This is a genomic window from Bradyrhizobium sp. SZCCHNGR1005 (assembly GCF_032489995.1).
Taxonomy (GTDB): Bacteria; Pseudomonadota; Alphaproteobacteria; order Rhizobiales; family Xanthobacteraceae; genus Bradyrhizobium.
Window position 1 is genome coordinate 1 of the sequence record NZ_JAUEZC010000014.1, and the last position, 55,737, is coordinate 55,737.

At 64.5% G+C, this 55,737-nt stretch carries 57 protein-coding genes (1 of these 57 only partly in view); 24 read left to right on the forward strand and 33 right to left on the reverse strand.

Features of this window, described 5'->3' with window-relative positions; translation table 11 throughout:
• Window positions 1-121 precede the first annotated feature (121 nt).
• Complete coding sequence (locus QXZ85_RS32030) at window positions 122-406, reverse strand: usg protein (RefSeq protein ID WP_315705973.1); 285 nt, start codon at window positions 404-406, stop codon at window positions 122-124.
• Between the two features lie 382 nt (window positions 407-788).
• Here QXZ85_RS32030 and groES point away from each other — a divergent pair, with 382 nt between their 5' ends.
• Window positions 789-1,103, forward strand: coding sequence for a co-chaperone GroES (gene groES / locus QXZ85_RS32035; RefSeq protein WP_011925902.1), 315 nt, complete (start codon window positions 789-791; stop codon window positions 1,101-1,103).
• Between the two features lie 89 nt (window positions 1,104-1,192).
• Window positions 1,193-2,833 (forward strand): chaperonin GroEL, encoded by a 1,641-nt coding sequence (gene groL / locus QXZ85_RS32040; RefSeq protein WP_315705974.1) that lies wholly within the window; start codon window positions 1,193-1,195, stop codon window positions 2,831-2,833.
• A 362-nt stretch (window positions 2,834-3,195) separates the two neighbouring features.
• Here groL and lepB read toward each other — a convergent pair whose 3' ends face one another.
• The 5 genes from lepB to QXZ85_RS32065 all read right to left on the reverse strand — a co-directional run bounded on the left by lepB (window position 3,196) and on the right by QXZ85_RS32065 (window position 9,575).
• A complete protein-coding gene (gene lepB, locus QXZ85_RS32045; protein WP_315764580.1) occupies window positions 3,196-3,963 on the reverse strand; it encodes a signal peptidase I in 768 nt (255 codons plus the stop codon).
• Window positions 3,964-5,020: 1,057 nt separating this feature from the next.
• On the reverse strand, window positions 5,021-6,187 hold the full coding sequence (locus QXZ85_RS32050) for a DUF2778 domain-containing protein (protein WP_315705977.1): 1,167 nt from the start codon (window positions 6,185-6,187) through the stop codon (window positions 5,021-5,023).
• Window positions 6,188-6,488: 301 nt separating this feature from the next.
• A complete protein-coding gene (locus QXZ85_RS32055) occupies window positions 6,489-8,006 on the reverse strand; it encodes a glycosyltransferase family 39 protein (RefSeq protein ID WP_315705978.1) in 1,518 nt (505 codons plus the stop codon).
• Window positions 8,003-9,136, reverse strand: coding sequence for a glycosyltransferase family 2 protein (locus QXZ85_RS32060; protein WP_315705979.1), 1,134 nt, complete (start codon window positions 9,134-9,136; stop codon window positions 8,003-8,005). Before QXZ85_RS32060 ends, QXZ85_RS32055 begins: the two co-directional genes overlap by 4 nt.
• A gap of 256 nt (window positions 9,137-9,392) precedes the next feature.
• Complete coding sequence (locus QXZ85_RS32065; RefSeq protein ID WP_316167139.1) at window positions 9,393-9,575, reverse strand: hypothetical protein; 183 nt, start codon at window positions 9,573-9,575, stop codon at window positions 9,393-9,395.
• 162 nt (window positions 9,576-9,737) lie between these two features.
• Between QXZ85_RS32065 and QXZ85_RS32070 the strand changes: the two genes are divergently transcribed.
• Both QXZ85_RS32070 and QXZ85_RS32075 read left to right on the forward strand, forming a co-directional pair.
• On the forward strand, window positions 9,738-10,562 hold the full coding sequence (locus tag QXZ85_RS32070; protein WP_315705981.1) for a DUF72 domain-containing protein: 825 nt from the start codon (window positions 9,738-9,740) through the stop codon (window positions 10,560-10,562).
• Window positions 10,563-10,573: 11 nt separating this feature from the next.
• Complete coding sequence (locus tag QXZ85_RS32075) at window positions 10,574-11,035, forward strand: DUF488 domain-containing protein (protein ID WP_315705982.1); 462 nt, start codon at window positions 10,574-10,576, stop codon at window positions 11,033-11,035.
• Window positions 11,036-11,044: 9 nt separating this feature from the next.
• On the opposite strand, the gene QXZ85_RS32080 is transcribed toward QXZ85_RS32075, so the two are convergent.
• The 5 genes from QXZ85_RS32080 to QXZ85_RS32100 are packed head-to-tail and all read right to left on the reverse strand — an operon-like array spanning window position 11,045 to window position 15,961.
• Entirely contained in the window at window positions 11,045-12,358 is a 1,314-nt protein-coding gene (locus QXZ85_RS32080) for an adenylate/guanylate cyclase domain-containing protein (protein WP_315705983.1), read from the reverse strand.
• A 42-nt stretch (window positions 12,359-12,400) separates the two neighbouring features.
• On the reverse strand, window positions 12,401-13,561 hold the full coding sequence (locus tag QXZ85_RS32085) for an ABC transporter permease (RefSeq protein WP_315705984.1): 1,161 nt from the start codon (window positions 13,559-13,561) through the stop codon (window positions 12,401-12,403).
• Window positions 13,558-14,496, reverse strand: coding sequence for an ABC transporter ATP-binding protein (locus QXZ85_RS32090; protein WP_315705985.1), 939 nt, complete (start codon window positions 14,494-14,496; stop codon window positions 13,558-13,560). Before QXZ85_RS32090 ends, QXZ85_RS32085 begins: the two co-directional genes overlap by 4 nt.
• Complete coding sequence (locus QXZ85_RS32095) at window positions 14,493-15,272, reverse strand: efflux RND transporter periplasmic adaptor subunit (RefSeq protein ID WP_315705986.1); 780 nt, start codon at window positions 15,270-15,272, stop codon at window positions 14,493-14,495. Before QXZ85_RS32095 ends, QXZ85_RS32090 begins: the two co-directional genes overlap by 4 nt.
• Window positions 15,269-15,961: a TetR/AcrR family transcriptional regulator gene (locus QXZ85_RS32100; protein ID WP_315705987.1), complete on the reverse strand. Its 693-nt coding sequence runs from the start codon at window positions 15,959-15,961 to the stop codon at window positions 15,269-15,271. Before QXZ85_RS32100 ends, QXZ85_RS32095 begins: the two co-directional genes overlap by 4 nt.
• 234 nt (window positions 15,962-16,195) lie before the next feature.
• Here QXZ85_RS32100 and QXZ85_RS32105 point away from each other — a divergent pair, with 234 nt between their 5' ends.
• The gene (locus QXZ85_RS32105) at window positions 16,196-18,664 is read left to right on the forward strand and encodes an HAD-IC family P-type ATPase (RefSeq protein WP_316175566.1); all 2,469 of its coding nucleotides are present in this window, start codon (window positions 16,196-16,198) and stop codon (window positions 18,662-18,664) included.
• Here QXZ85_RS32105 and QXZ85_RS32110 read toward each other — a convergent pair.
• The 12 genes from QXZ85_RS32110 to QXZ85_RS32165 all read right to left on the reverse strand — a co-directional run bounded on the left by QXZ85_RS32110 (window position 18,599) and on the right by QXZ85_RS32165 (window position 29,130).
• A complete protein-coding gene (locus tag QXZ85_RS32110; RefSeq protein ID WP_316175568.1) occupies window positions 18,599-19,879 on the reverse strand; it encodes an alpha-glucosidase/alpha-galactosidase in 1,281 nt (426 codons plus the stop codon). The genes QXZ85_RS32105 and QXZ85_RS32110 overlap by 66 nt on opposite strands.
• A gap of 107 nt (window positions 19,880-19,986) precedes the next feature.
• Window positions 19,987-21,012 (reverse strand): alcohol dehydrogenase AdhP, encoded by a 1,026-nt coding sequence (gene adhP / locus QXZ85_RS32115; RefSeq protein WP_315768662.1) that lies wholly within the window; start codon window positions 21,010-21,012, stop codon window positions 19,987-19,989.
• 142 nt (window positions 21,013-21,154) lie between these two features.
• A complete protein-coding gene (locus QXZ85_RS32120; protein ID WP_315768663.1) occupies window positions 21,155-21,568 on the reverse strand; it encodes a DUF2000 family protein in 414 nt (137 codons plus the stop codon).
• Window positions 21,569-21,717: 149 nt separating this feature from the next.
• Entirely contained in the window at window positions 21,718-22,074 is a 357-nt protein-coding gene (locus QXZ85_RS32125) for a DUF4189 domain-containing protein (protein WP_315706336.1), read from the reverse strand.
• Between the two features lie 213 nt (window positions 22,075-22,287).
• Window positions 22,288-23,892, reverse strand: coding sequence for a molybdopterin-binding/glycosyltransferase family 2 protein (locus QXZ85_RS32130; protein ID WP_315705991.1), 1,605 nt, complete (start codon window positions 23,890-23,892; stop codon window positions 22,288-22,290).
• On the reverse strand, window positions 23,889-24,590 hold the full coding sequence (locus tag QXZ85_RS32135; protein ID WP_315705992.1) for an XdhC family protein: 702 nt from the start codon (window positions 24,588-24,590) through the stop codon (window positions 23,889-23,891). Before QXZ85_RS32135 ends, QXZ85_RS32130 begins: the two co-directional genes overlap by 4 nt.
• A 2-nt stretch (window positions 24,591-24,592) precedes the next feature.
• Window positions 24,593-24,916: an XdhC family protein gene (locus QXZ85_RS32140; protein WP_315705993.1), complete on the reverse strand. Its 324-nt coding sequence runs from the start codon at window positions 24,914-24,916 to the stop codon at window positions 24,593-24,595.
• 18 nt (window positions 24,917-24,934) lie between these two features.
• The gene (locus QXZ85_RS32145; protein WP_315705994.1) at window positions 24,935-26,152 is read right to left on the reverse strand and encodes a VWA domain-containing protein; all 1,218 of its coding nucleotides are present in this window, start codon (window positions 26,150-26,152) and stop codon (window positions 24,935-24,937) included.
• 92 nt (window positions 26,153-26,244) lie between these two features.
• Window positions 26,245-27,153 (reverse strand): MoxR family ATPase, encoded by a 909-nt coding sequence (locus QXZ85_RS32150; RefSeq protein ID WP_315768665.1) that lies wholly within the window; start codon window positions 27,151-27,153, stop codon window positions 26,245-26,247.
• A gap of 34 nt (window positions 27,154-27,187) precedes the next feature.
• Window positions 27,188-28,027: a xanthine dehydrogenase family protein subunit M gene (locus tag QXZ85_RS32155; protein WP_315768666.1), complete on the reverse strand. Its 840-nt coding sequence runs from the start codon at window positions 28,025-28,027 to the stop codon at window positions 27,188-27,190.
• Window positions 28,028-28,059: 32 nt separating this feature from the next.
• Entirely contained in the window at window positions 28,060-28,545 is a 486-nt protein-coding gene (locus QXZ85_RS32160; protein WP_315705997.1) for a (2Fe-2S)-binding protein, read from the reverse strand.
• Between the two features lie 138 nt (window positions 28,546-28,683).
• A complete protein-coding gene (locus QXZ85_RS32165) occupies window positions 28,684-29,130 on the reverse strand; it encodes a carbon monoxide dehydrogenase subunit G (RefSeq protein ID WP_315705998.1) in 447 nt (148 codons plus the stop codon).
• Window positions 29,131-29,306: 176 nt separating this feature from the next.
• Between QXZ85_RS32165 and pcaD the strand changes: the two genes are divergently transcribed.
• The 7 genes from pcaD (at window position 29,307) to QXZ85_RS32200 (ending at window position 35,627) form a co-directional block, all read left to right on the forward strand.
• Window positions 29,307-30,089: a 3-oxoadipate enol-lactonase gene (gene pcaD / locus QXZ85_RS32170; RefSeq protein ID WP_315705999.1), complete on the forward strand. Its 783-nt coding sequence runs from the start codon at window positions 29,307-29,309 to the stop codon at window positions 30,087-30,089.
• A 450-nt stretch (window positions 30,090-30,539) separates the two neighbouring features.
• Window positions 30,540-31,769 carry a 4Fe-4S dicluster domain-containing protein gene (locus QXZ85_RS32175; protein WP_315741417.1) on the forward strand — a complete coding sequence of 410 codons (1,230 nt, stop codon included), beginning with the start codon at window positions 30,540-30,542 and terminating at the stop codon, window positions 31,767-31,769.
• Window positions 31,756-32,214: a cyclic nucleotide-binding domain-containing protein gene (locus QXZ85_RS32180; protein WP_315706001.1), complete on the forward strand. Its 459-nt coding sequence runs from the start codon at window positions 31,756-31,758 to the stop codon at window positions 32,212-32,214. Before QXZ85_RS32175 ends, QXZ85_RS32180 begins: the two co-directional genes overlap by 14 nt.
• A 1-nt stretch (window position 32,215) precedes the next feature.
• Entirely contained in the window at window positions 32,216-33,064 is an 849-nt protein-coding gene (locus tag QXZ85_RS32185) for an FAD/NAD(P)-binding protein (protein WP_315706002.1), read from the forward strand.
• Window position 33,065: 1 nt separating this feature from the next.
• The gene (locus tag QXZ85_RS32190; protein WP_315706003.1) at window positions 33,066-33,854 is read left to right on the forward strand and encodes an oxidoreductase; all 789 of its coding nucleotides are present in this window, start codon (window positions 33,066-33,068) and stop codon (window positions 33,852-33,854) included.
• Window positions 33,844-35,133: a Ni/Fe hydrogenase subunit alpha gene (locus tag QXZ85_RS32195; protein WP_315706004.1), complete on the forward strand. Its 1,290-nt coding sequence runs from the start codon at window positions 33,844-33,846 to the stop codon at window positions 35,131-35,133. Before QXZ85_RS32190 ends, QXZ85_RS32195 begins: the two co-directional genes overlap by 11 nt.
• Window positions 35,130-35,627 (forward strand): hydrogenase maturation protease, encoded by a 498-nt coding sequence (locus QXZ85_RS32200; protein ID WP_315706005.1) that lies wholly within the window; start codon window positions 35,130-35,132, stop codon window positions 35,625-35,627. Before QXZ85_RS32195 ends, QXZ85_RS32200 begins: the two co-directional genes overlap by 4 nt.
• 27 nt (window positions 35,628-35,654) lie before the next feature.
• Here QXZ85_RS32200 and QXZ85_RS32205 read toward each other — a convergent pair whose 3' ends face one another.
• Window positions 35,655-36,182 carry a hypothetical protein gene (locus QXZ85_RS32205; protein WP_315706006.1) on the reverse strand — a complete coding sequence of 176 codons (528 nt, stop codon included), beginning with the start codon at window positions 36,180-36,182 and terminating at the stop codon, window positions 35,655-35,657.
• Between the two features lie 298 nt (window positions 36,183-36,480).
• Entirely contained in the window at window positions 36,481-36,636 is a 156-nt protein-coding gene (locus tag QXZ85_RS32210) for a hypothetical protein (protein ID WP_315768667.1), read from the reverse strand.
• Between the two features lie 271 nt (window positions 36,637-36,907).
• Here QXZ85_RS32210 and QXZ85_RS32215 point away from each other — a divergent pair, with 271 nt between their 5' ends.
• The 5 genes from QXZ85_RS32215 to QXZ85_RS32235 all read left to right on the forward strand — a co-directional run bounded on the left by QXZ85_RS32215 (window position 36,908) and on the right by QXZ85_RS32235 (window position 41,994).
• Window positions 36,908-37,825, forward strand: coding sequence for an ABC transporter permease subunit (locus QXZ85_RS32215; RefSeq protein WP_315706008.1), 918 nt, complete (start codon window positions 36,908-36,910; stop codon window positions 37,823-37,825).
• 53 nt (window positions 37,826-37,878) lie between these two features.
• Entirely contained in the window at window positions 37,879-39,165 is a 1,287-nt protein-coding gene (gene livM, locus QXZ85_RS32220; protein WP_315706337.1) for a high-affinity branched-chain amino acid ABC transporter permease LivM, read from the forward strand.
• Window positions 39,162-40,007 (forward strand): ABC transporter ATP-binding protein, encoded by an 846-nt coding sequence (locus QXZ85_RS32225; protein ID WP_315768669.1) that lies wholly within the window; start codon window positions 39,162-39,164, stop codon window positions 40,005-40,007. Before livM ends, QXZ85_RS32225 begins: the two co-directional genes overlap by 4 nt.
• Window positions 40,004-40,738 carry an ABC transporter ATP-binding protein gene (locus tag QXZ85_RS32230; RefSeq protein WP_315762063.1) on the forward strand — a complete coding sequence of 245 codons (735 nt, stop codon included), beginning with the start codon at window positions 40,004-40,006 and terminating at the stop codon, window positions 40,736-40,738. Before QXZ85_RS32225 ends, QXZ85_RS32230 begins: the two co-directional genes overlap by 4 nt.
• A 137-nt stretch (window positions 40,739-40,875) precedes the next feature.
• Window positions 40,876-41,994: a branched-chain amino acid ABC transporter substrate-binding protein gene (locus QXZ85_RS32235; RefSeq protein ID WP_315706011.1), complete on the forward strand. Its 1,119-nt coding sequence runs from the start codon at window positions 40,876-40,878 to the stop codon at window positions 41,992-41,994.
• Window positions 41,995-42,060: 66 nt separating this feature from the next.
• On the opposite strand, the gene QXZ85_RS32240 is transcribed toward QXZ85_RS32235, so the two are convergent.
• Window positions 42,061-42,435, reverse strand: coding sequence for a response regulator (locus QXZ85_RS32240; RefSeq protein WP_315706012.1), 375 nt, complete (start codon window positions 42,433-42,435; stop codon window positions 42,061-42,063).
• Between the two features lie 333 nt (window positions 42,436-42,768).
• Here QXZ85_RS32240 and QXZ85_RS32245 point away from each other — a divergent pair, with 333 nt between their 5' ends.
• A complete protein-coding gene (locus QXZ85_RS32245; RefSeq protein ID WP_315706338.1) occupies window positions 42,769-43,767 on the forward strand; it encodes a P1 family peptidase in 999 nt (332 codons plus the stop codon).
• Here QXZ85_RS32245 and QXZ85_RS32250 read toward each other — a convergent pair.
• Window positions 43,764-44,540, reverse strand: a complete 777-nt coding sequence (locus QXZ85_RS32250; RefSeq protein WP_315768670.1) for an EF-hand domain-containing protein — start codon at window positions 44,538-44,540, stop codon at window positions 43,764-43,766. The genes QXZ85_RS32245 and QXZ85_RS32250 overlap by 4 nt on opposite strands.
• 232 nt (window positions 44,541-44,772) lie before the next feature.
• On the opposite strand from QXZ85_RS32250, the gene rpe reads away from it, so the two are divergent.
• From rpe to QXZ85_RS32265, 3 genes are read left to right on the forward strand one after another with little or no spacing between them, the layout of a single operon-like run.
• Window positions 44,773-45,474, forward strand: a complete 702-nt coding sequence (gene rpe, locus QXZ85_RS32255) for a ribulose-phosphate 3-epimerase (RefSeq protein WP_315706014.1) — start codon at window positions 44,773-44,775, stop codon at window positions 45,472-45,474.
• A gap of 13 nt (window positions 45,475-45,487) precedes the next feature.
• Window positions 45,488-45,973, forward strand: a complete 486-nt coding sequence (locus QXZ85_RS32260) for an ureidoglycolate lyase (protein WP_315706339.1) — start codon at window positions 45,488-45,490, stop codon at window positions 45,971-45,973.
• Window positions 45,974-46,026: 53 nt separating this feature from the next.
• Complete coding sequence (locus tag QXZ85_RS32265) at window positions 46,027-46,854, forward strand: bifunctional allantoicase/(S)-ureidoglycine aminohydrolase (RefSeq protein WP_315764615.1); 828 nt, start codon at window positions 46,027-46,029, stop codon at window positions 46,852-46,854.
• Window positions 46,855-46,890: 36 nt separating this feature from the next.
• On the opposite strand, the gene dctA is transcribed toward QXZ85_RS32265, so the two are convergent.
• The 3 genes from dctA to QXZ85_RS32280 form a co-directional block, all read right to left on the reverse strand.
• The gene (dctA, locus tag QXZ85_RS32270) at window positions 46,891-48,222 is read right to left on the reverse strand and encodes a C4-dicarboxylate transporter DctA (protein WP_315706016.1); all 1,332 of its coding nucleotides are present in this window, start codon (window positions 48,220-48,222) and stop codon (window positions 46,891-46,893) included.
• A 136-nt stretch (window positions 48,223-48,358) separates the two neighbouring features.
• A complete protein-coding gene (locus tag QXZ85_RS32275; protein WP_315706017.1) occupies window positions 48,359-49,810 on the reverse strand; it encodes a bifunctional serine/threonine-protein kinase/universal stress protein in 1,452 nt (483 codons plus the stop codon).
• Between the two features lie 5 nt (window positions 49,811-49,815).
• Complete coding sequence (locus QXZ85_RS32280; RefSeq protein WP_315706018.1) at window positions 49,816-50,556, reverse strand: metallophosphoesterase family protein; 741 nt, start codon at window positions 50,554-50,556, stop codon at window positions 49,816-49,818.
• A gap of 1,089 nt (window positions 50,557-51,645) precedes the next feature.
• Between QXZ85_RS32280 and QXZ85_RS33890 the strand changes: the two genes are divergently transcribed.
• Window positions 51,646-51,957 carry a DUF4424 family protein gene (locus tag QXZ85_RS33890; RefSeq protein WP_409977697.1) on the forward strand — a complete coding sequence of 104 codons (312 nt, stop codon included), beginning with the start codon at window positions 51,646-51,648 and terminating at the stop codon, window positions 51,955-51,957.
• A gap of 195 nt (window positions 51,958-52,152) precedes the next feature.
• Window positions 52,153-52,740, forward strand: a complete 588-nt coding sequence (locus QXZ85_RS32290) for a hypothetical protein (protein ID WP_315706019.1) — start codon at window positions 52,153-52,155, stop codon at window positions 52,738-52,740.
• 294 nt (window positions 52,741-53,034) lie between these two features.
• Here QXZ85_RS32290 and QXZ85_RS32295 read toward each other — a convergent pair whose 3' ends face one another.
• From QXZ85_RS32295 to QXZ85_RS32305, 3 genes are read right to left on the reverse strand one after another with little or no spacing between them, the layout of a single operon-like run.
• Window positions 53,035-53,640, reverse strand: a complete 606-nt coding sequence (locus QXZ85_RS32295; protein ID WP_315706020.1) for a hypothetical protein — start codon at window positions 53,638-53,640, stop codon at window positions 53,035-53,037.
• Window positions 53,637-54,305, reverse strand: a complete 669-nt coding sequence (locus tag QXZ85_RS32300) for a hypothetical protein (RefSeq protein WP_315728589.1) — start codon at window positions 54,303-54,305, stop codon at window positions 53,637-53,639. The genes QXZ85_RS32295 and QXZ85_RS32300 overlap by 4 nt, the downstream gene beginning before the upstream one ends.
• Window positions 54,305-55,057, reverse strand: coding sequence for a MotA/TolQ/ExbB proton channel family protein (locus tag QXZ85_RS32305; protein ID WP_315706022.1), 753 nt, complete (start codon window positions 55,055-55,057; stop codon window positions 54,305-54,307). The genes QXZ85_RS32300 and QXZ85_RS32305 overlap by 1 nt, the downstream gene beginning before the upstream one ends.
• Before the next feature lie 208 nt (window positions 55,058-55,265).
• Between QXZ85_RS32305 and QXZ85_RS32310 the strand changes: the two genes are divergently transcribed.
• A protein-coding gene (locus QXZ85_RS32310; protein WP_315741423.1) for a histidine kinase crosses the window boundary here: on the forward strand, window positions 55,266-55,737 show its 5' end (the start). 887 nt of this gene lie beyond the right edge of the window; 472 of the gene's 1,359 nt are visible here — the first part of the coding sequence; its start codon is at window positions 55,266-55,268; the stop codon falls past the right edge of the window.

Consider the following 55,737-nt stretch of genomic DNA (forward strand, 5'->3'; position numbering starts at 1 on the left):
CACCGCAAACACCATGGTCAAAAACAACACCCGATATACCCAGCAATCGCTTGACAGCTAAGACAGTCGCCGGGCTCGTGCTGCGCACGCCCCGGAATGACACCGTGGTTGTGGTTACCGCTCAGTGCAGGCGGAACACGCCGTCGACGGCGCGCAGCTCGGCCGGCTTGATCAGCTTGGAATGCGCGACCGTGACGGAGAACAGCGGCCCTTCGAGCTTCTTCTGCCAGAAGCTGAGGAAATCCTGCAGCGCGGGGAATTTCGGAAACAGGTCGTAATTCTGCCAGACGTAGGTCTGGAGCAGCGAGGGATGATCCGGCATCCGATACAGGATCTGCGCCGTCGTCAGCCCGTAACCCAAGATCTGTTTCCGAAAATCCTCGGAAACGGCAACCTTCGACACCATGCCAACCTCCATTCTGTGGAAGCGCATTCCGGCGTGGCCACCGGGATCGAGCCACCCGGGTGAAGATGCGCTCACGTGAGAGAAATGTGACGCATGACCTCAATCCATCACAAGCCTAAATGTTTAACGGGTTGTTGAAATTTCCTGCATTAGCAGCGACTTAGCCCAGGTGCTAATACGGGGTTTCCCGATCTGTTCCGGCCCGGTTAACGATGCCGGGACCTTCTGGCAGACGCCGCGGTTGACTGCTAATTTTTCTGCTACAAGCCCTTGCCGGCCCCAGAACTCTCGCCTATGTCCTGCGCGGCAGGGCTGGCACTCGCTGGCATCGACTGCCAATCTCCAGAAACTGATAATTGCCTCAATAGCTTAGGAGGACTGTATGGCTTTCCGTCCGCTTCACGACCGCGTCGTGGTCAAGCGCATCGACGCCGAAGAGAAGACCGCTGGCGGCATCATCATCCCCGACTCGGCCAAGGAAAAGCCCTCGCAGGGCGAAGTCATCGCTGTGGGCCCCGGCGCCCGCGACGAGAGCGGCAAGCTGGTCCCGCTCGACGTTCAGGTCGGTGACCGCGTGCTGTTCGGCAAGTGGTCGGGCACCGAAGTCAAGATCGACGGCCAGGAGCTGCTGATCATGAAGGAAAGCGACATCATGGGTGTGCTGACCGACGCCGGCGCCAAGAAGAAGGCCGCCTAACCCCACGCTCGCACGCTCACCCCTGAGGAGCGCCCCGCGGGCGCCCCGCGAAAGGGTGAGACAGACATTTCAACTCAGGGAAATCCAATATGTCAGCCAAAGACGTGAAGTTCGGCGTCGATGCTCGCGACCGCATGCTGCGCGGCGTGGACATTCTCGCCAATGCCGTGAAGGTCACGCTCGGTCCGAAGGGCCGCAACGTCGTCCTCGACAAGTCGTTCGGCGCTCCCCGCATCACCAAGGACGGCGTCACCGTCGCCAAGGAGATCGAGCTCGACGACAAGTTCGAGAACATGGGCGCGCAGATGGTGCGCGAGGTCGCCTCGAAGTCCGCTGACGCGGCCGGCGACGGCACCACCACCGCGACCGTGCTGGCCCAGGCCATCGTGCGCGAAGGCGCCAAGGCCGTTGCCGCCGGCATGAACCCGATGGATCTGAAGCGCGGTATCGACCTCGCGGTCGAGGCCGTCGTTGCGGACCTCGTCAAGAACTCCAAGAAGGTCACGTCGAACGACGAGATCGCCCAGGTCGGCACCATCTCCGCCAACGGCGATGCCGAAATCGGCAAGTTCCTCGCCGACGCCATGAAGAAGGTCGGCAACGAGGGTGTCATCACCGTCGAGGAAGCCAAGTCGCTGGAGACCGAGCTCGACGTCGTCGAGGGCATGCAGTTCGACCGCGGCTACATCTCCCCCTACTTCGTCACCAACGCCGACAAGATGCGCGTCGAGATGGACGACGCCTACATCCTGATCAACGAGAAGAAGCTGTCGTCGCTGAACGAGCTGCTGCCGCTGCTCGAAGCCGTCGTGCAGACCGGCAAGCCGCTCGTGATCGTCGCCGAGGACGTCGAGGGCGAGGCGCTGGCCACCCTGGTCGTCAACCGCCTGCGCGGCGGCTTGAAGGTCGCGGCCGTCAAGGCTCCGGGCTTCGGCGATCGCCGCAAGGCCATGCTGCAGGACATCGCGATCCTGACCGGCGGCCAGGCGATCTCGGAAGACCTCGGCATCAAGCTCGAGAACGTCAACCTCTCCATGCTCGGCCGCGCCAAGAAGGTGATGATCGACAAGGAGAACACCACGATCGTCAACGGCGCCGGCAAGAAGGCCGACATCGAGGCGCGCGTGCAGCAGATCAAGGCGCAGATCGAGGAGACCACCTCGGACTACGACCGTGAGAAGCTGCAGGAGCGTCTGGCCAAGCTCGCAGGCGGCGTCGCGGTGATCCGCGTCGGCGGCGCGACCGAGGTCGAGGTCAAGGAGCGCAAGGATCGCGTGGATGACGCGATGCATGCGACCCGCGCTGCTGTCGAGGAAGGCATCCTGCCGGGCGGCGGCGTCGCCCTGCTCCGTGCTTCCGAGCAGCTCAAGGGCCTGCGCACCAAGAACGACGACCAGAAGACCGGCATCGAGATCGTCCGCAAGGCGCTCTCCGCCCCGGCCCGCCAGATCGCCATCAACGCGGGCGAGGACGGCTCGGTCATCGTCGGCAAGATCCTGGAGAAGGAGCAGTACGCCTATGGCTTCGACAGCCAGACCGGCGAGTACGTGAACATGGTGTCCAAGGGCATCATCGACCCGACCAAGGTGGTTCGCGCCGCGATCCAGAACGCGGCCTCCGTGGCTGCGCTGCTGATCACGACCGAAGCGATGGTCGCCGAGCTGCCGAAGAAGAACGCCGGCGGCCCCGCGATGCCTCCGGGCGGCGGCATGGGCGGCATGGACTTCTAAGGTCCGTTCCTCTCTCGAATACGAAGGGCGCGGTGCAAACCGCGCCCTTTCTGTTTGGATAGAAAATTCAGTTGAGCCATGCATCGCTGCTGGCGCGAATCCACAATTGAAACCTGTGTTATGGATTCCGGGCTCGCGCTACGCGCGCCCCGGAATGACGCTTGAGTTTGACGCAAGCTTCCGTCGACCACAACGGCGATCGATCTATGAGCGCATTTATCATAGTCAACTCACCGCCCCTGCTCTTCCTCTCCGTCATTCCGGGGCACGACGCAGTCGCGAGCCCGGAATCCATAACCACGGGACGGAGTGAGTGCGCACGATGCCCGCTCGGAAACGGCAGCAACAGCAGTCTCTCGCTACTACCTCACCATCGTCCCGATCCGCTCGAAGCGGATCCGGCCTGGCCTGCTCGTATCGGATCCGGCGAGCGAGAAGTAGATCGTCGCGGCGCGGCCGATCACGTTCTCGATGGGAACATAGCCAACGGCGCTGAGGACGCGGCTGTCGGTAGAGTTGTCGCGGTTGTCGCCCAGCATGAATAGATGGCCAGCCGGCACGACATAGACGTTGGTGTTGTCGAAGAAGCCGTTGTCGACACAATCCAGCGTCTGATAGCTCACGCCGTTCGGCAAGGTCTCCCGCCAACGCTTGACCCGTTCGTCCGCACTACCGCCGCAGGCGGCTTCACCGACCAGATCGTCGAGCCGCTCGCGCTGAACCGGCTGGTCGTTGATGTAGAGCAGGCCCTGCCTCATCTGGATGCGGTCGCCGGGCAGCCCGACGATACGCTTGATGTAGTCGGTCTTGCCGTCCTTGAGACGGAAAACCACGACGTCACCGCGCGCCGGATCGCGGCCCCAGATACGTCCCGCTGACGGCGGCGTGAACGGCCACGTATAACGACCCCATCCATAGGGGTATTTCGAAGCGAAGAGATAGTCGCCGACCAGAAGGGTAGGAATGTTTGACGCGGATGGAATGTTGAACGGCTGAAAGAGGAAGGTGCGGATCAGCAGCGGCGAGGCCAGCAGCAGGCACAGCAACACGAAGCCTGCGGTGAAGATGGCTGCAATCGCCCACCATGGCTCCCGCTGCGGACCGATCGCTCCAGCCTCGACGCTCGTCATGACATTCCCCAGCCTGTCCTGCCGCAAGGATGGCCGATGGCGGCACCACACGCAACCACGAAGTGCTTGCGCATGGTGCGCCATCCCTCACTGCTGGCGGCGATACATCACGTCGCTGCGCAGTACGTATTTGCGCCCCCTGGTGACGGGATCACCGCGATGCATGATCGGGTGATGAAACAATAGCGCCATGCCTTGCTCCGGCGTGATCACGTTCGAAGTGGAGGCCGATCCGCGCTGCAAAGGCGATCGCCTGCCCGCACTCTGCATTCGCAGCTCGTCCGTGCCTGGCGGGCAAATCAGTTGTCTCTTCCGACCCGTCTTACGCGCATCGAACAGCCCGACGGGTAGCTAAAATGAGCTGCGCGCAAGAACTAATTCCATCAGCTCGATCAATCGGATCACGCCACCCACCCGGCTCCCGCATAAAATTCCACTTTCGTTTTTTCAGAAATTATGCATATATAGCCGTCGTCCCGCCTCATCCGAGGGGCGTACGCGTCGTCGCGAACGTCGAGTGCGGGATGCGGTGGCCGCGACGATGTCAGGCGCTTTTGCGCAAGACGACTGATGTCGTTGCGGACGACGAAATCGTAGGGTCCTGGCGCCGCGACGCTGGCGCTAAATTCGTGATGATGCAACTCGACATCGCTTTGCGATGCGAGGGCATCAGGCGGGTGACGGTGGCATGAAAGCCCGTTCACCGGGGAGACTACGTATAAGCCGTTCACCCATCGCGCAGGGAAGGCCGGATGATCCGGCTCGTACCTGTGGTGACTGCCGCCTGCATTTTCTTCTGCAGGCGGGCCATGGGTGCGGACGGCACCCGGCCTTCCCCGCGTCCTCTTCTGATTGGAGGACGAAAGCTGCAGCAAAGCTCGGGCACGACGTGCTGCGAGATCGTAAAATTGTGTCTCGTTTAATGGCTCAACCGTCAACTTCGTCATTGCGAGCGAAGCGACGCAATCCAGAACTGTCGACGCGGACGGAGTCTGGATCGCTTCGTCGCGTTGCTCCTCGCAATGAGGTCGAACCCGCGCGATCTACGCGTCGCGCCTCACTGGATCCGTGCGACCACGGCGAGCTTGCGAATGCCCTTGTTCTTGTAGGCATCGAGGAAGGCGTAGTAGTCGCGGAACGACACGCAGCCGTTGGAATCGCCGTTCGGACCGAGCATGAACGTGTGCGCGAGCAGACCGTCGCGGCCGTGGATCGCCTCGCTGCCGCCGATCGGATTGAGGCGCAGCGCCGGCACGCCGTGGAACAGCGCCTCACGCGGCTTGAGCTCATAGATGTGCGGCGGGGTGACGCCGCGCATCCGGATGTTCTCCGAGCGCGGATTGTCGAGATTCTCGCCGAGACCGGAATGCGCCTCGAGCTTGGTGCCGTCAGGCAGATACACGGCCCTGGCCGAGATGTCGTAGACCGCCGTCGAGCGGTCATATGGCGCCTGGCCGCCCTTGGTCGGATCCTGGCTGATGCTCGCGGTGAAATTGGCGTCGGCCGAGGCGTAGGCCATCAGGCCGCCGTTCTGGTCAGGCTTGCCCCACAGCTTCTCCTGGATCGAATGACGCTCCCCGGTGATCGACAGCACCGCGGCCTTGGCACGCTCGGTCATCGCCCGCAGCGTGCCCATGCCGCCCTTGGGTTCGCTGCCATCAGCCGGCGATGGCGATGGCTGCGTCGGCTGTTTCGGATTGGCGAGCGCAAGCCGCATCGGCGGCCGCGGCTCCTTCTTGGGAGCTTCCGCGAGCTTTGCTGCCGTCTTGGGCGCATCGACCGGCTTGTCGCCGGCCTTCTCGGTGACGTCGGCCGCTTCCGCAAACTTGGGGAGCGGTGGCGCGCCATTGGCGGCGTTGGACGGCACGCCCTGCGGCACGGCGGCGGCAAAGCGTTCGCTGAACATCTGCGGCGTGATCGCGGGCGTGCTGGGCCCCTTGGCGATCATGGGCGTCGCGTCAGGCAGCGCTGCGAAGGCCTCGCTGACGGCGTCCGATGCATTGCGCGTGGCGATACGCGGCGCCATGCGCACGACGGGCTCGTCATAACCGTCCGTGCCGAGCGTCGGATAGGCATCGGCCGCGATGATCTTGGCATAGACCAGGACGCCGCACCCCACCACCAGGGAGACGATCGCCGCGCCGCCGAACAGTTTGTGAGACAAGGCCTTCAGGGAGGATTTCCTGCGGTTTCGTGCAGCCAACGCAGCTCGACTGTTACTCATTTACTGACGCCCGGAACGGAGACTTCGGTGACTCGAAACTCTCTGTCGATGCGTCGCGGTTCGCCTAACCGCTGTGCATCTCGCAGAGGCACGAAGCGTCATTAAGGCGACTTTTAGTTAAATGCGGATTAAGTTTTGGCAGATTAAAGGCGGGTTAACCATTTCGGCCTGTGTCGCCGACGAACGCGGCGGAAACAGGGCGCAAATGCGGCACGCGCCCGCGTCGAGGCGCCAAGCAGATCCGGCATGCGGCGGCGAGACGCTGCCGGGGTCCGTGCAACGAGGCAATCCCCACGCCGCCTCAGCGCTGCAATTCCGGCGCCGGGGAGCGGTCGATCACCTCTTGCTTCGGCTGGCTCACCGCATAGAGCGCGTAGGTCTCGATCACCAGCGGGCCGCGCTTGCGCGGGGCTTCCGCCACCTTCTCGATCTTGGCAAAGGTGAAGCTCGGATAGAAGCGAAGACCGATCTGCGCCTCGTCGACGAACAACAGCGTCCCCTGGAGCGCTGCCGGATCGGGCTCGGGAAAATTGACCCAGCGGATGCGCTCGATCGGCTGCAGTACGCAGGTGCCGCGCGGCAGGTAGAACGAGAGCCAGGCGGTGGTCCCGTAGTCCATCGCAAGCACGCAACGCGCGCCAACCCGGGCCCGCACCGCCTCGATTTCATCGGCCAGCGCACGCCAGCCGATGCCGACGCTGCGCACCGTGGAATCCCGAAGGTAGCCCGACAGCCATCCGGTGTCGGCCTGTACGACCAATGCTGCGAACATCACGATGCCGACAGGCGCGGCGAAGCGCCGACAGAACTCTACCGTTCGCTGCGCACGCGGCTTCCATGGCACGCAATGCGCGGCGAATGCAGCCGCCACCGCAAAGGCCGGATAGATCGGCGCGAACCAGTTGGCCTCGACCCGCGCATGCAGCGAATGCCAGATGAAATAGGCGACGATCACCCAGACCATCGCGCTGACAAGCACCCGCGAACTCGCCTCGCCCGCCTTGCGTGCCAGCAACGCATAGAGGCCCATGACGCCGAGAATGAAGATCAGCGGCGTCGCAAAGGCAAACTGGGTCGGGATCAGCTCGGCGATATAGCTGGGTCGGAAATCCTCGATCCTGGCGCGCCCGAGCTGCTTGATGAAGGACACCCATTGATGCTCGGCGTTCCAGATGATGACGGGGCTGAAGATCGCGAGCGCGACCAGCCCGCCGAGATAGGGCCAGGGCGAACGCAGCCAGTGCCGGAGCTCTGGCACGGCAACGAGCCAGATCAGGATCGCCACGCCGAAGAACATCGCGGTGTACTTTGCGGCGAGGGCGAGACCGGCCGCGACGCCGACGCCGAGCCACCACACGCCGCGCTCCGTCTCCTGCACCTTGGCGCAGCAGAACAGCACGAAGCTCGATGCGACCAGCAGCGGCGCATCCGGCGTCACGATCATGGTGCCGACCGCGGCCATCAGGGTGACGTTGAGCAGCAGCGCGGCGCTGGCGGCCACCCGCACGCTGCCGAACAGGATCTCGGCCGTGCGATAGACCGCGTAGCTCATCGGCAATGCGAGCAGGATCGAGACGATGCGCACACCGAGCTCGGTGTCGCCCGCGAGCATGGTGCCGAGCCGGATCACGAGCGCGACCAGCGGCGGATGGTCGTAATAGCCGAAGGCAAGATGCTTCGACCACATCCAGTAATAGGCTTCGTCGAAGGTGATCGGCGTCATCGCGGCCGCGACCAGCCGCAGCACGACGAGCGCGACGATGGTCAGCCAGGTGTTGCGGACGAGCCGAGCGTCGTCGGCCGCGACGACAGGCGTCATCGCTTGCGCCAGACGAACAGTCCGGAGATCGCGTAGTTCCAGACCACGCCCATCAGCGCGCCGGCGGCACCCGCCAGCCACCAGATCGGCTCCTGGTCATAGACCGAGAAGGCGACGCCGACATTGGCAAGCAGGCCGACCGAGCAGACGAGGTAGAACGCGAGAAGGCCGCGCAGGATGGCAAAGCCCTTCAGCCGCTGGTCCCGATAGGTGAGGAAATTGTTGAGAATGAAGTTCGAGGTCATCGCGACCAGAGCGCCGATCGCCTGAGATTCGGCGAATGGCAGATCGAATACCTGAAGGCAGAGGAAGAGCGTGCCGAGATGCACGAACAGACCCGTACCCCCGACCATGGCGAACAACAGGAAGCGCAACGAGACCGCGTCGTTGGTCAGCTTGGCCAGCACGAGACCGAGGAAGTCGAGCGCGACCATCGAATCGAGCTTGCTCTCGCCATGCAGGCGCGAGCCGAAGGTGTAGGGAATTTCCACCGTGCGAAGGCCGCCTTCGGCGCTGGCGATGATGTCGAGCAGGATCTTGAAGCCTTGCGTGGAGAGCTTCGGTGCGATCTGTTCGAAACGATCACGGCGGATCATGAAGAAGCCGCTCATCGGATCGGCGACCTCGACCTTGAGCAGCCGCCGCGCAATCTCGGTGGCAAAAGCGGAGGCCCCTGCCCGCTGCTTGTTGAAGCTCGCCGCACTTCCACCCTCGACATAACGGCTGCCGACCACCAGCTCGGCCGCACCGCTTTCGAGCAGCGACAGCATCTTCGGCAGCTGGGTCTCGTCGTGCTGCAAATCGGCATCGATCACCGCGGCATAGGGCGCGCTGGCGGCGAGAATGCCCTCGATGCAAGCGCCGGAAAGGCCACGACGGCCGATGCGGCGGATGCAGCGGACGCGGCTGTCGGCCTGAGACAGCCCACGCACCACCTGCCAGGTTCCGTCAGGCGAATTGTCATCGACGAACACGACCTCCCACGGCACGTCCTTGAAGGCCGCCTCCAGCCGCCTGTAGAGCGTCGTGACATTGTCGCGCTCGTTAAAGGTCGGAACAACGACCGTCACGATCGGAACGGCGACGGATTGCAGCGGCACGGGCGGGGCCGGTCGGATGGCTTCGTTCATGGCGGGGATGCGTATATCCGCCACATCCTGCCATGCCAAGGTCGGCGCCACCCTGGAGAGGCAAAAAGCGCAGGGTGTGACGGTTCAATCCCGTCCCCCAAAATGCCAACGACCACAAACAAAGGGCGCGCGTACATCCGGCGCAGCCGCTCTGTCGTGGTCGTCCCAATGAAGGAGCCGTACAAGGCTCAACGTCACCGTTATACCTTAAATGGGATCTCCCAGGCCTTTTGCAAGGACCCCTCCGAAGACCGGGCTAGTTCGGGACTTCCCGAACCACAGGCCCACGCACTGCAGGGGCTGCCGGTGCCGCCGGAACCGGCGCCTCAACCTTGGCCGGCATGGACCGCGGTCCGACCGGGACATAATAGAAGGCAGCGGCCAGCACGATTGCCCCGACAATGAAGCCAAGAACGCTACCAATGGATTCGGATGTCATGCGAATGCTTCCCTGTCGCCCCCGCAGAATGAATATCATGGAACCTCGGCCGGCCGAAAGAGCACCGCCGCCACAGAGCCGAACTGGTCAAGGCTGCCGGTATTGATTACTCTCTGCATCCAATCCCCGCCCGCTCCTCCTCCGAACGACGGACCCCATTCCGTGAGCAAGACCCCCGCGCGCGCTGCAAAGCAAAAGAGTCACATCTATATCGGAATCGGCGGCTGGACCTTCGCGCCCTGGCGCGGCGTGTTCTATCCGGAGAAGCTGCCGCAGTCGAAGGAGCTGGAATACGCCGCCTCAAAGCTGACATCGATCGAGATCAACGGCACCTATTACGGCTCGCAGAAACCGGAGAGTTTCCGCAAATGGGCGCGCGAGGTGCCCGACGGTTTCGTGTTCTCGCTCAAGGGCCCGCGCTTTGCGACCAACCGGCGCGTGCTGGCGGAGGCCGGCGACTCGGTCAAGCGATTCTACGACACCGGCGTGCTCGAACTCGGCGACCGCTTGGGCCCGGTGCTCTGGCAGTTCGCGCCGACCAAGAAGTTCGACGAAGCCGATTTCGGCAAGTTCCTGGAGCTCCTGCCGCGCGAGATCGACGGCCGCGCGCTGCGCCATGTCGTTGAAGTCAGGCACGACAGCTTCTGCGCACCCGGCTTCGTGGCGCTTCTGCGTGAGTTCGAAACCCCGGTGGTCTTTGCCGAACACGGCAAGTATCCGGCAATCGCCGACGTCACCGGCGATTTCGTCTATGCACGGCTGCAGAAGGGCAATGACGAGATCGCCACCTGCTACCCGCCGAAACAGCTCGACGCCTGGGCCGGGCGGCTCAAGACCTGGGCCGAGGGCGGCGAACCGGACGATCTGCCGCGCGTTGACGACGAGCCTGCCAAGAAGAGCCCGCGCGACGTGTTCGCCTATGTGATCCATGAGGGCAAGGTGCGCGCGCCTGCAGGGGCGATGGAGCTGATCGCGCGGCTGAGCTGAGGTTACGTCAGATGGCGAAAGCCAAGACATTGTTCACGATCGGCTACGAGCAGACGCCGGCCAAGGCGGTGCTCGACGAATTGCAGTCTGCCGGCGTGAAGCTCCTGGTCGATGTCCGCGCCATCGCCGCATCCCGCCGTCCCGGGTTGTCGAAGACCCAGCTTGCGGCCGGTCTCGACGAGCGCGGCATCGGTTACGTGCATCTGCGTGGGCTCGGCACGCCGAAGGAAGGCCGCGACGCTGCGCGCAGCGGCCATTACGATACATTACAGAAGGTCTATAGCGCGCATCTGAAGACGCCCCAGGCCAAGGAGCAGCTCGATGAATTATCCGCGCTCGTGAAGACTGCAGGCCCCATCTGCCTGCTCTGCTACGAGCGTGATCACACCCATTGCCACCGGCGCTGGATCGCGGAGATCATCGAGGAGCGCGACCACGTCAAGGTGGAGAACCTGGTCGCGCCGCAGGTGTGAGTGTGAACGCTAGCTCAGCTGCCAGACCTCGACGGCCCGGTCATAGCCGCGGATCGACACTTGCCCATGCGGCAAGGCGCCATCGCCATCCGCGCCGATCGCGGCGCGGACCTCCGACGAGATCAAGAGCTGGGAATCGAATTCCTTGTTCAGCGTCTCCAGCCGCGAGGCGAAATTCACGGTATCGCCGATCACGGTGTATTCCTTGCGGCGCGGCGAGCCGATGCTGCCGGCGATCACCTCGCCGAGATGAATGCCGATGCCGATGCGCAGCGGCCAGTCCGAGCCGGCGTTGACCTGCTCCATTGCGGCCACCATCTCGCGCGCCGCCGCCACCGCGTGCTGTGCCGCATCCGGCGTCTCGAACGGCGCGCCGAACAGCGCCAGGAAGCCGTCGCCGAGGAACTTGTTCACGATGCCGCCGTGGCGCTCGAGGATTTCGACCAGCACCGCGAACGCACCGTCGAGACGGTCCACCACCTCCTGCGGCGTGCGCGACCGCGCGGCCGCGGTGAAGCTGCGGAAGTCGACGAACATCACGGCGACCTGCCGGATGTCTCTCGCTTCCGTGGTGCCCTCCTTCATCAGACGCTCGACGACCTGGGGCGAGACGTGCTGGCCGAACAGGTCGGTGAGTCGGTCGCGCGCCGTCGCTGCCAGGATGCTGGCCACGAACTGGCGCCTCAGCTGCAGGCCGACCGCGCCTGCGATCATGCCGCAGAGCAGGATGATAAAGCTTCGCTCCGCATGGAAATAGATCTCTGGATTCTGGCTGACGTCGAGGACCGGCCGGTCGACGAGCGCGACGACCAGCAGCTCGGCAGCAGCGACGAATCCGGTGAAGCTCGACAGCCAGAAGTCGAGCCTCAGCGTCGACAGAATGATGAAGACGAAGTAGGTCAGCGGCATGCCGAAGGCGAGCGCCTTCTCCGGGCCGATGCTGTCGATCTGCATCACCAGCACCAATGTCGGCAACGAAGTCTCGATCACGGTGCCGATATAGCGCATGACGAGCGGAACGTCGCGGCCGCGCCCGATGTCCGCCAGTATCCGAGAATGGATCCAGGCCTCGAACAGAATGAAAAAGATCAGAATCGCATAGCTGTAGAGAGCCCTAGATCCGCCGTGCCAAATCCAAAGCATGATCTTCGGTTCGAAGATATCGACGAAGGCAGAGATCGCCAAAAACAGAGCTGCGGTGCCGATCAGCACCTTGACCCGAAGCAGTTCCGTGCTCAGGACTTGACGCGTAAAGGCTTGGCCGAATTCGGCCGACGCAGCAGCCCCAAGTGCTTCATTTCGGTCCGACCATGGTGCCAACATCGCGCGCCCCAAGCTCCTCGCCTGCCCCGGCCACATCCTGCCTCAATCGAGGGTGCGGCGGAAGCGCAGCACGGCGACCGTCATCGCAAACAGCATCAAGGCGAACAGGGCAATGGCGTCATATTGCAGGTTCTGCAGGGTCGAGCCCTTGAGCATGATCGCGCGGACGATGCGCAGGTAATGCGTGAGCGGCAGGCACTCGCCGACATATTGCGCCCATTGCGGCATGCCCAGGAACGGAAACATGAATCCGGACAGCAGGATGCTGGGCAGGAAGAACATCATCGACAGCTGCATCGCCTGCAGCTGGTTCTGCGCCAGGGTGGAGAACGTGTAGCCGATCGACAGATTGGCGCCGATGAACAGCGTCGACAGCAACGCCAGCAACGAAAGGCTGCCGAACACGGGCACGCCGAACAGCAGCACGCCGATGCCGATGATGATCGATGCCTGCAGGAATCCGACCAGCACATAAGGGATGATCTTGCCGAGCATCACTTCCACCGGCTTGATCGGCATCGACAACAGGCTCTCCATCGTGCCGCGCTCGATCTCGCGGGTCACCGACAGCGCGGTGAAGATCAGCATGGTCATGGTCAGGATGGTGCCGACCAGGCCGGGCACGATGTTGAGCCGCGATTCGGCGGCCGGATTGTAGCGGGCATGCGCCCGGATCTCGAACGGCAGCGAGACCGGATCACCGGTGTACAGGTCGTGCGCCAGAGCGGTCTGCACAATCATGCCGAGCGATGACAGCGCTGAGGAGGCAGCCACCGGATCGGTGGCATCCGCCGCGACCAGCAGCGCCGGACGGTCGCCGCGGCGGACTGCGCGCTCGAAGCCACGCGGAATCTCGACGCCGAACAGCACCTTGCCGGAGAGCAGCAGATCGTCGAATTCATTGACGTCGTGCACCTCGCGCGTGAAGCGGAAATAGGCCGTGTTCTCCAGCGCCTTCAGGATCGAGCGCCCGAGATCGCTGTCTTCCTGCAGCAGCACCGCGGCCGGCAGATGATGCGGCGTGGTGTTGATGGCATAGCCGAACAGCAGCAATTGCATCACCGGGATCATCACGATCATGGCGAACGAGACCCGGTCGCGGCGGAGCTGGATGAACTCCTTGACCAGCATCGCGTAGGTCCGGTGCAGGAAGCCGAAGCGCGGTTCGGCGGGGCTGCGTTCGTTGATGTCTATAGCGCTCATTGGAAATTGTCCTTCGAGCGGTTCATCAGATCGATGAAGACGTCCTCCAGCGAGGGCGCCGCCTGCTGCCAACGCAGGCCGGGCTTGTCACGCCACGGCGCGATCGAAGATTCCAGTGCGGCTCCATCGCGGCCGGACACGTGCAGGCTGGCGCCGAACGGCGCCACCATGTCGACACCGGGCTGCCCTGCCAGAGCGCTCGCCACCTCCTGCAGGCGATCGCCACCGACAGTGTAGGTGGTGAGCGCCGATTGCTTGATCACCTGCTCGACAGTGCCATGCGCCAGCAGATAGCCATAGGCGATATAAGCGATCTCGTGACAGCGCTCGGCCTCGTCCATGTAGTGGGTGGAGACCAGCACGGTCAGCCCCTCGGCCGCGAGCGCATGGATCTCGTTCCAGAAATCGCGCCGCGCCTTGGGATCGACGCCGGCGGTCGGCTCGTCGAGCAGCAGCAACTGCGGATTGGGCAGCGTGCAGGCGCCAAGCGCCAGCCGCTGCTTCCAGCCGCCCGACAGCTCGCCGGCGAGCTGTCCCTCCCGGCCCGACAGCCCAAGCCGCCTGACCATGTCGCGCGCAGCACCGCGCGGATCGCTCAGGCCATAGAGACGCGCCACGAATTCGAGATTCTCGCGCACCGACAGATCCTGATACAGGCTGAAGCGCTGAGTCATGTAGCCAACCCGCCGCTTGATGCGGTCGGCGTCGCGGCGGATATCGAACCCCAGACAGCGGCCCTCGCCACTATCGGGCGTCAACAGCCCGCATAACATTCGGATGGTCGTAGTCTTGCCGGAGCCGTTCGGACCGAGAAACCCGTAGATCGAGCCGCGCTTCACCCGCATCGACAGATCGTGCACGACCTCGCGGCCGCCGAACGATTTCGTCAGTCCATGAACGTCGATCGCGATCCCGTCGTCCGCCGCGCGCGTCATCGTCGATCGGCCACCGGCGTCTTGGCATTGAGATAGACGCTGACCGGCTGGCCGACGCGCAGCGCGTCGGGCCGCGAAGGCCGCGCCTGGATCAGATAGACGAGCTTGTTGCGCTCATCGAGGCTGTAGATCACTGGCGGGGTGTATTCGGCCGTGGTCGCGATGAAATAGATCCGCGCGGAGAGATCGGGCGCACAATTGTCGCAGGTGACGCGGACCTCATCGCCGATGGCGATCTTCGGCAGTTCCGTCTCGGAAACGTAAAAGCGCAGCTTCATGTTGCCGGGCGGCATGATCGAGAGGACCGGCCGCTGCGCCGCGACCATCTCACCCTCGCGGAAGTAGATCTGCTGCACGGTGCCGGCGACCGGGGCAAAGCCCCTGCGGCGGGCCAGCCGCGTCTGCGACGTGACCACACGGGCCTCGGCGACGCGCAACGCGGAGATCGCCGAATCAAGCGTAGCCTGCGTGCCTGCGCCGGTCTTGCTCAGTGCGGCCGCACGGTCATAGGTCTGCTGCGCATTGGCGAGCGTCGCCTTGTTCTGGTTGAGATCGGCCTGCTGCAGATCGTCGTCGACCGAATAGAGCAGATCGCCGACCTTGACCTCGTCGCCTTCGCGGACGTTGAGCTTGGTTACGCGCCCCGCCTCATCGGGGCTGACGAAGATCATATCGGCCTCGACCCAGCCCTGATAGCCGGGATCGCGCTTATCGTGACATCCGTTCAGCGTGAAAGCGGTGGCCAGAACGACGAGGCAATGCAAGAGGCTCGTCATGTTGCACTCCGTTCGCCAAAGATCAGGTCGAGATGCGTCCGCAGCATCGCTTCGGCATCGAGCGGCGCATGCCGCTCGAACAGGCTCTTCCACAGCACAGCAATCAGCACCGGCGCGATCATGATTTGCGGAAATTGCGCGAGCTTGGGCTCGCGGATCTCTCCCCGCTCGATCGCAAGCTCGATCAGGCCGCGCAGCGCGGCGAGTCCGCGAGATACCACCTCGCGATAGTAGAAATCGGCAATCGCCGGAAAGCGCGTGCCCTCGGCCACGATCAGCCGAACGATGTCGCCGCGGCGCGTAGTCGCGACCTCGTGGATGAACAGGCGCCCCAGTGTTTCGACCGCATCGCGCACCGATCCCGTGAATGACGGCGGTGCAGTCATGCGGCTGACGAACGGCACGATCGCGGTGCGGATCAATTCCTCAAACATCGATTCCTTGTCCTTGAAATGCAGATAGATCGTGCCCTTGGCGACGCCGGCCCGCTTGGCAATGTCGTCGAGCCGCGTCGCGGTGAAGCCGCGCGCGACGAACTCCTCCATCGCCGCCTCGACGATCGCCGCGCGGCGCTCGGCCGCGCGCTCCGCCCGGCTCGCGGACGCTTCGCCTGCCTTGTCCGCTGCGCGAACGACCTGCGATGCGGCCGGCCGGCCAGTAACCCTGCTTGCGACTTTTCGTGTTCTCATCACCATTCTTAAAATATGACTGACTGGTCAGTCAGTGTCAATACCATTGCGATCCGGCTACGGCGCTGGCCTCGGACGACCGGCGTCTGATGGAAGGATGCGCGCTACAAGCAACCATTTCACATCCGCGTGCGCCTTGATCAGGCTCATGCTGAGTTCCGTTCCGCCGAATATTCGCAGGGCACTGCGCAGCCCTAGGACTCATCATCGGGCAGCACTCATCAGGCAATCGCGATGGATGATTTCGAAATTCCCGCGGCTCCATTACCGGCGAACGCGCCGGCGCCCGCAACGGCCGATCAAGCATCGGTTTGGGATCGCGGCCTGACAGCCGCCGAAGCGGCCCGGCGCCTGCGGGAATTCGGCTCCAATGCGACGACGAGCACCGAGCGTCCGCTCTGGCACGTGCTGCTCGGCAAGTTTGTTGCGCCGGTCCCCTGCCTGCTGGAGGCGGCGATCCTGCTGCAACTCTCGCTCGGCGAATATTTCGAGGCAGGAATCATCGGCCTGCTGCTGGTGTTCAACGCCCTGCTTGGCACGTTCCAGGAAGGCCGCGCCAAGGCCACGCTGCAGGCCTTGAAGCAGCGGCTCGCGCTCAACGCCGCCGTCCTCCGCGACGGCATCTGGACCATCATTCCGGCGGCCGAACTCGTGCCCGGAGATATCATCAAGCTGACGCTCGGCGCCGTGGTGCCTGCCGACGTGCGGCTCGGTTCAGGCGCTGTGATGCTCGACCAATCAATGCTGACGGGCGAGTCGCTACCGATCGAGGTCGGTCCCGGCAGCGAGACCTTCGCCGGAGCCCTGATCCGGCGCGGCGAAGCGATGGCCGAGGTGCTCGCAACTGGTGCCCACACCCGGTTCGGACGGACAGCAGAGCTTATTCGGACGGCACATGTCACCAGTTCGCAGCAGAAGGCGGTGTTGCGCGTGGTGCTCGCGCTCGCGACCATCAATGGGACATTGGCGCTCGCGCTGATCGCCTATGCGATCTCCCGTCACCTGCCGATGACGGAAATCGTTCCGCTCGGCCTGATTGCTGTTCTTGCCTCCGTGCCGGTCGCGCTTCCGGCAGCCTTCACGCTCACCGCTGCCGTGGCGGCGCAGGCGCTCGGCCGACGCGGCGTGCTGCCGACGCGGCTCTCCGCGGTCGACGAGGCCGCCACCATGAACGTGCTGTGCGTCGACAAGACGGGCACTCTGACCCAAAACGAACTGCGCGTCGCAGCGACCGTTCCATTTGGAAACGCGAGCGCGCGGGATGTCCTGGTGTGGGCGCGTCTGTCGAGTTCCGACGGCGGGCTCGATCCGGTCGATGGCGCAGTGCGGATGGCGTCCGGGAATGGCCGATTGGACGGATTGCGGCGAGAAACATTCATTCCGTTCGATCCCGCCACCAAGATGGCGGAAGCGACCGTCATCACCGCAGATGACACGCGACGGCGCGTGGTGAAAGGCGCGTTCGCGGCTGTGCTGGCCATGTCGACCGCACCCAATGAGGCAAGGGCCGAAGCCTCAAGGCTGGAGGCCGAGGGTTATCGCGTACTCGGCGTCAGTGTGTCCGCCGCGGATTCGGATGTGATGCACATCGTCGGCTTGATCGCGCTGAGCGATCCTCCGCGGCCCGAAGCTGCCGATTGCCTCGCGAAATTGCAAGCAATGGGCGTGCGCGTCGTCATGGTGACCGGCGATGCCCCGGCCACGGCCTCGGCCGTGGCCAAAGCGATTGGACTGGACGGCAAGGTGTTTCCGCCCGGACCGATCCCCGAGAGGATCGACGCCACAGATTACGCGGTGTTCGCCGGCGTGCTGCCGGAAGACAAATTCGCTTTGGTCAAGGCGCTGCAGCGCTCGGGCTATTCCGTCGGCATGTGCGGTGACGGCGCCAACGATGCGCCGGCGCTGCGTCAGGCGCAGCTTGGCATTGCGGTCTCGACGTCGACCGACGTCGCGAAGTCCGCAGCCGGCCTCGTGCTCACCGAGCCCGGCCTCACCAGCATTCTCACCGCGGTGACGCAGGGACGCGTCGCATTCCAGCGTATCCTCACCTATGCGCTGCGCTCGATCGTGCACAAGGTCCGCCAGGTTTCCTATCTCGGCATCGGCTTCCTGATCGTCGGACATGCCATTCTGACACCGACGCTGATCGTGATCTCCATGATCACGGGCGATTTCCTGGCAATGTCGGCGGCGACCGACAACGTCCGGCCCTCGGCCGAGCCGAATGCGTGGCGCATCGGCGACCTGACGCTCGCCGGCGTGATCATGGGTATGGTCGATCTCGCATTCTGCGTCGGCGTGCTGCTGATCGGCAGGGATCTGCTACGCCTCGACCTCGAGACGCTGCGGACCATGACCCTGGTCAACCTGACCTTCAGCGGCCAATCGATCTATTACGTCGTGCGCGAACGCCGCCGCCTCTGGTCGTCGCGGCCAAGCCGGACCGTCGTCGTCTCCTCGATTACGGACATCCTGATCGTCACGGCGCTCGCCGCCACCGGATCGCTGATGGCTCCGCTGAGGCTGCCGATCATCGCCGGCCTGCTTGCGGTAGCCGTCGTGTTCGCCTTTCTGCTCGACGGCGCCAAAGCCGTGATCTTCCGGCAGCTGCGAATGGATCGATTTGTAGTGCGCGTCTCACGCACAAGGACGAATATAGGGCCGGTTGATCTCCCACAATTCGTCCAGGAGCTGCCGCGCTGATGTCGCCGAGTTCACCACGGGGTCGATCAGGAGCGCCTGCAGCGCGATCTCCTTGGAGGCCTGCATCGCCGCTTGGACCGAAAGCTGCTGCACCTGGACCTGAACGGTCATGAGCTTCGCGACCGGCTCCGGCAGTGGCCCGAGCGAGACTGGATGAATGCCGATACGGTCGGCGACGACCGGCACTTCCACCGCCGCGTCCGCCGGCAGGTTAGGAATGACGCGATCGTTATAGACGACCCCGGATTCGATCAGCTGCTTGCGGTCATGCAGTACGGAGGAGATCACGGAGACGGCGCGCTCACCCGATGGCTTCAGCCACCAATCCGGCATCTCCGTACGACCGGCCAGCACGTCCTCGATCAGCCGGTTCACCTTGGCGCGCTCGCCCTCGTCCCAATCGAAATTGTAACCGCCCTCCCCCGCTTCCCAGCCATAGGCGAAATATTCGCCGACATGGCCGTCACCACAGCCGAGCCAATAGCCGAAGCCGCGGAACAGCGCGCGGGTCAGCGGCGAAACCTCGGGGTCGTGGCTTGCCTCCTTCTCACGCAGGAGCGGATAGAGATCGGCCCCGGTCTCGCGATCGCGGATCTCTTTCAAGCATTGGAAGTGGTTGAGACCGGCGCCCCACACGTCCACCCGCGCCTCGGGCAAGCCGAGGATCGCGGCGACCTGGCTGCGTGCGAGGAAGATGCCGTGGCAGAGGCCAATATGCTTGATCCGGCTATGCTGCCCGAGCGCCAGGATGATGCGGCTCTCCGGATTCGAGAAGTTGATGAACAGCGCCTGCGGGCAGCGCGTTTCGATTTCGCGGACGAAGTCGAACACCACCGGCAGCGTGCGCAAGGTGAAGAACAACGCGCCGGGGCCGCCATTCTCGCCGAGCGTATGGCGGATGCCGTATTTGCGGGGAACCTCGAAGTCGTGCCGCCAGAGTCGGTTGCGGTCGATCGCGGTGGAATGGACCACAAAGCCCGCGCCATCCAGCGCAGCGCGCCAGTCCGTCGTCGCCTCGATCTTCAGCCCGGCACCGGACTTGTCGTTCAAGAGCTTCGTCAGGCGCTCGGCGCGGCCGAGCCGCTCGGCATTGCGACCGACCAGCACCAAGGTGCTGCCTGCGAGCTCATGCGTCGAGAACAGGTCCCGGAACATGCTGAGACCGAAGGACGCGCTGCTCGCGCCGAGAAAAACGATTTTGGTGACCGCTGCCATGGCCGCATCGTGCCAGCCCGATCCACCGAGACGCTGATCCATATCAAAAGGCCGCGGCGCATTTCCATGGCGCCGCGGCCTCCTTTAGAATGTGCGCCGATGGGCACTCAGGTGAAATCGAGCACGATGCGGCCGTCGATCTTGCCTGCCTTCATCTTGTCGAAGATGGTGTTGATCTCCGATAGCGGCGCGGTGGTGATCTCGGCCTTGACCTTGCCCTCTGCGGCGAAGGCGATGGCCTCGTCGAGATCTCGCCGCGTGCCGACAATCGAGCCGCGCACCGTAATGCGCTTCAGCACGACGTCGAAGATCGGTGTCGGAAACTCGCCCGGTGGCAGCCCGACCAGGCTGACCGTCCCCTTGCGACGGACCATGTGCAGCGCCTGGGCGAAGGCTGGCGTCGACACGGCCGTCACCAGTACGCCGTGGGCGCCGCCGCCGGTGATCTTGGCGACCCGGTCCACCGCGTCCTTGTCGAGCGCATTGACCGCGTGATTGGCGCCGGCTTCGCGCGCGAGCTTCAACTTGTCCTCGGTGATGTCGATCCCGATCACCTTCATCCCCATGGCCTTGGCATATTGGATGGCGACGTGGCCGAGGCCGCCGACGCCGAAGATGACCACCCACTCGCCCGGCCGGGTCTCGGTTTCCTTCAGGCCCTTGTAGGTCGTCACGCCCGCGCAGAGGATCGGGGCAATCGCAGCGAAGTCGACGTCAGCCGGCAGGCGTGCCGCGAAGGCCGCGGAGGCGATGACGTATTCAGCGAAACCGCCGTTGACGCTGTAGCCGGTGTTGTGCTGGTGCTCGCACAGGGTCTCCCAGCCTGTCTCGCAATATTCGCAGCGCAAACAGGCATCATGCAGCCACGCCACGCCGACGGCATCGCCGACCTTGAAATCGGTCACGCCAGGGCCGAGCGCCGCAACCAAACCGGCCGCCTCATGGCCCGGAATGAAAGGCGGTACTGGCTTGACCGGCCAGTCGCCCGAGGCGGCGTGCAGGTCGGTATGACAGACGCCGCAGGCCTTCAGCTTGACCAGGATCTCGCCAGGGCCCGGCACCGGGATCGGCACGTCCTCGATCACCAGCGGCTTGCCAAAGGCTTTGACGACGGCGGCCTTCATTGTCGACATGTGTCTGCTCCTCTCATTTCGAGGCGCAAACTAATAGAGGCCGGCAAGCTCGAGCTTGATCGGAGTCAATGGACGGCCGTCGCTTCGTCGCGGAGCATATGACAACTCCGTGACATCAACTGGCCGGCTTGTCGCGCCATCTTCAGTGGTGAAACTTCAAGCCGTCCACGACCTTGTCAACCACCTTGCGTTCTCCGCGGAAGGCCAGGCCGACCAGATTGAGGTCGGCGCGAGCGACCGCTTTCACCGCGGCGCGATTGGCCTCGTCATGGGTGGTCTTGAACATGTCTTCGCTATAGAGCGCGCATTTGACGTTGCGAGCCAAGGCCCGTTCGAGTGCCCGCGACAACGCCGCGCGATCGACTGCACCGTAGATCAAGATCGGCTGGCCGATCAGCGCATGGTATGGCGTGCCATCACCGTCCTCATAAGGCACACCGACACATTCGGGAAACGCAGCGGCAATGCCGCTCGCGAGAAAGGCTGCCACGTTCAGCTTCTGCCAGGCTTCAAGGTCGTTACGGATCACCAGCGCGATCTTGGTGTCGAACTGCATCGTTCCTCCGGCAAACGACGCCATTCTCGGGACGCCGATAAATTGACCGAAACCCGATCAATTCTACGCTGACAACGCCAAGACGCTGTCGTCGTCGCAGGAGTCCGGGTTCGCCGCTGCCCGAACAATGAAAAGCCCTGTCTGCGAAATCAACCCTTGCCGTCGCAGACCCAGGCGCGGATCACGCATTCCTTGCCGCCATATTTGTAGCATTCACGCGTCGCATCGTTGAGCGAGGTCGATATCTTCGGCCGGACCGCATAGCCATGCGGACCGCAGGGATTGGTCAAATCGACCGCGAAGGCCGCACACGCCTTCTTCAGGATCACTGCCGTGCAGTCGCCCTTGCACTGCTTGAGCGCGGCCGCTTTAGCCGAAGGCTCGGACGGGTAATCATAGGCCTGGCCATAGGCGGCGCATTGGCCCATGGCGAAGGCACCGGCTGCGTGCGCGACACTGATGAAATGATCGGTCGCAAGGCGCGCGCCCGCCACCAGAACGGTCATACCAAACGCAAATAGCGCGAAGCGTCGCGCGGCGGTCGAAACGATCACCGAGATCCTCCCCCGAGGCCCAATGTGGCGAAATCTAGGGGAAAGGATGTTTCAACTTGGTGAACAGAAGGTTGAAAGATAGCGCCTGGTGCAACGCCGGCCGTCGACGGACAACCGCCGTTGCGAGCGAAGTGAAGAAATCCTGCGTAATGATGGAAAGCCGTTTCACCCCCGCCGTGCGGCGTCCAGCGCTTGCGGCGTGTCGATGTCGAGGAAGGCGCCGTCTCCCTCGACCGGCACTTCGGCGACGGCCTCCGCATGCTTGGCGATCAGATGCCGCGCACCGACGTCGCCGTCCAGCGTCATCAGCTCCTGGAAGAAACGCCGCGACCATAAGACCGGATTGCCGCGGCGGCCGTCGGCGACCGGCACCACGATCAAATTGCCGCGATCCGGCTCGAACGTGCCGATCAGCCGATCGAGCATATCGCTCGAGACCATCGGCATGTCGCCGAGGCAGACTACCGCGCCATCGGCGTTCTCGGACACGGCCGCGATGCCGGCCTTCACGGAACTCGCAAGCCCGCCAGCGAAATCGGGATTGCGCACGAACCGGACACGCAGATCTGCCAGCGCCTGCTCGACCAGGTCGGCCTGATGGCCGATGACGACGATCACCTCGCAAGCCTTGGAGGCCAGCGCCTGCTCGACCACGATCCGCACCAGCTTCTTGCCCTCGAGTTCGGCCAAGAGCTTGTTGGGCCCGCCCATCCGGGTCGAGCGGCCGGCGGCGAGCACGATGGCCGCAACCTTGCGTTCGCCCTCCGTTTCCGGCTTGGCGCGGGGCTGCGGCCTGGTGACGATCTCCATCAGAAGGCCGCCGACGCCCATCGCCATCAGCTCGGCGCGGGTCACCTTGATGCCGGCGAGCAGCCGCATCAGGACCCAATCGAAACCGTTCTCGACCGGCGAACGGGCACAGCCAGGCGCACCGAGCACCGGCACGCCGGCCGCGTTACCGATCAGCAGGAGATTGCCGGGATCGACCGGCATGCCGAAATGCTCGACCGTCCCCCCAATGCCGGTGATCGCAGCCGGGATCACGTCGCGCCGGTCGGCAATGGCCGAGGCCCCGAACACGATGACTAGCTCGGCGCCGAGCCCGAGCAGTTCCTGGATGGCGGCCGACAGCGGCGCGCCTTCATGCGGCACGCGGCGTTCGGCAATGATGGCGGCGCCTGCAGGCGCCAGCCGTTCGGCGGTGACGCGCAAGGTCTTGTCGATGACCTTCGAGGAGAGGCCGGGCAGGATGGTGGAGACCACGCCGACGCGCTTGATGACATAGGGCGCGATCCGGAGCGCGCCCTTGCCCGCCGCCGCGACAGCCGCGTCGCGCAAGCGTCCTTCGACCCCAAACGGGATCAGCTTGACGGTGCCGACCATCTCGCCTTCGACCACCGGCTTGAACGCCGGCAAGGTCGCGAAGGTGATGGCTTCGTCGACCGCGTTGATGCGGTCGACCGCATCGCGATCGATCACCAGCACGCCGGCCTGGGCCGCGAACAAATTGGCGCGGCCGGTGAAGGCGCGATCGACATGAATGCCCTCGCCCGCGACCGCCTTGGCGATGCCGGCGGCAGCTTCATCCTCGGAAACGTCGCCCGGCTCCAGCCTGACGACGACGATCTCCTTGACGCCTTCCCTGGTCAGGGCCTCCACCTCGGCCGGACCGATCGTGGTGCCCTTCTTCAGCACCAGTCTGCCCTGGCGCAGGGTGTGCACCGTCACCCCGCCGACTGCCTCCGCCGGACTGGCCGGGCCGAATTTCATGCCGCTTCTTCTTTTTCCTTGGGCGGCAGCCGCAGCGCCGCGGTGATCTGGGCCATGATCGAGACGGCGATCTCCGATGGCGATACGGCGCCGATGGCCAGTCCAATGGGCGCGTGAATGCGGGAGATGTCGGCCTCGCTGGCCCCCTGCGCACGGAGCCGCTCGGCGCGCTTGCCATGCGTCTTCCGCGAGCCCAGCGCACCGATATAGAAGCAGTCACGCGAGAAGGCGTGCAGCAGCGCCGGATCGTCGATCTTGGGATCGTGGGTCAGCGCGACGAACGCCGTGTAGTGATCGATGTTGAGCGGCGGCAGCGCCACGTCGGGCCATTCCGCGATCAGCGGCACGTCGGGGAAGCGCTCGGGGCTGGCAAACGCCGTGCGCGGGTCGACGACCGTCACGTCGTAACCGAGCGAGCGCGCGATCGGCGCCAGCGCCTGGCTGATATGGACGGCGCCGATGATCACGAGCCGCGCGGTCGGCGCGTAGACATTGAGAAACAACCTCTTGCCGCCAGTCTCGATCATCCCGCTCTTGCCCATCCGCAACTGCGCGGCGAGCTCGGCGCGTAGTGGATCGGCGACAATGTCCTTGGCTTTCACGAGCCGCTGCTCGCCGGTGGCGACATCGGTGACCAGGATCACCGGGCGCCGCGCGGCGCGCTCCGCGTTCAGCTCGGAGAGGGTTGCAAGCTTCATCGTTACCCGACCTTCTCGACGAACACTCGAATGGTACCACCGCAGGACAGTCCGACATTCCAGGCGGTCTCGTCGGCGACGCCGAACTCCAGCATCTTGGGCTGGCCGCTTTCGATCACGTCCATTGCTTCGGTCACGACCGCGCCCTCGACGCAGCCGCCGGACACCGACCCCAGGAACGTGCCGTCATCATTGATGACCAGGCTGGAGCCGGCCGGACGCGGCGCCGAGCCCCAGGTCTCGACCACGGTGGCGAGCGCCACGCCATGGCCGGCCTTCTGCCAGTCCTCGGCAGCCTTCAGAATATCCTCGTCGCGGTTGAGCATGATGCCTCCTTGCGGAATTCAGGCTGCGGGACGGATCGCGCTGCGGTGATGGGCGGACAGCGGGGACGATAGCGCCGAGATCAGCGTCCCGATCGAGGTCAAGTTATGCACGGGCCGGAATTCGTCAACGTGGGGCAGCATCAATTTGATGCCCTGCGCCTTGGCCTCGAAGCCTGAGTAGCGGAGCAGCGGGTTCAGCCAGATCAGGCGTCGGCAGGAGCGGTGCAGCCGGTCCATCTCGAAGGCGAGCTTGTCATCGGCCTCGCGCTCCAGCCCGTCGGAAATCAGCAGCACGATGGCGCCCTGCCCGAGCACCCGCCGCGCCCACAGCTTGTTGAACGTATGCAGCGAGGTCGCAATGCGGGTGCCGCCAGCCCAATCCTCGACCGAGGCCGAGCAGCTCGCGAGCGCCTCGTCCGGATCGCGCTGCCGCAGCGCGCGACTCACATTGGTCAGCCTTGTGCCGAACAGGAACACCGAGACGCGCTTGCGGGCGTCGGTGATGGCGTGCAGGAAATGCAGGAACAGGCGGGTATATTCGCTCATGGAGCCGGAAATATCGAGCAGCGCCACGATCGGCGCCGGCTTCTCGATCCGTCCCAGCCGCTGGATGTTGATGATCTCGCCCTCGGTGCGCAGCGCCTCGCGCAAGGTCTTGCGCATGTCGATGCGCGCGCCCTTCGGATCCGGCTTGTGGCGGCGCGTCCTGAGCTCCGCCTGCGGCAGCCGCATCTTTTCGATCGCGCGCGTCACCTCGGCGATCTCGGCCGCGCTCATCTGCGCGAAATCCTTCTTCTGCAGCACCTCGCGGTCGGATACCGACAGCCGCAGGTCCTGCTCCAGCGTCTGCGGCTCCTCGTGCATCTGCGGCTGCGCCATCGCCTCCTGGACACGACGCGACGCCGGCTTCGGCTTCTTCTTGGCGTGATCCGGCAGCGGCACCGAATCCAGCATCGACTTCCACTCTTCGGCGGCGCGGAAGAACAGCTCGAAGGCCTGGGCGAAGATCAGCGCGTGCTCGTGGCGCTTGACGAAGATCGATTCCAGCGTGGTGAAGACGTCGGCGCGCTTGCCGATGTCGATCGCCTCCAGCGCCGTCATCGCATCGATCACCGCGCCCGGCCCGACCGGCAGGCCCGCGCCGCGCAAGGCCCGGGCAAAGCCCGCGATATTGTCGGCGATCGCGCCGGTGGGAGGGGCGAGATGGTTGATTGGCGTGGGCACAGCTCTATCCATTTCGTCGTTCCGGGGCGCGAGTGAAACGAGCGAACCCGGAACCTCGAGATTCCGGGTTCGATGCTGACGCATCGCCCCGGAATGACGGAGAACTAACTCTCGCTCGTCGCGTCCTTGATCACCTTTTGCAGCGCATCGCCCTGCATGCGCGCGATATCGTCCTGGTACTTCAACAGCGCCCCGATCGTGTCGCCGACCACCTCGGCCGTCAGCCCGCGGGCATCCAGCTCGGTCAGTGCGGTCGCCCAGTCGAGCGTCTCGGCCACCCCCGGCGACTTGTAGAAATCCTGGTTACGCAGCGCCTGCACGAAGCGCACGATCTGCTGCGACAGCCGCTGCGAGATGCCGGGCAGCCGCGTCTTGACGATCGCAAGCTCGCGCTCGGCCGAAGGATAGTCGACCCAGTGATAGAGGCAGCGGCGCTTCAGCGCGTCGTGGATCTCGCGGGTGCGGTTCGAGGTGATGATCACGATCGGCGGATGCGGCGCCTTGACGGTGCCGAACTCCGGGATCGTAACCTGGAAGTCGGACAGTATCTCCAGGAGATACGCCTCGAACGCTTCGTCGGCACGATCGAGCTCGTCGATCAGGAGCACCGGCGCGCCCGCCACATCCGGCTCCAGCGCCTGCAGCAACGGCCGCTTGATCAGATAGCGCTCGGCGAAAATGTCGGAAGAGAGCTGCTCGCGGTCGACATCGCCACCGGCTTCCGCCAGCCGGATCGCGATCATCTGCGCGGCGCTATTCCACTCATAGACGGCCGAGGCCACGTCGAGCCCCTCATAGCATTGCAGGCGAATCAGCTTGCGCCCGAGCGCGGCCGACAGGACCTTGGCGATCTCGGTCTTGCCGACCCCGGCCTCGCCCTCCAGAAACAGCGGCCGCCCCATGCGCAACGCCAGATAGGTCACCGTCGCCAGCGAGCGCTCGGCGAGATAGCCGCGCGAAGAGAGCAGCTCGAGCATCCCGTCGACAGATCCTGGCAATGCCGCTGCACTCATGCGCCCGCCCGCCTCTTGCTCGCTACAGCCGGTCTCACGAAGCCGGAGCCTCCGATTCTGCCGACGCTTTGGCCTCGGCATTGGCGGCTTCCACCGCACGCCGCGCCAACACGCCGATCAGATGCGCGCGATATTCGGCACTGCCATGGATGTCGCTGTTCAGGCCCTCATGCGACACCGGAATCCCTTCCAGCACCTTGGGCGAGAACCGCTTCTGCAAGGCTTCCTCGAACGCGGTGACCCGGAACACGCCATCGGCTCCGGCGCCGGTGACCGCCACCCGCACATCCGACGGACGCCGCGCCACGAACACGCCGACCAGCGCGTAGCGCGAGGCCTGATTGCGAAATTTCACATAGGCCGCCTTCTTCGGCAGCGGGAAGTTGACCTTGGTGATGATCTCGTCGCCCTCCAGCGCGGTCGTGAACAGGCCCTGGAAGTACTCTTCCGCCTTCAGCTTGCGCTTGTTGGTGACGATGGTGGCGCCGAGCGCGAGGCAGGCGGCGGGATAATCCGCCGTCGGATCGTTGTTGGCGAGCGAGCCGCCGATGGTGCCGCGGTGGCGCACGGCGGGATCGCCGATCAAGCCGGCGAGATGGGCCAGCGCCGGGATCGCCTCACCGACGGTCGGGGAATTGGCAACCTCGGCGTGACGGGCGGTGGCGCCGATCACCAGCGCGCGGCCTTTGATCTCGATCTCGTTGAGCCCCTCGATATGCGAGAGGTCGACCAGATGCGGCGGACTCGCCAGCCGCTGCTTCATCACGGGAAGCAGCGTGTGGCCGCCGGCGATCAGCTTGGCGTCTTCGTTCTTGACCAGAAGATTGGCCGCCTGCCGCACGGTGCCCGGACGGTGATATTTGAATTCGTACATGGGAAATGTCCTGACGCGCGAATGCGCGGGAATTATGCGAGATCGGATTTCGCCATGGCCTTGGCGCCGGCGGCGATCGATTGCACGATGTTCTGATAGCCGGTGCAGCGGCAGAGATTGCCTTCCAGCTCCTCCCGGATGGTTTCCTCGCTGAGATCGTGGCCCTTGCGGTGCACCATGTCGACGGCAGTCATGATCATGCCGGGCGTGCAGAAACCACATTGCAGGCCGTGATTTTCGCGGAATGCCTCCTGCATCGGATGCAGCGGCGCACCATCCGGCGCCAACCCCTCGATGGTCTTGACCTCATGGCCGTCGGCCATCACCGCGAGGGTCGTGCAGGACTTCACCGCCTTGCCGTCGAGATGCACGACGCAGGCGCCGCATTGCGACGTGTCGCAGCCGACATGGGTCCCGGTCAGGCGCAGATTCTCGCGCAGGAACTGCACGAGCAGCGTCCGCGGGTCGACATTCGCCGTGACGGGGTTACCGTTCACAATCAGGGAAATTTTGGCCATTCAGGACTCTCTATTATCGGCGCCACAGCATTGCACTGCAGCACAGCCCGGCAAAATCAGTCGAAAACCATCATATGGGCCGGATCGGCGGTGGGCAACCTCGCCGACCCCTCGCCCAACTGACGTGATTGGTCGAATTTATCCCTGCACGGCCTTGGCAAAATTGGCGAAAAACTCGTCGGCGAGTTTCTTCGCGGCGCCGTTGATCAGGCGCTGGCCGAGCTGGGCGAGCTTGCCGCCGATCTGCGCCTCGACGTTGTAGGAGAGCAGCGTACCGCCGTCCTTATCGGACAGCCCGACCGTGGCACCGCCCTTGGCGAAGCCGGCCACGCCGCCCTCTCCTTCGCCCGTGATCTTGTAGCCATTGGGCGGGTCGAGATCGCTCAACGTCACCTTGCCCTTGAAGCGCGCCGAGACCGGTCCGACCTTCATTTTGGCCGTGGCGCGGAAGCCGTTGTCCTCGGTCCTCTCCAATTCCTCGCAGCCGGGGATGCAAGCCTTGAGAACCTCGGGATCGTTGAGCTTGGCCCACACGGCCTCGCGCGGTGCCGGCAGTTGAACCTCGCCTGTCATCGTCATCGCCATGTGGAAGCTCCCCGGATGGTTTGGTTTAGGGTATTCACCTAATGCACGGCCGTCACAAAGGAAAGAGTGGCGGATGAACGCGGGCGATGCAGAATCGCCGATGCAGCGCGCTGAATTGGCTCCGAACGGGAGGGGCGAATTTGGGCGCCGGAACACCAGGACAAGGACCTTGCCTCATGCCGATGATCGATGCCGACGGTTGCCTCCTCAACGTCACGGTCGAGGGCCGCGACGGTGGGCCGACCCTGATGCTGTCGAACTCGCTCGGCTGTACCCTACAAATGTGGGAGCCACAGATGCGCGCCCTCACGCAGGTATTCCGCGTGATCCGCTATGACCGCCGCGGCCACGGCCGATCTAGCGTCCCGCCAAGCCCCTATTCGGTCGAGCGATTCGGCCGTGACGTGCTCGCGATCCTCGACGACCTCAACATCGAGAAGGTGCATTGGTGCGGGTTGTCGATGGGCGGCATGGTCGGGCAATGGCTCGGCGCCAACGCGCCGGAGCGGCTCGGCAAGATCGTGCTCGCCAACACCGCCTGCCATTATCCGGACCCGACCATCTGGGACACCCGCATCAAGGCCGTCAAGGAAGGCGGGCTGGCCGCGGTCGCCGACACCGTGATCGCGGGCTGGCTGACGGAGGAGTTCCGCGGCCGCAATCCCGAAATCGCCCAGCGGATGAAAGCGATGCTGCTGGCCACCCCGGTCGAGGGCTATCTTGCCTCCTGCGAGGCGCTGCGGACGCTCGACCTGCGCGAGGCGTTGCCGAAGATCAAGAGCCCGACGCTGGTGATTGCGGGCCGCTACGACCGCTCGACGCCGATCACGATGGCGGAAGCGATCCGCAGCCAGATCCCAGGTGCCAGCATGACCATCCTCGACGCGGCGCACATCTCGAACATCGAGGCGACGCTCGCCTTCAATGACGCGGTGCTGGGTTTCCTGACGCAACGCTGATCGATCTTTGCCGATCGATCTTCGTCGCGTCTGCCGCAGCCGCGCACGGCCAACGTGAAAGCCTCGCGGCTTCGCCGCCGATCATGGTGCCAGCGCGTGCCCTGACTCCATGCGATTTCGATTCGCCCCTCCAACCAGGGCTATCGCATATGGCGTCAAGCAGGCGCGGGGCCTCATGGTTCGAGACGCGCGGCTTTGCCGTGCCCTCACCATGAGGGTCTACGACTTCGCCGTGGAAAACGTCATCATCCTGAGGAGCCCGCCGCCGGCGGGCGTCTCGAAGGATGGCCGCAAAGAAGACTGCTCGAAGCTATTTCCAACCATATGCGATAGCCCTGCCCCTCCAACGACGGCACGCCGGGCTTGATCAAGGTCAACGGCCACAGCGGGCGGGACTGTTAAGTCTCCGCCGACCCGAGCAAGGCCGTTTGAGAAGGCCATCGAGGCCGCATGTCCGAAGATCGCCGGAATCGAGAGATCTCGCAGAGCGTCACCGAACCGGCGGCGACGGGCTCCGATCCGTCTGCCACGTCCGCACCGCTGGCCAAAGGAACAAAGGCGATCATGTCGCGCGATGCCCTGCAGGCGCTGATCGACGCGCTGGCCTCGGATCACTGCGTGCTGGGGCCGACCGTGCGTGATGGCGCGATCGCCTATGACGAGATCGCCAAGCTCTCACAACTTCCCGCCGGGTGGACCGACCGCCAGGACGCCGGCAAATATCGCCTGGAGCGGCGGACCGATGACGCGCTGTTCGGCTTTGCCGTCGGGCCGCAATCCTGGAAGCGGTTCCTCCATCCGCCGGTCGCGACGCTGTGGACCGCACACCGCGGCGAGGATGGATTTGCAATCGAACCGCCTCCTCCGGCTCCGCGCAAATTCGCCTTCGTCGGCGTCAGGGCCTGCGAAATTCACGCCATCGCCATCCAGGACAAGGTGTTTTCAACCGGCCCTTACGCAGACGTCGGCTATACGTCGCGGCGCCAGGACGCGTTCATCGTCGCGGTGAATTGTGCTGAGGCCGGAGGCACGTGCTTCTGCGCCTCGATGGGCACGGGACCGCAGGTGGAGAGCGGCTTCGATCTGGCGCTGACCGAGTTGCATGACGAACTGCGTCACGATTTCCTAGTCGAGGCCGGCAGCGACCAGGGGGCCGCGCTGCTCGGCCGCCTGCCCCATGGCGCTGCGGATGACGCAGATCTCGCGGCAGCGGCCGCGGTGGTGGCGCGTACGCGAAGCCAGATGGGCCGGACGCTCGACACCGATGGCATCAAGGATCTGCTGCAAGCCAGCCCGAACCATCCACGCTGGGACACGGTCGCCGAGCGATGTCTCACCTGCGGCAACTGCACCATGGTTTGTCCGACCTGCTTCTGCACGACGGTCGAAGACCATAGCGATCTCACCGGTGACACGGCCGAGCGCGTCCGCAAATGGGATTCCTGCTTCACGCTGGATTTCTCCTATCTGCACGGCGGCAGCGTGCGGCGGAGCGGCGGCGCGCGCTATCGGCAATGGATCACCCACAAGCTTGCGAGCTGGATCGACCAGTTCGGCACGTCCGGCTGCGTCGGCTGCGGACGCTGCATCACCTGGTGCCCGGTCGGCATCGACATCACCGAGGAAGCGGCCGCTATCCGCGCCAACCCGACCAGCGGAGAACAGCATGGTGGGACTTGAGCAGATCCTGAAGGAACATGCCTTCTTCGCCGGATGCCCTGCAGACCAGATCGCGCTGGTGTCCGGCTGCGCCCGCAATCATCGCTTCGACCCTGGCCAATATCTGTTCCACGAAGGCGATGCGGCAGACGAGTTTTTCCTGATCCGACACGGCAAGGTCGCGCTGGAAATTGCTGCGCCCGGCCAGCCGCCGATCGTCATGTCGACGCTCGGCGAAGGCGAGATCGTCGGCGCTTCGTGGCTGCTACCGCCCTATCGGTGGACCTTCGATGCCCGCGCTGTCGAGCTGGTGCGTGCAATCGGCATCGACGCAAAATGCCTGCGCGGCAAATGCGATGCCGACCATCATCTGGGCTATGAAATGATGAAGCGCTTTGCTCCCATCCTGGTGCAACGCCTCCACGACACGCGGCTGCAGATCCTCAACGTCTATGGAAAGCGCTGAGATGACCGTGCCGATCGCACCACCCCGGAGCGATCCCTTCGTGCCACAGCTTTATCGCGTCACGCATCTCCGCCGCGAATTGCCGGACGTCGTGACGCTACAGATCGCACCGTCCCAAGGGTCTCGGCCCAGCTACGCGCCGGGCCAGTTCAACATGCTCTATGCGTTTGCCGTCGGCGAAGCCGCGATCAGCATCAGCGGCGACTGCGCGGACACCACAGGCTTCATGCATACGGTGCGGGATGTCGGCGCCGTGAGCCAGGCGATCGCTGCGCTCGAGGTCGGCGCCACGCTTGGCGTTCGTGGCCCGTTCGGCACGGCGTGGCCGGTCACCGAGGCGGAAGGCTCCGACATCCTCATCGTGGCCGGCGGCCTTGGTCTCGCCCCGCTGCGTCCGGCCATCACCCATGTGCTCGCCAATCGCGCTCGTTATGGCCGCGTCGCGATCCTGGTCGGCTGCCGAAACCCTGCGGATATTCTGTTCCGAGACGAGCTCGCGTCATGGCGCCGGCAACTCGACATCAGCGTCGAGGTCACCGTCGATCATGCCGACAAGACCTGGCGCGGCCATGTCGGTGTAGTGCCTGCCCTGATCCCGCGCATTCCGTTCGACCCGCATAACGCCGTCGCGATGGTCTGCGGCCCGGAGATCATGATGCGGTTCACCGCCAATGCGCTGCGCGATGCCGGCGTCGCGTCGGACCGCATCTATCTGTCGATGGAGCGCAACATGAAGTGCGCCATCGGCCTTTGCGGCCACTGCCAGTTCGGACCGGCCTTCATCTGCAAGGACGGTCCCGTGATGCGATTCGACCGGATCGAACGCATCTTCGCTGTCCGGGAGATTTGAGATGGAGCAGGTGATCGACCGAGACAGGCGCCCGCGGCTCGCGGTCTGGAAATTCGCCTCCTGCGACGGTTGCCAGCTGTCGCTGCTGGATTGCGAGGACGAACTCCTGACACTGGCCGGCGCGGTCGAGATCGCCAATTTTCCGGAAGCTTCGAGCGCCGTTCTCGACGGCCCTTACGATCTCTCGCTGGTCGAAGGGTCGATCACCACCGCGCACGACGCGGAACGCATCATGATGGTGAGACAGCAATCCAGGCATCTGGTGACGATCGGCGCCTGTGCTACGGCCGGCGGCATCCAGGCGTTGCGCAATTTCGCCGACGTGAACGATTTCGTCGCCGCGGTCTATGCCTCCCCGCACTACATCTCCACGCTCGCCACTTCGACGCCGATCTCGGCGCATGTCACCGTCGACTACGAACTGCATGGCTGCCCGATCAACAAGCATCAGCTCATCGAGGTGATCTCGGCCTTCCTTGCCGGACGTAAGCCCGCGATCCCCTCCCATAGCGTCTGCATCGAGTGCAAGCAGCGCGGCACGGTCTGCGTGATGGTTCAAGGCCAGCCGTGCCTCGGACCGGTGACCCATGCGGGCTGTGGCGCGATCTGTCCGGCCTACCGGCGCGGCTGCTACGGCTGCTACGGCCCGATGGAGACACCCAACATGGCGGCCTTGGCGCGCGAGTGGCGCGCGCTGGGCGCCAGCGCACGCGATGTCAGCCGCGCCCTGCAGACCTTCAACGCCGCAGCCGAACCGTTCCGAAAGGAAAGCGAGGCCCATGCCGACTAAGTCAATCAAGGTCGACTATCTCGCCCGGGTCGAGGGCGAAGGCGCGCTGGACATCGCGATCGTTGACGGCAAAGTCGCCTCGGCGCAGCTACGCATCTTCGAGCCGCCGCGCTTCTTCGAGGCGTTCCTGCGCGGGCGCGGATACGCCGAGACGCCCGACATCGTCGCGCGGATCTGCGGCATCTGCCCGATCGCCTATCAGATGAGCGTGGTCCATGCGATCGAGAACGCGTTTGGGGCCAAGGTCGAGGGCCAGCTCCGCGCCTTGCGCCGGCTGATCTATTGCGGAGAATGGATCGAGAGCCATGCCCTGCATGTCGTGATGCTGCATGCGCCCGACTTCCTGGGCTTTCCCGACGCGATCCGGATGGCGCAGCAGCATGGCGAGGTGGTCCGCAATGCGCTCACGCTGAAGAAGGCCGGCAACGAGATCATGCGTGTGCTCGGCGGACGCGAGATCCATCCGGTCAATGTCAAGCCCGGCGGCTTCCATCGCGTGCCGAGCCGCGCCGAGTTGCAGCCGCTCGCCGCTCGGCTGGAGAACGCGCGCGACATCGCCGTTCAGCTGGTGCGCTGGGTCGCAACCTTCCCCTTTCCGGATTACGAGCAGGACTACGAATTCGTGGCGCTGCGCCACTCCGACGAATATCCCTTCAACGAAGGGCGGCTCGTCTCCAGCCGCGACATCGATATCGACATCGCCGATTACGAATCGGAGTTCGAGGAGCGGCACGTTCCGCACTCGACCGCGCTGCATGCGCTGTTGAAGCGACGTGGCGCCTATCTGGTCGGCCCGCTCGCCCGCTACGCGCTGAATTTCGACCGCCTGCCATCGGCGGTCCAGACGCTCGCCGAGGAGGTCGGCCTATCTCCGGTGTGCCGGAATCCTTATCAGAGCATTGTGGTGCGGGCGCTCGAAATCCTGTTCGCCTGTGAGGAAGCGCTTCGCATCATCGCAGCCTATGAGCAGCCGGCGGTCGCCGCCGTGCCCCTCGTCCCCCGCGCGGCCACCGGATTCGGCTGCACCGAAGCGCCGCGCGGCATCTGCTGGCATCGCTATGAGTTCGCATCGGACGGAAGCATCGAGCGGGCGCGCATCGTCCCGCCGACCTCGCAGAATCAGCCGAGCATCGAGGCCGATCTCGCCGCCGTTGCAGGTTCGATGCTCGACCAGCCGGACGAGATCATCCGCGCTCGCTGCGAGCAGACCATCCGCAACTACGATCCCTGCATTTCCTGCTCCACGCACTTTGTGAATCTGACGGTCCACCGATCGTGAACGCCTCTATACAGCGGCGGATCGCCGTCCTCGGCATCGGCAATATCGACCGCGGCGATGACGCCGTTGGCGTGCGTGTCGCGGAGCGATTGGCGGGACGCCTGCCGCCCGGCGTGGCGCTCGCCGTTTGCCGTGGCGATTTCCTCGGCCTTGTCGCGGATTGGGCGAGTTGCGACGCGCTGATCTGCGTTGACGCCGCCGCCCCGATGGGAGCACCCGGGCGCATCCATCGTGTCGATGCCGCCAAGGACGAGATGCCGCCCCGCCCACGTCTCGCCTCGAGTCATGCCTTCGGTCTGGCCGAGGCGATCGCCCTCGCCCGCCAGTTGGACGGCCTCCCGATATCCACGATCGTCTATGCGGTGGAGGGTCGCTGCTTCGATGCAGGCCGCACGATGACGCCGCAAGTGGCCGCGGCCGTCGAGACCGTCATAGAACGGGTCATGACGGAGATCGGCCGGTTGAATGACATCGAGGCAACAACCGACATCTGAAGCCGCAGCGAGCCCGACCAGCCGCGATCAGGCGGTAGGCGCAGCCGAGTGTCCGGCCCCGTGCGGCGCACCCGCGTCGCTTGCAGTTCGTGCCAGGAGTTGCGTCGGCTGCTCCACCAGCATCACGATCGCGGTGCCAAGCAGCAGCATCAATTCGGTCGCGTGCAGCCGCAGCGCCTCGGCCTCCCCGACCCGGGATGCCACGATCATGCTGAAGAAGCTGACGACGCTGCCGAGGCCGAGCGCAATCCCAAGCGTCTCGTCGGCGGCTCCGGTCCGGCGCGCGGCCGGCAAGCTGATCAGGATCAGGAAGATCGCAAAGAAGCCCGCGACCGTGAGCCGCGCCAGCGCCAGCAGCCAGGCTGCGCGCACCGTGCCGACACCGGCCAGATGCAGGTAGTCGCTGACGAACAGCGCAACCGAGATGTTGGGCCGCTCGAACAGGCCATGAACGGGCGCGACCATGATCCGGAACGCGATGATGCTCCATACTGGGATGAAGTAGGCCGCAAGCAGCGCGCCGCTGAAGGAACTGAGCCGCCAGTTCTTGAACATACTGTTCTCCCGCCGTCCCCCTGCCCGAAAGGCCGTGGTGCCGATCTGACGGAGTTAACGCGCTGAAATTACGGCGGGCAATTTAAACCCTTCGTTTACCTTAACTGCGGCGCCCGGTGCTTTGGTACCTGCCCCCCCCCCGGCGCGCGCAGGCTCCTGCCCAAGGCGTCCCCTCACAAGTCATCCTCAAGTCATGCTCAAGACCGCGGGCCAGGCGCCCCAGGGTAAAGGCGCCCCTCTGCCAAGGCAGAAGGCCCCACCGCTGGGCGGGGCCTTCTTGTGAATTCATCGACGCGAACTAGCGCTGCCGACCCGGGTCCTGCTGTTGCTGGCCGGGCTGTTGCCCGCCGCCCTGCTGCTGCTGGCCAGGCTTCTGATTGGGTTTCTGGCTGGGATTCTGGCTCTGTTGGCCGGGGTTCTGTTGACCGGGGTTCTGGTTCATCTGACTGCTCATCGCAGGATCTCCCTTTGTGAACGTCGCAGCTATCTAATCCAAAACTCCAACTAACGTTGCATGGAACAATCCGTTCCTCCGCGACTATTCACGGCAATTCTGCGGCGAGGCCGTTACAACCGTAGCGGCGCCGCCAAAGAAGGCGGGATAAGCCTGCATTTGCGGCAGCGCACTCTGTTGCCGCCCGCAGTTCCTTGCTGTTAGAACCTCAAGATGCGTCGCTTCGAGGCGCACGCTCCTCGCCGCGTTTGCGAACCACTCTCGGTAGTCAATGGATTACTTCGCGCAGCAGCTCATCAACGGCCTGGTTCTCGGCTCCATCTATGGCCTGATCGCCATCGGCTACACGATGGTCTATGGCATCGTCGGCATGATCAACTTCGCCCATGGCGACATTTTCATGATCGGCGGGTTCATCGCGCTGATCTCGTTCCTGGTCCTGGTCTCGATCGGAATGACCGCGGTTCCGGTGATCCTTCTGATCGTGCTCCTGGTTGCGATGGCAACCACCGCCCTCTACGGCTGGACCGTCGAGCGGATCGCCTACCGGCCGCTGCGACACTCGTTCCGGCTCGCGCCGATGCTGTCGGCGATCGGCATGTCGTTCGTGCTGACGAACTATTCGCAGGTCGCGCAAGGCGCGCGCGTCAAGCCGGTGCCGCCGATCGTCACCGGGGGCTACACCCTGCACGAGAGTTCCGATGGCTTTGTCGTGCAGCTCTCCAACATCCAGATCGTCGTGGTCGTCACGACAATCGTGCTGCTGGCGCTGTTCACCTGGCTGGTGTCGCGCACCCGGCTCGGGCGTGACATGCGCGCCTGCGAGCAGGATCAGACCATGGCCTCGCTGCTCGGCGTCGACGTCGACCGCACCATCTCCATGACCTTCGTGATCGGCGCGGCGCTCGCTGCGGTCGCCGGCATGATGTATCTGCTCTATTACGGCCTGGTCGATTTCTTCATGGGCTTCGTGGCCGGCATCAAGGCGTTCACGGCCGCGGTGCTCGGGGGCATCGGCTCGCTGCCCGGGGCAATGCTTGGCGGCCTTGCGATCGGCCTGATCGAGACCTTCTGGTCGGCTTATTTCTCGGTCGAGTACAAGGACGTCGCGGCGTTCTCGATCCTGATCGTGGTGCTGATCTTCCTGCCGACCGGCCTGCTCGGCCGGCCCGAAGTCGAAAAAGTCTGAACGGGTCCGGCGTGAGCGCACCACATCCCGCATCGTCGAAGACCGCCCAACCGATGGGGGCGGCCGCCATCTTCAAGAAAGCGTTCCTGAGTGCGCTGGTCGCGCTTGGCCTGTTCTCGCTGATGATCGGAGTCAGGACCGAAGCCGGCCCGACCGGGCAGCTCATCTATTGGACTCGTTTCGACGAACTCGCCGAACTCGTTGGCGCAGTCTTCATCGGATCGATCGCGGTCGAACTGTTCCGGCTCTGGCTGGGGCCCCGCGGCGGCGCGGCCGGACTGATCCCGCCCGTGGTCGGGCGCGGCATGGCGGCGGCAGGCCGGTTCGTCGCGCCGGCGCTGCTCGGCATCGCGTTCCTGGTTCCGGTCATCTTCTACAAGCAGCCCTATATTATCGACCAGGCGATCCTGGTCCTGACCTATGTGATGTTGGGCTGGGGGCTGAACATCGTGGTCGGCTTGGCGGGTCTGCTCGACCTCGGCTATGTCGCGTTCTACGCGGTCGGCGCTTACTCCTACGGCCTGCTCTCGACCAGCTTCGGGCTGTCGTTCTGGATCTGCCTGCCGCTGGCCGGCATCCTCGCCGCATTCTGGGGCGTGCTGCTCGGTTTCCCCGTGCTGCGGCTGCGCGGCGACTATCTCGCCATCGTGACGCTGGCCTTTGGCGAAATCATCAGGCTGGTCCTGATCAACTGGCAGGACCTGACCGGCGGCCCCAACGGCATCTCGGGAATCCCGCGCCCCAGCCTGTTCGGCTACACGCTGACCCCCGGTCCGAACGGCCTCGCCTCCGCCTTCGGGATCCCGTTTTCGCCGAGCCAGCGGCTTGGCTTCCTGTTCTACCTGATCCTGGCGCTGGCGCTGCTGACCAACTGGGCCACGATCCGGCTGCGCCGGCTGCCGATCGGACGGGCCTGGGAAGCGTTGCGCGAGGACGAGATCGCCTGCCGCGCGCTCGGCATCAACATCACGACGACCAAACTCACGGCGTTCGCAACCGGGGCGATGTTCGGCGGTTTCGCCGGCGCCTTCTTCGCCACGCGCCAAGGCTTCATCAGCCCCGAATCCTTCTCCTTCCAGGAATCAGCGTTGGTGCTGGCCATCGTAGTGCTCGGCGGCATGGGCTCGCAGCTCGGCGTCGCACTCGCGGCACTCGCGATGATCGGCGGGTTCGAGCTTTTCCGCAGCCTCGAGGTCTACCGCATGCTGGTGTTCGGCATGGCGATGGTGCTGCTGATGATCTGGCGGCCCCGCGGCATCATCGGCCACCGCGCGCCGACCGTCTATCTGCAGAAAGCGCAGGCGATCTCGTCCGACCTCGTGAAGGAGGGCCACGGATGAGGGCCGATGCTGCCGTACCGCCGATCCTCTCCGTCGAAAACCTGGCCATGCGGTTTGGCGGCATCGTTGCGGTCAATGACTTGTCGTTCGCGGCCGGGCCGCGGCAGATCACCGCGCTGATCGGCCCCAACGGGGCCGGCAAGACCACGGTCTTCAACTGCATCACCGGCTTCTACAGGCCGACCTCCGGCACGATCCGGCTCACCCATCCCGATGGCGCACAGTTCGAGTTGCAGAAGCTGAACGACTTCAGGATCTCGAAGCTCGCAAAGGTCGCACGCACCTTTCAGAACATCCGCCTGTTCCCCGGCATGACTTTGCTGGAGAACCTCATGGTGGCGCAGCACAACGCCTTGATGCGCGCCTCCGGCTTCACGCTCCTCGGTCTACTCGGCGTGCCGTCTTATCGCCACGCCGAGCAGCAAGCGATCGACAATGCGATCGTCTGGCTGAAGCGCGTCAACCTGCTCGACCGCGCCGATGACGCCGCCGGCAATCTCGCCTATGGCGACCAGCGCCGGCTCGAGATCGCGCGCGCCATGTGCACGCAGCCGGCGTTGCTCTGCCTGGACGAGCCGGCGGCCGGCCTGAACGCCCGCGAGAGCGGCGCACTGAGCGAATTGCTGCTTTCGATCCGCGCCGATTACGGCACCTCGATCCTGCTGATCGAGCACGACATGAGCGTCGTGATGGAAATCTCCGATCGAGTCATAGTGATGGACTATGGCGTCAAGATCGCGGAGGGCGCGCCAAGCGAGGTTCGCAACGATCCGAAGGTGATCGCGGCCTATCTCGGCAGCGACGAAGAAGAGGCCATTGCCGTGATGGAGGCTCAAGCGTGAGCGCCCCCCTCCTCGCGATCCGCAATCTCCGCGCGGCCTATGGCAAGATCGAAGCGCTCAAGGGCGTCGATCTCGACATCAAGGCGGGCGAGATCGTTGCGCTGATCGGCGCCAACGGCGCCGGCAAGTCGACCTTGATGATGACGATCTTCGGCCGGCCCCGCGCGAGTTCCGGCCACATCCTGTTTGACGGAGCCGACATCACGCAGGTGCCGACCCATCAGATCGCCCGGCTCAGAATCTCACAATCGCCGGAAGGGCGGCGCATCTTCCCGCGCATGAGCGTGGCGGAAAACCTTCAGATGGGCGCCGACGCCACCGAGACCAGCGAGGCCGAGCGCGCGAACAGTCTCGATCGCGTCTTCGCCCTGTTCCCGCGGCTGAAGGAGCGGATGGAGCAGCGCGGCGGCACCCTGTCCGGCGGCGAGCAGCAGATGCTCGCGATCGGGCGCGCCCTGATGAGCCGCCCGCGCCTGCTACTTTTGGATGAGCCCTCGCTTGGCCTCGCTCCCCTCATCGCGCGGCAGATTTTCGACGCCATCCGCACGCTCAACCGGCAGGACGGGCTGACCGTGCTGATCGTCGAACAGAACGCCAACCATGCGCTCAAACTCGCGCATCGCGGCTATGTGCTGGTCAACGGCCTGATCACATTGGCCGGCTCGGGCGCTGAGTTGCTGCAGCGGCCGGAGATCCGCGCCGCCTATCTCGAGGGCGGACGCCACGCCTAGCTGCCGGTTTTAGATTCGTTCCGAGCACCATCTGCCCGAATTTTGCCGGTGACTTCGCGATAAAATCAGCCACAATGCGGCCGGTCTTACCACCCGGCCGTCCCGGGACGTCCGTATTGATCATTCGAGGATTTCTCATGAAACCACTCAAACTCTTCGGCTTGGCTCTGGGCGCAACGCTCGCGCTCTCGACGGCAGCGCTAGCGGATGACCTCACCGTTGCGGTGGCCGGTCCCATGACCGGCGGCGAATCCGCCTTCGGACGGCAGATGAAGAACGGCGCGGAGATGGCGGTGGCCGACCTCAACGCCGCAGGCGGCCTGCTCGGCAAGAAGCTCACGCTCGACGTCGAGGACGATGCTTGCGATCCTAAGCAGGCGCGCTCGGTCGCCGAGAAGATTGCCGGTGCCGGCATTCCGTTCGTCGCGGGCCACTACTGTTCGTCGTCGTCGATCCCGGCGTCCGAGGCCTACGCCGATGGCAATGTGTTGCAGATCACGCCAGCCTCGACCAACCCGACCTTCACCGAGCGCAAGCTGTGGAACGTCGCTCGCGTCTGCGGCCGTGACGACCAGCAGGGTGCGGTCGCCGCCGCCTACATCGCGAAGACCTTCAAGGGCAAAAACATCGCGATCCTCAACGACAAGACCACCTACGGCAAGGGTCTGGCCGACGAGACCAAGAAGGCGCTCAACAAGGCAGGCGTGACCGAGAAGCTGTATGAGTCCTACAACAAGGGCGACAAGGACTTCAACGCGATCGTCTCGCGCCTGAAGCGCGAGAACATCGATCTCGTCTATGTCGGCGGCTACCATCAGGAGGCCGGCCTGATCCTGCGTCAGATGCGCGACCAGGGCCTGAAGACGATCCTGATGGCGGGCGATGCGATGGCCGACAAGGAATACGCTTCGATCACCGGCCCCGCGGCAGAAGGCACCCTCTTCACCTTCGGTCCGGACCCGCGCAAGAAGCCGACCGCGGCGGCCATCGTGGACAAGTTCAAGGCCAAGAACATCGATCCCGAAGGCTACACGCTCTACACCTACGCGGCGATGCAGGTGTGGTCGCAGGCGGCGAAGAAGGCCGGCACCACCGACCCCAAGAAGGTGATGGACGCCATCAAGGCCGGCTCGTGGGATACCGTGATCGGCAAGCTCGAATACGACTCCAAGGGCGACATCAAGCAGCTCGACTACGTCGTCTACAAGTGGGATGCGAACGGCAACTATGCCGAGATCAACCCGAAGGGGTCCTGATCGAAGTCCGACACGAATAGCGAACTACGAACGCCCCGGTTCGCCGGGGCGTTTTTCTTTTGCGGGTCAGGCCGAGGCGGCCACCGCCGTCCGTGCGGCGGCGACGGCGCGCATCAGCTCGGCCGGTCGAAACGGCTTTTGCAGATAGACGACGCGTCTCAGCTCGTCCGAAGGCGCAACCCCATCGAAGGCGGTCATGCCGGAGACCGCAACGACGGGCAGGTCCGGAATCGTCTCGCGCATCGCCGCGACCAAATCGAGGCCGTTGGAGTCGCCCAGAAAGACGTCGACGATCGCAGCATCGCACGGCGTATCCTTCAGCGCTTGAAGCCCGGCGGCCGCACTCGCGGCCTCTGCGACATCGAAATGATTGACGCGCAGCACCATGCAGATCATCGCGCGAACATCCTTCTGATCGTCGACAACGAGAATGCGCGGCATGAACGGCTCCAGCGTTTGTGGGTTCGACTAAGACCAGGAACGGAACCCAGATACAACCATGGGTATGTGTATGAGATCCGCGGTAAAGGTGCAGTTACCTCATCAATCGGCACTTACATATGACAAATTATCGATCGGTAAAATGTGACCTCAATCGATCCAGACCCGCTTACCTCGCCGTCCTCAACCTCACGGTGAAGGCACATGGCGAAGGGAAAATATCCCGATCGCAAGCGTGGGCTGGCATGGGGATCCAGGGCGCGCTCGAACGTTGAGGCGCAGCGCGTGTTGCGCTACGAGCTGGCTGACACGATGCAGCCGAGAGACCGTCACGTGAAGAACCTCCTCACCGATGTCAAAGGTGTGCATGTCGGCAATGCCGACGATCCCAAGCTCGCCTCCGGGGTGACCGTGATCCTGTTCGACACCCCGGCGGTCGCGGCGATCGACATTCGCGGCGGCGGTCCGGGTTTGCGCGACGACGCCCTGCTCGATCCCGTCAATACCGTCGACCGGATCGACGCGATCGCACTGTCCGGCGGCTCAGGCTTCGGCCTGGATGCCGGCGGCGGTGTACAAGCCTGGCTCGCGGAACAGGGCCGCGGCTTTGCGGTGCATGACGCGCTGATCCCGATCGTACCCGGGGCGGTCATCTTCGATCTGCTGAACGGCGGCGACAAGTCCTGGGGTCGCTTTGCACCCTATCGTGATCTCGGCTACGCGGCGGCCGCAGCTGCGGGCACCGATTTCAAGCTCGGCAGCGTCGGAGCAGGCCTGGGAGCCACCACCGCCAATTTCCAGGGCGGGCTCGGCTCGGCCTCGGCGATGACGTCAGGCGGAATCACGGTCGCCGCGCTTGCCGTGGTCAATGCGGTCGGCAGCGTCACGATCGGCAACGGGCCGTGGTTCTGGGCAGCCCCATTTGAAGTGAACGGCGAGTTCGGCGGACGCGGCCAGCCCGCCTCGTTCACGCCGGACATGCTCGCGATGCGCATCAAGGGAGGTCCGGCGGCAACGGCGGCAGAAAACACCACGGTCTCAGCGGTGGTAACGGACGCGATCCTGACCAAGGCGCAAGCGAAACGGCTCGCCATGATCGCGCAGACCGGCATGGCGCGAGCGATCTATCCGGTGCATCTGCCGCTCGACGGCGATGTGGTGTTCGCGGCCGCCACCTGCGAGAAGCCGATCGAACCGCTGGTCGAACTGAGCGAACTCGGCATGGTCGCCGCCAACGTGCTGGCGCGGGCGATCGCGCGTGGCGTCTATCACGCGACGGCCCTGCCCTTTGCCGGCGCGCTGCCGGCCTGGCAGGACCGGTACGGAAGCTAGGCGCTGACGGCGGAGGCGGACGAAGCCGAATTTGACAGCACGTTCGACTCGCGCTGGATCAGCTTCTCGATCAAATTGTAGGACGAACTCGCAGAGCTCGCGCTGGCCGACGCCGCCGGTGAGGTCATGGTCACCTTGGAGCCGTCCGCATAGGTGATGGTGGTCGTGGTCGAGCCGTCGCTATTGTTGCTCGAACTACTCGAGGCACCCGATAGCGCCTGCATCAGGGCATCGCTGCTCGCGTTCATCCCGTTCGAACCGCTGCCGTCGTTGGCGCTGGCGGCCTGATTATGGCGACCGGAATGCCCGCCCTTCAGCGCGGATTTCAGCTCATCGAAGCTGACATTGCCGTCGCCGTTGCTGTCGAGCTTGCCGAACACGCTGTCGGCATTGGCGACATTGGTGCCGCCGGCGCCGAGTGCGCTTTCGAATTCCGACTTGCTGATCTGGCCGTTGCCGTTGCCGTCGAGCTGCGAGAACAGGTCCTGCAGCGGGTCCTTGAACGAGGTGGAGCCCGATGACGCGCTCGTCCCCGACTGGCTCTGCGCCGCGATCAGGGCGCTCATGGTCTCCGAGGAGATCTGCGCCGAGCCGCCGCTCGTGCTCGGCTGCCAGGGCGTGAAGTTTGCCGACGAGTTCGTCGAGCCTGACCCGCCGAGAAAATCGAACAGACCCGAGCCGGAGCCGTTCGATTGGCTCGCGCCGGATCTTGATGACCCCAGCGACTGCAGGCCTTCCAGGATCGACGAGGCGGCCCCAAGCGCAAACCACATGGCAGGACTCCGAAAGAGCGCCCCGGCAAGCGAGGCGAAACCTTATGCGATGCCCTCCTCGCAAGCACCGTGCCAATCGCAACGCGCTGATATGTCCAGCTTTTTCCGATCGCTCCCGCGATGACCCAGGCATTTCATGCCGCAAGCAGGTCAATTTTGCCGGCCTTACGTTGCCGGAATTGCGTCTGCATGTTAGGGCGCTCTGAATGTCAGTCCGCCGGGAGACAACGCCATGACTCAAGCCTTCACGCCGCGTCCACTCGTCATCGCGCCCTCGATCCTGGCTTCCGATTTTTCCAGGCTCGGCGAGGAAGTTCGCGCAGTCGATAGTGCCGGCGCCGACTGGATCCATCTCGACGTGATGGATGGGCATTTCGTTCCGAACATTTCCTACGGCCCCGACGTCATCAAGGCGCTGCGCCCGCACACCAAGAAGGTATTCGATGCCCATCTGATGATCGCGCCCTGCGATCCCTATCTCGAGGCGTTCGCCAAGGCCGGCTGCGACCACATCACCATCCATGCCGAGGCCGGCCCGCATTTGCATCGCTCGCTGCAGGCGATCCGCGCGCTCGGCAAGAAGGCCGGCGTCTCGCTCAATCCCGCGACGCCGCTCAACGCGATCGAATATGTGCTCGACATGATCGACCTCGTGTTGATCATGTCGGTCAATCCGGGCTTCGGCGGCCAGGCCTTCATCCCCTCCGCGCTCGGCAAGATCCAGGACCTGCGCGCCATGGTCGCGGGCCGGCCCATCGATATCGAGGTCGATGGCGGCGTCGGGCCCGAGGTCGCCGGACAACTGGCTGCAGCCGGCGCCAACGCCTTTGTCGCGGGCTCTGCCGTATTCAAGGGCGGCACGATGGAATCCTATCGCGGCAACATCTCCGCCATCCGCAGCGCCGCTGCGCTCGCGCGTGGCGAAGCCATCTGAGCTCGGACCGCCGATGCTGCAGATCACGCCCCAGCCCTTGACCAAGGCGGGCTTTGCGCGCTTCGGCGATGTCGTCGAGATCGACGGCGCCGAACCGATCGAAATCAACCAGGGTTTTGCGCGGCGCTTCAATGGTCTTGCCGGTATCGACGTGACCAGCGGCGGCGCCTCGGTCAATATCAGCCTGTTCGAGGCAAGGCCGCGCCCGCTGCCGATCGAAATCAAGCTGATGGAGCGGCACCCGCTGGGCAGCCAATTGTTCATGCCGCTGCAGGACAGGCCCTGGCTGGTACTGGTCTGCGACGACCCGCGCGATCCCTCAAGCTATCGCGCCTTTACCGCGAGCGGTCGGCAAGGCGTGAACTACGCGCGAAATATCTGGCATCATCCACTTTTGGTGCTCGGGGAAGGAGAGCGCTTCCTGGTCGCCGACCGCCTCGGTGCTGACAATCTCGAGGAAGTATGGCTGGATCGGCCGCTGTCGCTGACGCCGGCATGACGGCGCGCGCAGACTGATACTGCCGGCCTTTATTGCCGGCTTGGAGCAAGACGATGGACGAACCCTATTTCATTCCCCGCGGCGGGCATCCGCCGCAGACTGACCTTCTGACGGGGCGTGCCGTCTTCACCGAGGCCTATGCGGTCATCCCCAAGGGCGTGATGCGCGACATCGTCACCTCGGCGCTGCCGTTCTGGGACAAGACCCGGGTCTGGGTGATCGCGCGTCCCCTCTCCGGCTTCGCCGAGACCTTCTCGCAATACATCGTGGAGGTCGCGCCCGGTGGCGGCAGCGAGAAGCCCGAGCCAGACCCGGAAGCCGAAGGCGTATTGTTCGTGGTCGGCGGCGAGGTCACGCTGACGCTGGCCGGCACCGAGCACCGGCTGCGCCACGGCGGCTACGCCTTCCTGCCCCCGGCGTGCCAATGGACACTCCGCAACGCCGGCACGGGACCTGCGACCTTCCACTGGATCCGCAAGGCCTATCAGGCGGTGCCAGGCATTCCCGCACCCGACGCTTTCGTCACCAACGAGGCCGAGATCTCACCCGCTCCGATGCCGGAAACACAGGGGCGCTGGGCGACGACGCGCTTCGTCGATCCGCTCGACGTGCGTTACGACATGCATGTCAACATCGTCACCTTCGAGCCGGGCGCAGTGATCCCGTTCCTGGAGACGCATGTGATGGAGCATGGACTCTACGTGCTCGAGGGCAAGGCGGTCTACAAGCTGAACCGCGACTGGGTCGAGGTCGAGGCCGGCGACTTCATGTGGCTGCGCGCCTTCTGCCCGCAGGCCTGCTACGCTGGCGGCCCCGGCCGCTTCCGCTACCTGCTCTACAAGGACGCCAACCGCCACATGCCGCTGCGGCCGTTCCGGTAAGCGGCAGGTCGTCCCGCAACGATCAAGTCACGTATCTCACGTGGCTTGATACTCGACCTCATCCGAGCTGCCGCGATCGAGCACCTTGACCGCCTTGGCGTGGTCGAGATCGTTTTCCCAGGCCGCAACCACGACCGTGGCGACGCAATTGCCGATCAGGTTGCCGACGGCGCGGGCGATGCCGACGAACCAGTCGACCGAGAGCACCAGCACAAGGCCGATCGCCGGGATCGCCGGCACCGCCCCCAAGGTCGCAGCCAGGATCACGATCGCCGAGCCCGGCACACCATGCGCGCCCTTCGAGGTGATCAGAGAGACTCCGAGCACCAGCAGGAGTTCGCTGACCGACAGCGGCGTGTTGGTGGCTTGCGCGATGAACACGACTGCAAGCGTCAGGTAGATCGAGAACGCATCGAGGTTGAAGGAATAGCCGGTCGGGATGACGAGGCCGACCACCTCTTCCTTGACGCCCATCGCCTCGAGCTTGCGCATGATCTGCGGCAGCACGGCATCGGACGAGGCCGTGGCCAGCACGATCATCAGCTCTTCCTTCAGATAGCGCAGGAGCTTGAACAGGCTCAGGCCGGCCAGCCGCATCACGATGCCGAGCGCGACGACGACGAACAGCGCGACCGAGACATAGAACAGCAGGACCAGCGTCAACAGCTGCTGCAGCGAGCCGATGCCGTATTTGCCGACCGTGAAACCGATCGCGCCGAGCACGCCGAGCGGCGCCACGCGCACGATCAGGCCCATGGCGCGAAACAGCACCTTGGCGGTGGCGTCGACGAAGGTCACGACCGGCTTGGCCGGCTCGCCGACCAGCGCCAGGCTGACGCCGAAGATCACCGCGAAGAACAGCACCTGCAGCACGTCATTGCGCGAGAAGGCGTCGAACGCAGTCGAGGGGATGATGTTGAGGATGAAGCCGCCGAGCCCGCCGCCCTGCAGCTTGTGCGCATTGTCCGCGAAGCTCGCGAGGGCCTTCGGATCGAGCTTGGCGACATCGATGTTCATGCCATGGCCGGGACCGAAGACCAGCGCGAGGATCAGGCCGAAGGCGAGCGCAACGGTGGTCATGCCCTCGAAATAAACCAGCGCCTTGATCCCGACCCGGCCGACTTTCCGCAAGTCCCCGGCGCTGGCAATACCGTGCACGACCACGCAGAACACGATCGGCGCCACCACCATCGAGATCAGCTTGAGGAAGGCGTCGCTGAAGAATTTCAGCGCCTGGCCCGTTTCCGGCGAGACGAAGCCGATCAGGATGCCCAGGATCAGCGCCACCACGACTTGGACGAACAGCGACCCGAACAGGCTGCCGCCGCCGCGCGATGTCCTGACTACCCCCGCATCCGTTGCCGTCATAAGAAGCTCCTATCCTACGCCGCCGCGCCGGTATTGACGACGACTGAGCCGGGCACTTTGGCGGGGGAACTCATGAAAATCAACGCAGCCGCGCCTCATTTTGCGGCCCTGCACCGGCAAATTCGTCCTCGATCGGCTAGGAGGCTTCGGCCTGGGTTACCGTTTGATCAGTTGACGGCTCGCCCCGCCCAGCGAGGCGCGGTGGGCGCACCACGGTGACCGTGCATCTGGCTTCCGCGGCGACCTTGGCGGAGACGCTGCCGAGCAGCGCGCGCAGCACCGAATCCTGCCGCGCGCCGATAATGATATGATCGACGTGGTTCACTTCAGCGAATTCAAGGATCGCGGTGGCCGGATCGATCGCCTCCAGCACATGCACGGTGAGCCGGCTCGCATCGAGCTTGAATGGTGAGGCCCAATGTTTCAGCGCCACCATGCGGTCGATATGTTTGTTGTTGCCCTGCTCATCGAGGGTACGGTCGATGCTGATGCGGCCGAGCTTCAGCACGTTGACGCAAGCGAGCCGCGCCGATGGCAGTGTCGCCAGGATGCGTTCGGTGGTGACCCGCAACGCGCCATTGAGCTCGTCCGTGCCTTCGGAGACGTCAATCGCAATCGCAACGATCGGACTGGTCGCGAGTTGCACCTGGACGTCGGATTTGGCTTCCGGTTGCATCAGCCCCTGATTGAACCTGCGCCGCCACACCGTGGTCAGTGGATCGCGTCTGGTCTTCTCCGAGCGTGTCGTCAGCTTCACCTGATCGGGATGGCCGAGATCGAAGGCAAGCTGCGAGGCGGTCGGATAGCGCCACACCGGCTCGATCTCCAGGCAGCGCAGCACGATTTCCTGCAGCCATGGCGGATAGTCACTTCTGAGCTGCCGCGGCGGGTGCGGGTCGCGCCACAGCCTGCGCCGCATGCCGCGAAGGGTCTCGGTCTCGCCGAACGGCCGCACGCCGGTGGTGAAGAAATAGAGCAGCACCCCGAGCGAGAACAGATCGCTGCGCGGATCGGAGCGCACCCCCATCAGCCGCTCCGGCGGCATGTAGGGCGCGGTGCCGTAAGGCAGCCGGAATTCCTCCTGCAGGAGGTCGGGCAGATGCCGGTGGCACGACAGGCCGTAATCGATCAGCACCGCTTCGCCCGAGGACCGGAACATGATGCTCGACGGCTTGATGTCGTGATGGATCACGTGCTGGCCGTGCAGGTCGGCGAGCGCGGTCGCGATCTTTGCGACCAGGACCCGCGCCTCCTCGTAAGGCAACGGCAGCTCCGGCAGCCGCTGGTAGAGCGTCTCGCCCGGAATGCGCTCGATCACGACATAGGCTTGGGCAGTGAAATCGCCGGTGCCGAAACAGGCCGGCACATGCGGTCCCGACAGCCGAGGCAGGATCATCTGCTCCATCTCGAAGCTGACGATCGCAGCGGGGTCTTCACCCTCCGCGACGCGTGGAACCTTCATCAGGAGCGGCCGGTCGATGCCGGGATGGCTCACGCTCCAGAGCGTCGCCATGCCACCGGAATGCACGCATTCGCCGATGGTGAAGCCATCGATGACTGCGCCGGGTTGGACTGCGGATTTCGGCATCGCGCTTACCGTCCGATCGCAAGCCGCTCGGCGAGCCAGGGCGGCAGCCCGTTGGCGCGGATGCGCTGCGCCGCTGTTTCGACATCATAAGGCACGCGGCAATAGGTGATCTCGCGCGTCCTGGTCTCGAAGGTCATGAACGCGGCCGCCGGATCGCCGTCGCGCGGCTGGCCGACCGAGCCGGCCACCGCCAGCCACTGCCGGCCGCGCAGGAGCTGCACCGGCACGTTCGCGGTCGGAGTGAAACTCGTCATCTTGGCGGTCACCGACATCGAATACAGCGCGGGACGATGGATGTGGCCGCAGAAGGTCACCTGGGCGTCGGTCGCGATCATGCAGCGCGCGGCGTCGGAGGTCGATTGCACGTAGCGCCAGCGCGACGGGCTCGAGGCTTCCGAATGCACGTAGAGCCGGTCGTCGTCCTGGGCCATCAGCGGCAGTTCGGCGAGAAAGCGGCGCTGCGCGGCGCTGAGCCGGCCGCGCGTCCATTCGATCGCCGCTTGCGCCTCGGCGTTCATGTTTTCGCTGCTGACGGCCACCGCATTGTCATGATTGCCGCGCACGGCGAGCCCACCCTGTTCGACCATCTCCATCACGGCGTCGACCGACCATTCGGGATCGGCGCCATAGCCGACGATGTCGCCGAGACAGATCAAGCGCTCGGCGCCGCGGGCGCGCGCCGCCTTCAGGCACGCATCGAATGCCTGCCGGTTGGCGTGGATGTCCGAGAAAAACGCCAAGAGCACCCGCTTCCTCCTCCTCCACTCTAACCGCGCCCTTCGCACGGGAGTTGAGCAACATCAAATAAGTTGAGCCGGAGCAAGGCGTTTTCGGAGGCATTGTTCCGATCCAAGACAGTGGCCGCATGTGCCGCCTCCGCACCGACGATGCGCTCCCTCCCCCGCTTGCGGGCAGGGCGACCGCATATGAAGATTTGGCCGATCGGCACCAATGCCTCCTGATCGTCATGGCCGGGCTTGACCCGGCCATCCACGACTTCGCTAGCCCCGAAGAAAGACGTGGATGCGCGGGACAAGCCCGCGCATGACGAGTAACCCAATTGGCACCTTTTTTTGCCGTTGAGAACCATCTTCGGACATATGCGATCGCCCTGCGCTTGCGAGGGACTGTTGGGGTGGCCACATGACCGCGCCTTCTCGCGGCGGATCACGCCCGAGCTCTGCGATCGTTGTGCCCTGTCGAAAAGCGAGAGGGCGCGGGGAATGCCGGGCGCTGGCCGCAACCCATGGCCCGCCTGCAGCAAAAAAAGCAGGCGGCAGTCACCACAGGTTCAGCCGAACATCCGGCATTCCCCGCGCGACGGTTTTAACGCTTATATCGTGCTCTCCTCGGTGCACCGGGCTTTTTGGCCACCGTCCCCCGTGTGACGCAAAGCATCATCACGAAGTTGACACCAGCATCGGGGTGCCAGGACCACACGACTTCACGTCCGCCTGATCGCGCTCGTCTGGCGCCACCAAAACGTCCATCGCATCCCCGCCTCACGTGTCGTGACGATCGCGCGCAACGCCCCTCTCAACGAGGCGGGATGGCGGCATACAATCACAATTTCTGAAAAAAAGAAAGCGATCTTTTTAGCGGGTGGGCTGGATGGTGCCGATCGCGTTGAAAGGATTTGCGAAATTAATCCACCGCCAGCGGCTTACTGCGCTCACACGGTAATCCAAATCTCGGGAAGTTCAGTCAAATCGATCGAAGAGGCTTCTTGATGTCGGCGACGCTCTGATAGAGACCGAGCTTGGGCCAAACCCCGCCATTGATGCACGCGAAACACGCAATCAAACACGACGGAGGTTGCTTTTCCGCTGCAGGATCTGAATCAGGCCGACGCCTACTACTACAGACCCTTCAACATTCCGTTCAGGCAAGACGCGAACTTCATCGGGTTTCAAGTCTGGATCGATGGTAGGGAGATCAAGCCGGATGAGGAGGTGCGCGCGTTCGCCGAGGGCGGCGAAATCACCGGCGAGCTTAGGCGTCTGGGCATTGATCTCATCGCCCCAGTCTATAGCAACAGCGATCGGCGAGTCGTTGACGCGCTCCGCCGCCTGAATGCGATTTCCGACGCCAATGATGACGAAGCCGTCGCGCCCCGACGGCGCGACTCTCCCAGCGGGCTGGTGTGAGCCGCAACTTTCCTTAAGCCTATGAGGCTGGAAGCCGGATCGAGAGTGCAATGTGCTCCCTCGCCTCTTGCGGGCTCCTGGGGGCGGGGCTATCGCATACAAGGAAAGCAGCTTGGGAACCAATTGCCTGACGACGAGCTTGGTCCGAGTTGGACTGGCCTCACGATCCGGCAACGCCGCACAGGAGTGCCCCGAATGAGCAAGCGCAAATCGACTAAGTCCCGCAAACCGGACGCTGGGACGAAGGGCGTCGCCAAGCCCGCATCGACGCCGAAGCGCGCCGTCCCGGCCCCCGACCTCACAGGCTCGGACGGCGAGGAACTCCGGGCGGCTCCCGACATCGCAACGAGGCTGCCGGAACTCCCAGGCCAGGAGATTGAAAAACTGCCGCCGGTCCCACCTGCCGAACTCGAATCCAAGCCGGCGCTCCCCCCTCATCTCGCCGAGCCGAAACCGGACGTCGTCCTTCCTGTCGAAGCTCTGGCGGAAGCCAAGGAATCGGTACACGCCGCCACAGGCGAAGCGAGGCCGGCCGGTCCAAAGGTGGACAGCCCCTTGAATGGACCCTTGGGAGCAATCGCGGGTATCGAGGCCTGCCAAGCGCTGTTCATGGAGATCACGCGGGACAATCTCAACTTCGCCGCCAGCCTCGCCGCGACGCGCTCGCCCCTCGATATCCTCGACGTCGCGACGAAGTTCGCCGGCAGGCAGATCGGTATGTACGGCAGGTTATCGAGGGCGGTCGTCAACATCGCCGCCGGACGGCAGGCCCCGACAATCTGACCAGTCCTGGGTTACCCGGCCGGCCCGCATAGCCGGGAATTACGGTAATGCTGTGTAAAACTCGCCTGAAGCAGCAGGCGTAGCCGCATGAGCGGAGCAATATGCGGGACCGAGACCCGGATATCGCTCCGCTCGTCCGGGCTACGCGCTTCGTGGCCTCATGGTTCGAGACGCGTCGCGAGCGCGACGCTCCTCACCATGAGGATTTGAGGTTTCACCGCGAAGAAGCTGATCCGCCTAAGCGAGCTTTGCTCGTCTCGCCCCTCGGTTCGCAGGGGATACGAATGCAGCCCCCTACTGCTCGTCCTTCGGCGGCATGCGCGGTGGCAAGAGCGGCGTGAACGAGACGCCGTCGCCGGCCTGCTGCGCCGCCTTGAACTCGCCGGTCGAGGGATCGCCGCCCGCGGTCTGGATGATGGTCTTGGGCAGGATGTATTCGCGTGCGGCATCGATGATGCCGCCCTCGCCGGTGCCGAAATCGGCGGCACGGCCGCCCTGCGGATGGCCGCTCGCGATCTGGTCGGAGGCATGCTGGGCCTTGCCGGCCAGCCCGTCGGTGTAGGGCAGCCGATAGGCCCGCGGCACCCCGCTCGGCCGGTTGTCCTCGTCGAGCCTCTCGACCCAGAGATAGATCGAGCCGGGATCGCCATCCAGGCTATGCGGCTCGACGATCCGCGCCTGCAACAGCTTGAAGCGCGCCGGCAGCGCGTCGATGCTGGCCCACCCGAGCAAGCCGCGCGCCCCGATGAAGCTGCCGACATAGAACGCGCTGGTCACGACCACGGCGATGGCCTTGGCCGGCCACGGCAGGCGGGCATAGACCAGGACGAGCAGCAGCAGCGCGCCGATCAGCGCATAGCACACCGACAGGATCAAGATCACGCTCTGCAGGTTCGTCACCGCAACATCCTCACGCCCGTTTTCGGATCGATGTCGGCGCCGTTGGCGCGGACATTGCGAAAGGTCTCGAGCAGCGATTTCGGCCGGCGCTGCACATCGACCACCTTGCCCTCCGCATCGAGCCGGAAGCGCAGCGCCGTCTTCTCGTCGCCGGTATGGTCGAGCGTCACCTTGTCGTCGAAGATGACCTGCGCCTTCGGATTGAGCTTCTGCACCTTCACCATCGCATCCACCGGCGTTCCCGCCACCGCCTGGAAGTGCGAGACGTTGACGGTGTATTCGCCGGCGACGATGCCGCGCACCGTCACGATCTCCTCGCGGATCGGCGACGGGATCTTCATGCCGTTGACCAGGATGAAATCGTTGGCGCCACCGCGATCGTCGCGGTCGAGGGTGAGGAAACCGGCCTCGCGATGCCGATACCAGGCGATGTTGCCCAGCGGGTCCTGCACGAACAGGTCGAGATCATCGGGATGATTGTCGGGCCAGTCCAGGGTGATGATGAATTCGGCCTTGGTGTCGATCTTGCCGTCCTTGGCGTCGGGCGAGATCGCGAGCACCGCGATGAAGAAAAAGAACGCGACGATCTGCAGCGCCTTGAACAGCATCACGCTGAACGGATCGAACTGCTCGTCGCGCGGATAGAGTCCGAAATCGTCCATCATCACGGACGCTCCAGCAGCGGCGTGACCCTGGTCTCGGTCAGCATCACGGCGTCGGAGAACACGCGCTGGGTCGCGGCATCCAGCATGTAGTATTGGATGCGGACCAGGATCGAGCCGACCAGCCCCGCGAGCGTCGTGTACATCGCGATCGCCATGCCGTCGCTCATCAGCCCCATCGACGATTTCATCGCCAGCTTGTCGGAGACGTCGAGACCTGCGATCGGCGCCAGCATGATGATGAATCCGATGATGGTGCCGAGCAGGCCGAGCTTCATCAGCGTATCGGAAGCGAAGCCGCCGAAGCCGTTGGAGCCGCGCAGCCGATCGGCCAGCGTGCGGAGCAGTAGCGTCTGATCGATGCGCCCGCCCGCTTGCGTGGCCGCCTTGGTGACGAGGCTTCTGATGTGATCGCTCACCAGGCCCGCGGGAAGCGCGCGTGCATTGCCGTCGAGCACCTTGGCGGCATCGCCCGTGGTGAGGATCGCGCGGCAGCGCCGGGCTGCGTCCGCTTCACGCGCGATCGCGCGGGTCCGCCAGAAGCAGTGGACGCAGGTGAGGCCGTAGAGAACGACGACCACGCTCGAAATATAGGTGCGGTCCGAGGACAGCATCTGATGGATCATGCCATAGCGCCAGAGCAGCACCGCGGCGAAGATGGAAAGCCCGGTGAAGATCATCCACAACAGGAGCGGCCCGCGCTCCGCGCTGTCGGTCACAGGGGGCGCAATCTCGGCGCTGCTGACCGCACTCATGCTCTCGGACTCCCTCCGCTACGATGTCCCGTTCGCATTCTTCCGCGCGAACCGTCGGCGCGAGTTAAGCAGAGCGGCCGGACGCCGTCCAAAGAGATATGCCCTGAAGCGGCTGGGCAAATTTCCCAAATTCGCCTTGCTGCGGCGCTTTCGCTTGGCGGGTGCCGCCGATGTGTTACGCTCGGCAGAACCAAGGTGGAGGGATCGCATGCGCCTCGTGCTCCAGCTCATCGCCCGCCTGGCCCTGATCGTCGTGCTGTGCCTAGCCACCGCGGCGGTGTGGGTCACGATCGATGCCTATCGCAGTGTCGACCGCGCCACCGCAGCCACTGCTGACCGAGTGTCGCAGGCGTTGGAAGCGCTGTATTGGCGCGAGCTGTTGCTGCGCAGCAGCAGGCGGAGCGAGCATCTGCTGCCCGTGCCGGAATGGCGCACCATCGAGACCATGAAGCTGATTGCGCCGGGCATCTGCGTTCAGTTCCAGCCGCAGGCCGCCTTCGAGAAGCCGCTTTGCGGCCAGAGCAAGGGATTGGGCCAGGCGCCGCCGCACTGGTTCGCCGCCACTGTGCAGACACTGCTTGGCGACCATGCCGCAGTCGCACAATCGATCAGCGCGCGCAGCACGACGGCCGGGACGGTATCGGCCATCGCCGATCCCGATGCGGCGGTCCAGCTCGCCT

Coding starts and splice junctions, on each gene's coding strand:
- QXZ85_RS32150 (WP_315768665.1), bottom strand. CDS start 27,153: ATGAGTGCAGCGGCATTGCCAGGATCTGTCGACGGGATGCTCGAGCTG.
- QXZ85_RS32145 (WP_315705994.1), bottom strand. CDS start 26,152: ATGGATAGAGCTGTGCCCACGCCAATCAACCATCTCGCCCCTCCCACC.
- QXZ85_RS32120 (WP_315768663.1), bottom strand. CDS start 21,568: ATGCAGTTCGACACCAAGATCGCGCTGGTGATCCGTAACGACCTTGAA.
- QXZ85_RS32180 (WP_315706001.1), top strand. CDS start 31,756: ATGGTGGGACTTGAGCAGATCCTGAAGGAACATGCCTTCTTCGCCGGA.
- QXZ85_RS32140 (WP_315705993.1), bottom strand. CDS start 24,916: ATGCTCAACCGCGACGAGGATATTCTGAAGGCTGCCGAGGACTGGCAG.
- QXZ85_RS32130 (WP_315705991.1), bottom strand. CDS start 23,892: ATGAAATTCGGCCCGGCCAGTCCGGCGGAGGCAGTCGGCGGGGTGACG.
- QXZ85_RS32050 (WP_315705977.1), bottom strand. CDS start 6,187: ATGAGTAACAGTCGAGCTGCGTTGGCTGCACGAAACCGCAGGAAATCC.
- QXZ85_RS32155 (WP_315768666.1), bottom strand. CDS start 28,027: ATGTACGAATTCAAATATCACCGTCCGGGCACCGTGCGGCAGGCGGCC.
- rpe (WP_315706014.1), top strand. CDS start 44,773: ATGACTCAAGCCTTCACGCCGCGTCCACTCGTCATCGCGCCCTCGATC.
- QXZ85_RS32185 (WP_315706002.1), top strand. CDS start 32,216: ATGACCGTGCCGATCGCACCACCCCGGAGCGATCCCTTCGTGCCACAG.
- QXZ85_RS32090 (WP_315705985.1), bottom strand. CDS start 14,496: ATGACGCGCGCGGCGGACGACGGGATCGCGATCGACGTTCATGGACTG.
- QXZ85_RS32060 (WP_315705979.1), bottom strand. CDS start 9,136: ATGAACGAAGCCATCCGACCGGCCCCGCCCGTGCCGCTGCAATCCGTC.
- QXZ85_RS32265 (WP_315764615.1), top strand. CDS start 46,027: ATGGACGAACCCTATTTCATTCCCCGCGGCGGGCATCCGCCGCAGACT.
- QXZ85_RS32030 (WP_315705973.1), bottom strand. CDS start 406: ATGGTGTCGAAGGTTGCCGTTTCCGAGGATTTTCGGAAACAGATCTTG.
- QXZ85_RS32300 (WP_315728589.1), bottom strand. CDS start 54,305: ATGATGGACGATTTCGGACTCTATCCGCGCGACGAGCAGTTCGATCCG.
- QXZ85_RS32290 (WP_315706019.1), top strand. CDS start 52,153: ATGAGCAAGCGCAAATCGACTAAGTCCCGCAAACCGGACGCTGGGACG.
- dctA (WP_315706016.1), bottom strand. CDS start 48,222: ATGACGGCAACGGATGCGGGGGTAGTCAGGACATCGCGCGGCGGCGGC.
- QXZ85_RS32125 (WP_315706336.1), bottom strand. CDS start 22,074: ATGACCGTTCTGGTGGCGGGCGCGCGCCTTGCGACCGATCATTTCATC.
- QXZ85_RS32235 (WP_315706011.1), top strand. CDS start 40,876: ATGAAACCACTCAAACTCTTCGGCTTGGCTCTGGGCGCAACGCTCGCG.
- QXZ85_RS32085 (WP_315705984.1), bottom strand. CDS start 13,561: ATGAGCGCTATAGACATCAACGAACGCAGCCCCGCCGAACCGCGCTTC.
- QXZ85_RS32250 (WP_315768670.1), bottom strand. CDS start 44,540: ATGTGGTTTGCGCTTGGGGCCGCCTCGTCGATCCTGGAAGGCCTGCAG.
- QXZ85_RS32305 (WP_315706022.1), bottom strand. CDS start 55,057: ATGAGTGCGGTCAGCAGCGCCGAGATTGCGCCCCCTGTGACCGACAGC.
- QXZ85_RS32240 (WP_315706012.1), bottom strand. CDS start 42,435: ATGCCGCGCATTCTCGTTGTCGACGATCAGAAGGATGTTCGCGCGATG.
- groES (WP_011925902.1), top strand. CDS start 789: ATGGCTTTCCGTCCGCTTCACGACCGCGTCGTGGTCAAGCGCATCGAC.
- QXZ85_RS32225 (WP_315768669.1), top strand. CDS start 39,162: ATGAGGGCCGATGCTGCCGTACCGCCGATCCTCTCCGTCGAAAACCTG.
- adhP (WP_315768662.1), bottom strand. CDS start 21,012: ATGTCGACAATGAAGGCCGCCGTCGTCAAAGCCTTTGGCAAGCCGCTG.
- QXZ85_RS32275 (WP_315706017.1), bottom strand. CDS start 49,810: ATGCCGAAATCCGCAGTCCAACCCGGCGCAGTCATCGATGGCTTCACC.
- QXZ85_RS32095 (WP_315705986.1), bottom strand. CDS start 15,272: ATGACGAGCCTCTTGCATTGCCTCGTCGTTCTGGCCACCGCTTTCACG.
- QXZ85_RS32165 (WP_315705998.1), bottom strand. CDS start 29,130: ATGGCGATGACGATGACAGGCGAGGTTCAACTGCCGGCACCGCGCGAG.
- QXZ85_RS32135 (WP_315705992.1), bottom strand. CDS start 24,590: ATGAAGCTTGCAACCCTCTCCGAGCTGAACGCGGAGCGCGCCGCGCGG.
- QXZ85_RS32110 (WP_316175568.1), bottom strand. CDS start 19,879: ATGGCAGCGGTCACCAAAATCGTTTTTCTCGGCGCGAGCAGCGCGTCC.
- lepB (WP_315764580.1), bottom strand. CDS start 3,963: ATGACGAGCGTCGAGGCTGGAGCGATCGGTCCGCAGCGGGAGCCATGG.
- QXZ85_RS32190 (WP_315706003.1), top strand. CDS start 33,066: ATGGAGCAGGTGATCGACCGAGACAGGCGCCCGCGGCTCGCGGTCTGG.
- livM (WP_315706337.1), top strand. CDS start 37,879: ATGGGGGCGGCCGCCATCTTCAAGAAAGCGTTCCTGAGTGCGCTGGTC.
- QXZ85_RS32195 (WP_315706004.1), top strand. CDS start 33,844: ATGCCGACTAAGTCAATCAAGGTCGACTATCTCGCCCGGGTCGAGGGC.
- pcaD (WP_315705999.1), top strand. CDS start 29,307: ATGCCGATGATCGATGCCGACGGTTGCCTCCTCAACGTCACGGTCGAG.
- QXZ85_RS32105 (WP_316175566.1), top strand. CDS start 16,196: ATGGATGATTTCGAAATTCCCGCGGCTCCATTACCGGCGAACGCGCCG.
- QXZ85_RS32080 (WP_315705983.1), bottom strand. CDS start 12,358: ATGTTGGCACCATGGTCGGACCGAAATGAAGCACTTGGGGCTGCTGCG.
- QXZ85_RS32175 (WP_315741417.1), top strand. CDS start 30,540: ATGTCCGAAGATCGCCGGAATCGAGAGATCTCGCAGAGCGTCACCGAA.
- QXZ85_RS32205 (WP_315706006.1), bottom strand. CDS start 36,182: ATGTTCAAGAACTGGCGGCTCAGTTCCTTCAGCGGCGCGCTGCTTGCG.
- QXZ85_RS32210 (WP_315768667.1), bottom strand. CDS start 36,636: ATGAGCAGTCAGATGAACCAGAACCCCGGTCAACAGAACCCCGGCCAA.
- QXZ85_RS32260 (WP_315706339.1), top strand. CDS start 45,488: ATGCTGCAGATCACGCCCCAGCCCTTGACCAAGGCGGGCTTTGCGCGC.
- groL (WP_315705974.1), top strand. CDS start 1,193: ATGTCAGCCAAAGACGTGAAGTTCGGCGTCGATGCTCGCGACCGCATG.
- QXZ85_RS32065 (WP_316167139.1), bottom strand. CDS start 9,575: ATGACATCCGAATCCATTGGTAGCGTTCTTGGCTTCATTGTCGGGGCA.
- QXZ85_RS32160 (WP_315705997.1), bottom strand. CDS start 28,545: ATGGCCAAAATTTCCCTGATTGTGAACGGTAACCCCGTCACGGCGAAT.
- QXZ85_RS32075 (WP_315705982.1), top strand. CDS start 10,574: ATGGCGAAAGCCAAGACATTGTTCACGATCGGCTACGAGCAGACGCCG.
- QXZ85_RS32215 (WP_315706008.1), top strand. CDS start 36,908: ATGGATTACTTCGCGCAGCAGCTCATCAACGGCCTGGTTCTCGGCTCC.
- QXZ85_RS32100 (WP_315705987.1), bottom strand. CDS start 15,961: ATGAGAACACGAAAAGTCGCAAGCAGGGTTACTGGCCGGCCGGCCGCA.
- QXZ85_RS32055 (WP_315705978.1), bottom strand. CDS start 8,006: ATGACGCCTGTCGTCGCGGCCGACGACGCTCGGCTCGTCCGCAACACC.